A 56,057-nucleotide genomic window follows, 5' to 3' on the forward strand; every position below is an offset into this window, starting at 1 on the left:
GACGACATCGTCGCCAAGCACGGCGGGGACGCGGCCGTGGTCCCCCAGGGCGACTGGGGCGCCTTCAAACGGCCCGACTGGCTCGACCCGCGCACGACGGCCTTCGACGAGGTGTCCGCCGCCTTCTACCGGGCCCAGTCGGAGCGGTTCGGCGACAGCACGATGTACAAGATGGACCTGCTGCACGAGGGCGGCAACCCCGGTGACGTTCCGGTGGACGAAGCCGCGGCAGCCGTCGAAGGGGCGCTCCAGAAGGCCCACCCGGGCGCGATCTGGGCCATCCTGGGCTGGCAGTCCAACCCGTCCAAGGCGCTGCTCGACGGGGTCGACAAGTCCCGGATGCTGATCGTGGACGGCCTGTCCGACCGCTACACCACCGTCACGGACCGGGAGAGCGACTGGGGCGGCACCCCGTACGCCTTCGGCAGCATCTGGAACTTCGGCGGCCACACCCCGATGGGCGCCAACGCCCCGGACTGGGTGGAGCAGTACCCCAAGTGGCGTGACAAGGAAGGCAGCGCGCTCGCCGGGATCGCGGCGATGCCGGAGGCCGCCGACAACAACGCGCCCGCGCTCGCGCTCCTCACCGACCTGGCGTGGACACCGGGCACCATCGACCTCGACGACTGGTTCGCCGCGTACGCCGTGTCCCGGTATGGAGGCGAGGACCCGCACGCCATCGCCGCCTGGAAGACGATCCGCGACACCGCGTACAACATGACCCGCAAGGACGGGTGGAGCGAGGCGCCCGACGGGCTGTTCGGCGCCCGGCCGAGCCTGGGCGCCAACAAGGCCGCCGCGTGGGGCCCGGAGGCCGACCGCTACGACACCACGGTCTTCGACGCGGCGCTCACCGAACTGCTCCAGGTCGCGCCGCGGCTGCGCGACAGCTCCGCCTACGCCTACGACCTCGCCGACGTTGCCCGTCAGGTGCTCTCCAACCGCAGCCGGGTGCTGCTGCCCCGGATCAAGGCGGCGTACGAGGCCGGGGACCGCGTCGGCTTCGACCGGCTCACCAGGACCTGGCTCGGCTGGATGAAGCTGATGGACAAGGTGCTGGCCACGTCCCCGCAGCATCTGCTCGGACGGTGGCTGGCCGACGCCCGGTCCTGGGGCGGCACCAGGGCGGAGAAGGACCAGCTGGAGTACGACGCACGGTCGATCATCACCACTTGGGGCGGCCGGGAGAGCAGCGAGGAAGGGCTGCACGACTACGCCAATCGGGAATGGGCGGGGCTGGTAGGCGGCCTGTACCTCACGCGCTGGAAGACGTACTTCGGCGAGTTGTCCGCGGCGCTCGCGGCCGGCCGGGAGCCGGCCGAGATCGACTGGTTCGCGCTGGAGGACCGCTGGGCGCACCAGCACGACAGCTACCCGGTGAAGACGTCGGGCGACATCCACAAGCTGGCCCGCCAGGTGCGGGACACCCTGGCCACCGATCCGGACCAGGTGGTGCTGACCGGGGCCGCCGACCGGGGAGCGGTGGCGGAGGGCCGCCCGGTGACGGTCACCGTGTCGTTCACCAACCGCAACGGCTTCGCGCCGGCGACGGATGTGACCCTGTCCCTCGACGCACCGGAGGGAATGACCGCCGAGCCGGCCGGCACGACCACCGCGGCGTCGGTCGCCCCGGGGGAGACCTTCTCGGTGAAGTTCACCGTGACCCTCACCGAGGCCACCGGCGCGCTGATCTCCCGGGTACCGGTGGGCGCGTCCTACCGGACCGGCGGCACCCGCGGCTCGGCTTCGGCGGGGGTCCGGCTGATGGCGGGCACCGGGGTGGGCGACTCCTACCGGAGCGCCTCCTTCAACGACGCGGTCTTCGGCCAGTCGGGGGACGCGATCGCCATCGAGGGCGCGGGCGCCGACCTGTGGGGCGGAACCAACGAGTTCGGCACGGTCTACCGGGCCGCCGCCTTCGGGTCCTCCTCGACCGCCACGGTCCGGGTCACCTCGCAGGACACCACCGGCGGCTGGGCTCGCGCCGGACTGATCGTCCGCAATGACCTCTCCGAGAACGGCTCGGCCGGCTACGTCAATCTGGCGGTGACGCCGTCCAACGGCTGCGTGCTGTCCTGGGACTCCGACGGCAACGGCCAGTTCGACGCCATCGAAGTGGCCGGTTCCCTGGCCGCCCCGGTGCATCTGCGGCTGACGCGCTCCGGTAACACGTACACCGGCGAGTGCAGCCGTGACGGCGTCACCTGGACCAAGGTCGGCACCGCCACCCCGGGCGGAGCTGCCGGCAACCAGGACGTCGGTGTCTTCATGACGGCCGCCAACGGCTGGACGGGCACCCGCGGGATCGCCGGGTTCGCCGACTTCTCCGTCAGCTGAGGGCGCGGACGGGGGCCGGGCCGCTCAACCCGGCGACATCCAGCGTGCCGGGGACTTGGCGCCATGCAGCCAGGGCCCCGGCCTGGGATCAGGCAGTACAGCACATGAGGAGCTCAGACCGGCGCGGGGTGGAGGACCGGGCGGGCGTACACGTCCCACAGTTTGCCGAGGAACAGCATGCCGAACCTGGCCAGGCCCGCGGCGCGGGCGGAAGGCGAGGAACCCTCCACCCGGAAGGTGGTGAGTTCCCTCAGGAAATCCGGCACGGTCAGCCGGAGCACTCCCTCGGCCGCCACCTCGCCGATGGCCTCCTCGCCCTCCGGCACATGTCCGCGCAGTACCCGCGTCCGAAGGGTGGTGGTCTCGCTCCACATCCGCAGCGGGTTGCCGCTGTCGACGGTCTTCACTCCGATGAGGGTGAGCGGCTTGTCCTGGTCGTCGGTGAAGTGCAGCCGGTAGCGCATCTCCTTGCGCGTGGGATCGCCCTCGTCCACGAAAAGCTGGAACGTCCCGCCGGTCAGTTCCCGTGCGCCGCCGAAGGCCGGGCAGCGAACCTGGCCGGTGACCGATGCCGTGTGCTGCGGGTCGGCGACGAAGCGTTCGACGCTGTCGGTGGCGATCGTGAGGTGCACCGAGAGGCGTGCGGACTCCTCGCCCACGCCGAGGGTGACCTCGCCGCGCATGTCCTCGCTGAACCGCAGTGACACCGGTGTCCCGAGGAGCGGCTCGGGGCGAGGGGCGGCCAGCGGGATCTTCCGCTCCGCGCACCACGAGCGAGCGGTCTCGGCCCCGCGGTTGACCGCCTCGCGCAGCCGGTCCCCGCTGAAGTTGATCACGTAGTGGAGCGGTACTTCCGCGCGCAGGACGTGCAGTTCGATGTGCCGGCCGAACTCCCCAGGCAGGCCGGCCGCGATGGCTGCGTTGTTCCGCTCGACGCGGTCCACCGTGCGGCGGAAAGTCCCGTTCGCCGCCGCCTCGATGATCTGGAAGTACTCGGCCACGAAACCGGGACGCCACTCGCCCCGCTCACTCACCGTCCAGACCACCCAGATTTCGTCGGAGCCGCGGTCGATCGCCTCCTCCAGGTTCGCGTCGGTCACGTACACCGGGTCGATGTACGTGTCCCCGTCGATCCGCACCGGCGGGAACCACATCGGCAGCGACACGCACGCGGCCAGGAAGTCCTCGGACATACGGGCGGGAGGCAGTACCTCAAGCTCCTGGCGGGTCACGTTGTAGACGTTGAAGGTCGCGTCGAGGGCCGATGACCGGATCTTCCGCCAGTCCAGCCCCCACTTCGGGAAGACGTTTCTGCGGTACGCGTCGAGAGTGAACAGCGACTCGGCATGAGCCAGCCGCGCGAGTTGGCGGACGTTGACCGACACCCCGGCCGCGGGTTCGGTCCGGCGCCAGGCGTCGGCGATCTCGCTACCGGACATGCCCTGGCACATCATCGCGAGGTTGAACGAGCCGCCGCTCGCGCCGTCGACATGGTCGAATTCCAGCCCTGCCTCGTCGAGCCACACCTGCAGCACGCCCGCCTGGAACGCCACCTTGATCCCGCCGCCGGCGAGGATCAGGGACCGCTTGGTGGTACGTCGGGGTGCGGTATCAGGCGCCGTATCAGTCATCGGACGCTCCTTCGGTGTGGAAGAGACGAGAAAGGCGGGACAGGCGGGAAAGAGGGCCGGTCGACGGAATGCGTGGAATCCTCGGAATGCGGGGCTGTACAAAGACGTCCCACACCGACCCGGCGAAGAAGCCCCCGAACCGGGCCAGGGCCTCGGCCTGCCGTACCGGATTCCGGGTCCCGATGATCCGTACGGTCGTCAGCTGTCGTACGAAGTCCGCAGCTCCGAGCCGCAGCACGCCGGACAACAGTGCCTCGCCGTCAGGCGTGTGCCCGCGGCGGACCGTCGTGTGCAGCGTCGTGGTCGCACCCCAGATGTCACCCCAGAGATCGATCCGCCCGTCGTCCCGCACGTCCTTGACGCCGTCCAGCAGATACGGCTGCCCGTCCGCCCCGAAGAACGGCAGCGTGTACAGCATTCGCCGGGCCGCCGAAGCGTCTGCGGCGGTCAGCAGGTTCACCACCCCGCCGGACACCTTCGCTCCCTGCGTCCCGGTGACTCCTCGGACGTACACCGTGCCCGTCGCGGCCATCGGGTGGGCCGGGTCGTCGAGGGTGTCGGTCAGCACCGGGGCGGTCACCGTCACCCGGAACCGGGCGGGCGCCGCCTCCTCATGCGGTTCACCGCCTCGCACGGTGCCGCGCATGGTCTCGGTGAACGTCAGCCCGGTTCCCGGGGTGCTCGGTGCCGGGGTGCCGCCCACCGGGATCCGCACCTCGTCCAGCGGATCGGGCACCGGCACGGCGAACTCCCGCTCGGGCGCGCGCCACCCGGCCCGCCCGGTGATCCGGCGGATGGCCGCTTCGATGTTCCGCTCGGCCACCGCCGCGATGGTGAAGGACGGATTGACGCCCGTGGCCTCCGGCAGGCAGCCGCCGTCCAGCACGAACAGGTTCGGGTAACCGAACACCTCGCCCCCGGTGTCGGTCACTCCGTCCGCCGGGTCGTCGGCCATCACACAGCCGCCCAGGTTGTGGACGGTGACCGGAATGCGAAGCGACCGCCACATCGGATTGGTTCCGGACCGGCCGCCCAGCGCCGCGGCAACGTCGGCACAGAACCGTTCCTCGGTCTCGTAGAGCCCGAGATTGTCGCCGAGGTTCCACGAGATCCGCAGGTCGTGGCTGCCCGGGAGGAGCGAGACCCGGCCGTCGGCCGTGTCCCGGCCCATCGCGAGGAACACAGCGGTGTGTTCATCCGTAACGTCCATACCGTCCGTACGCTCCGGCCGGGCGCCGATCCGTTCCCGCGCGGCACTGCGGATCGCGTCCAATGCCTCGTCCCGTGAGCGCAGCAGGCCGGCGAAGCGCGGATCGCCCTCGTCGAGGAGTCGGATCAGTGGGGCGACCTCGCGGGGGAAGGCGCCCTCCTGGAAGATGAACCAGCGGCGACCGTTGCCGGTGCCACGGTCGTGCACGATGCCCGAGGTGATCACCGGCCCCCGGGACGGCTCCAGGGCCTTGGCGGTGCCGAAGGCGAATCCGAGGTAGTCGCCGTTGCCCGAGTAGCGGTGGCCGAGCCGCTCGGACAGTTCCGGCAGTGTCCGGTACTCGTCGCGGCAACGCAGCAGCAGTTCCGTGCTGTTCACCGCGCCCGCCGCCAGAACCACGACCGGCGCACTGACCGTCCGATCGGCCCCGGTCGCATGATCGGTGTACGTGAGCCGGTAGCCGGTGGCGCCGGACAGCGGCTCGATCCGGGTCACCTCGCAGCGCGTACCCACCTCGGCCCCGTGTTGCTCCGCGACAGCCAGGTAGTTGAGATCCAGGGTGTTCTTCGCCTGGAAGTTGCAGCCGATGTCGCACTCACCGCAATGACGGCAGCCCGACTGGGGCACGCCGAACTTGTTGGGCCGCATGACTTCCGGCTCCCCGAAGTTCAGCGCGAGCGGGAGCAGCGCGAACTGGCTTTCTCGACCCATGGCCCGCGCTGCCTCGCGCATAGCCCTCGTCTTCGGCGGCATCCCGAGCGGCTGCCGCTCGCTGACCGGCGTGATGTCCAGCATCCAGGCCACGAGGTCGTAGTACGGATCGAGCTCGGCGCGGCCATAACCGCTGGGCCAGCCCTGCTCGAACCCGTCCTCGGGTACTCGGAGATGGACATTGGCATACAGGTGCGAGCCGCCGCCGTAGGCCGCGCCCTGGACCACGGTCATCTCAGTGAAGGGCCGTACGTCGAAAAGCCCCTGGTCCTTTCCCCACAGCCAGCCGTTCAGCGGGTTGTCCCAGTCTCGTGGGAAGCCGCCCAGCGGGTAGCGCTGCCCGCGCTCCAGAACACCGACCCGCAGGCCCGCCTGTGCCAGCCGGCAGGCGGAGACCGCGCCGCCGAAACCGGTGCCGACCACGAGTGCGTCATAACGCTGGCGCATTTCGCCCCAGCCTCCCTTCGCCATGGTCTCCGCCATGTCTTCGATGGGCGGGATGAGTTCCGCCACGTCCTTGGAGGGATCAGGTGCTACTTGGCGCTTTTTCGGCGCACGGCACCGAGCTTCACCGCGGGGACGGCAGGGTGCAACACGAGGACGCTTGTACGTGCCTGATGGACTGGGCCTTATGGACTGCGTCTTATGGACGGCGCCCTGCGGACGGCCGATGAGGCCAAAAGGGTGATCGTCTGCGGATCCGGATTCGGGGCCGCGCACGCACGGAAAGCATAGGTCGACGTATGGCCGGTACTGATTCTTCTCCTCGCCGGAGGTCCCCGCGAGAAGCGCCGACACATCGGTCGTTTCCTGAATTCCCCCGGCCCTCGACCCCCTGACCCTCCCGAATTCCCCCGCCCCGGAGGTGGGCACCCTGATGCAGAATCCCCAGACAGCGACCGACGTGCAGTCCCCCGACGGGCATGACGCGCGGGCGATGCGATCCGTGCTGGAAACAGGCGGGCTGTGGACCGTCGACACGGAGGCTCCGTCCTACCAGCAGCTCCGGCCGTTCAATCAGCCGGACGGGGTGCGGTACTCCCGGCTCCCGGAAGCCGACGAAGCGAGTTCCGCGTACTGGGAGACCGACGGTTTCCCGGTCCACAAAGGCCTGTCGACGCATCTGGCGGGCATCAAGGAGCATCCCGATCCGGTAGCCGCCCATGTCATGGCCGTCTGCTCCGGCTACGCCTATTCGGGGGCGGAAACCGTCTCGATGATCATGGCGAGGATGGGGCTCGAGAAGAACCACTGCCGTCTGGTCTCGGCGACCGTCGACGCCATGTTCATCTGCTCGAGGGCGTTTCTGATCCAGAGCAGCGATGGGAAGGTGGTCATCCTCTGCTACAGGGGCACGGAACCGACGAATCTGGCCAATGGGCTGACCGACGTCGATGTCGAACCGGAGAGGATCAACTACCAGTTCGAAGATCCCTGTGCCAGCGTGCACGCCGGCTTCTACCGCAATGTCCGGGCAACACGCCACGAGGTCATGGAGGCGTTGCGGCGCGCCGTGGCGGGACGATCGGTGCGTAAACCGGTGGAGGGTGAATCCGGCGAAATGCCGGGGAAGCTCGAGGCGCTGTACATCACCGGGCACAGTCTCGGAGGGGCCATGGCCTCGATGATGGCTGTGATGCTGCGGCACGAGAAGAAATACGCGGCTGTCGCCGAACTCCTCAAGGGGGTATATACGTTCGGTCAGCCGATGATCGGCGATCCGAGTTTCGCCAGAGCCTGCGAGAATGACCGCGAATTCAGCGGGAAGATCATCCGGTACGTTCACGGCGACGATGTCGTTCCGCATTTCCCGCCGGTGACGGCAGGGCCGTACGAGCACTTCGGGCGCGAGTACCGGTACCGGATTTCGCACCTTCAGCAGAGCGTGGCCGGCTGGTTGAGATACCTGGGGTCCTCGTACCAGCCGCAGACGGGGGCCTGGCGCGAAACGGACACGTACACGTCACAGATGTCGAGCTTCCTCGGGTTCGCGCTGGGCGCGACGACGCTGGCCGCGCGGAAATCCCAGATCCTGCGGGCTCTTCCTGTCGTGTACTCGCTGGAAGACCATCTTCCTGCGCATTACATCGGGGCGTTGACCCCTGGGCGCGTATCGGATGAATTCGGCGATTGACCTCGATCGCTCGATCGCTCGATCGTCTATGAGTCCCCGTCGGTTCGCCGACGGGGACTCTGCGTTGGGCCCCGAAGGAAGTCCGGGTCCTGCTGCGGTCAAGCCAGCCGGATAACCGGCTGGCGGTCCAGGACCACGGTGTGGCGCCGCAAGTCGTACGCCGTCACCGTGAGCCGCTTGTGGGTGTCGATGCGGAACTCGAGGCGGAAGCGGTCCTCGCCCGCGTTGGCGGGAGGATCGGCCTCCAGGAACGTGGGGCTGTCCTCGTTGAGCCAGAGCATGGAGCGTTGCTGGCGTTGCTGGGGGGTGACCGCCACGGTGCGGGCGCCGCCGCCCGCGTCGAAGGCGATCTCCAGGTCGGCGCCGGCGTCGCGGTAGGTGGCGTGGGCGAGTTCGTAGACGGCCAGGCCCAGGCGGCGCTGGCCCTCGTGCACCGCCTTGACCGTGAGCGTTCTGACCGGGGCCTCGGTGGGATAGGCGGTGCCCGCCTCCACCAAGGCCTCGAACTCGTAGGCGCCGGTGTCGCGGTTGACGTGCCGGATGGCGTAGTCGTGCTGGATGTGGTCGTACAGTTCGCTGCCGCCCGCGATGCCGGCCGCGCCCGCCGCCACCGCCTCCAACGGGCGGTCGAGGCGTACGACTTCGGGGTCGAAGTGCAGATGCACCACGTCCTGCACGGCGGGGATGAGACAGCTGCCGCCCACCAGGAACACCTGCCGGATGTCGTCGACGCCGTAACCGCGGGCCGAGGCGGCGTCCAGGCAGGAGCGCAGCGCCTGGTTCACCCGGCGCAGTACGCCCTTGTCGCGCAGCAGCGCCTCGAATTCGCCCCGGGTGACGGGGACTTGGTGCTCGCCGTCGGTGCGCGTGTCGCGGGCCGTGATGGTGGCCCGCTCGGCGGTGGCCAGGGCGCGCTTGGCCTGCTCGGCGGAGGCCAGGAGGCGGCGGAAGACCTGGTTGCGGCCGATCTGGTCGCCCGACGGCAGGGCGAGCTGGGCAAGGGCGTGCTCGGCGAGGAGTGCGTCGATGGTGTTGCCGCCCAGGTCCAGGCCCTTCTTGGCGAGGGTGCGTACGCCGGCGCCGGAGCCCGCGGCGTCGGGTTCCTGTACGCGTACGACCGAGATGTCGAGGGTGCCCGCACCGAAGTCGAACACGGCGAAGGCGTCGCCGGGGTTGAGCCGGGCGCTGTAGCCGACGGCGGCGGCGGTCGCCTCGTCGACCACGCGCAGCCGGGCGGTGGGCAGCCCTTCGCGCACCTCCCGCACCAGCCAGTCGCGGTAGCCGTCGAAGGACTCGACGGGCGCGGTCGCCACGATCTCCAGGTCGTCGTCCTCCACGGTGAGCAGGGCCAGCGCCATGATGTCGCTGAGGAACTGGGTGGCGGCCTCCCGCCCGGTGATCTTGCGATCGCCGACCGGGCGGGCCGCGTCATAGACATGCCCCGCGACATTGATCTTCGTGGAGGCGAAGACGGTGACCCCCGCCGTGTCGTACAGCTCCGGAGTGACCTGCGCGCCCAGGCGGCGCGTACCGCCGTCGTCGAAGTAGGCGATGAGCGAGGGCACGACCCGCTGGGTGGGCCCCGGCCCGGCCTCGCGCAGCACGTCGACGCCGGGCAGCGGGATGGGGACGCCGCGGCCCGCTTCGTGGTCCCAGCCCGCCACGACGGTGTTGGCGGTGCCGAAGTCGATGCCGATACGGGTCGTCATGCGTCTGCGTCTCCCTTACGTTCCTGGGGCCGGCCGCGTTCCGGATCCCGGCTCACGTTCCCTCCCCGCCTTCGCCCAGGGCGATGTCGGTGGCGCCGCCCGCGACCAACGGGCCGGAGCCCAGCGCGATGTCTCCGCCGAAGCGCTCCTCGAGGCAGGCCGCCAGCAGGTCGAGCGCGTCTCGTACCGCGGGATCGCCGATCTTCGTTCGCAGCTCCCGTGCGCGTCGCACGTCCTGCGGGCCGCAGTGCAGCAGGGGTTGTTCGAGCAGCTCGCGGGCGGAGGGCAGATCGGGGATGTGCACTTCGAAGCCGAAGTCGTTGCAGAAGACGACGTGGATGTCCTGACCCGGAGACGTGGCGAGGAGCAGTCGCCGCAGCACTTTCTCGGGGACCTGGCGCGCCCAGTGCCTGTCGTCGGCCGGCCAGCGTCCGTTGGGGGTGTGCACGTGCGCGGCGAACGCGTCGTCCAGGGCGTACCCGCGCCAGGTATCGACGGGCCACCGGTCCAGGATCGCGCCCTCGTGCCGGGCGGTGCGGCGCGGAGGGCCGTGCGGCTCCGGGAACTCCCAGATCTCCGTGAGGTGACGGTCGGGGGTCGAGGCCTTGTGATGCCTCACCAGCGAGGTCGGGGAGAGGAAGGAGAGGACGGGCGCGAAGAAGTCGGTTCGGTTAACCAGCTCCACCCTGTGCAGGACGTGCCCGTCCTCCCGCGCGATATAGGCCGTGTCGTGGCTGCAGAGTGCGACGAGCCCCTCTGCGGGCAGGGTCGTGAGGGTGGTGGTCGGATGGCCGAGGGCGAGTTCGCCGCGCTCCTCGTTCCGGGCGAACGGCGGAACCGGCAGAAACCTCAGCCGGTCAGCGCCCCGATCGACGAAGGCGAACCCCTGGGGGTACAGCATGATCGCGCCGTTGCCGCTTGATCTGCGCGGGACCGACAGGCGGGCCGGTTCGCCGATGGCTCGCACATCGGGGCGGACCCGGAAGATCTGGCTCCGGGGGTTCTTGGCGCGCATGTGAAGGAGGATCTCCTCACCCAAGTGCAGAACCGGGGCACCGGCCCCGAGTCCGCGCGGTACCTTCCGCCGGAAGCAGCTGGCGACCTCGCCGGTATCGAGCCCGAGCGTCTCGGTGTGGAGTTCGTAGTGGTTGCCTGAGCTCTTCCACACCTCGTAGCACAGGGCCACTTCGGTGCCGTCCGGCGAGAGGCACGCACGGGGGAAGCCCCCGGCCACCCTGTGCCGGATCAGCCCCTGCCGCGGCAGCCGCTCGATCATCCCCCGGAGTCGACCGGCGGACGCCTCCGCCAGCTCCGCCACGGCACCGCGTTGCTCCCTGGGTGGCAGCAGCCGCGCGACCGCGGCGGCCTCGGCGAGCGGGAGGTCGCGGGCCAGCCGCCGCAGCTCCTCCCAGCTGTGCCGCTCCGCCAAGTGACGGCCGAGGTAGTCGAGTTCGGCGTACGACATCTCGGCGATCCGGTCGCGTTGGTCGCCGGTGACCACGACCCGGATGACGTCGGTGTCACCGTCGGCGGCCATGACCGTACGCAACCGCTCCCGCATGTCCGCGGGTGCCGCCCGATAGGCCAGGGCCAGCAGCGAGCCGTCCGGATCCAGGGCCCGGCTCTGGGCGCTCTGCCCGATGAGCGCCAAGTACGCGGCGGCGTCGGCGGGTTCCCGCGGGGCAGCGGCCAGCAGATCCTGCACATCGGGCTCGGGCAGGTCGGCGGCCGTGGCCCGCACCGCCTCCTGCGCGGCCGGGTCACCCTCCGCGCACGCTTGCACCAGCCGCCGCCACGCTCTTCGTGCCCACAGGCCCCGGGAACCGTCCGCCCGCCGCCGCACGGCCCGCCGCATCAGCTCGGCGGCGTCTTCCGTGCTGAGCACCATCGCTCCCTACACCTCGCCCAGCTCGATCTCGAAGTCCCCCGCGACCGCTGTGCCCGCCGCGTTCCCGAGGCCCACGTCGTGCCGGAACCGGTGCTCCAGGCATGCCTTCAGCAGGGTCAGCGTCGTGCGGGACGCCTCGTCGAGTAGGGGGTGCTTCTGCACCTCGACCACTTGGCCCAGTTCTTGATGGGTCATCAGGCCCATGGGCCGGGCGATGAACGGGCGAAGGGGGAAGGTGGTCAGGATGTAAAGGTCGATCGTGCCGTCCGCACTTCCCACGGCCAGCACGTCGCCCCTCGGCGACAGTCGCGTGATGAGGGCCGTGCTTACCTCGTCGTTGAGCGCCATTCGCTCGGATATGAGCTCGTCGGGTACGAGAGCGTCGCGGGTAGGCGGCACATCAAGGAGTTCCAGGTGCAGCTCGTGGGTGAAGTTGACCGCGACGAACCGGTTCAGCGCGGGCGACCAGGCGAGCTCCGTCACATCGGCCGAAGGTGACCAGACGGGGATGGTCATCGAAGGTTCGGCGGAGGTGAGCGGCTCGTGCCACACTTTCAGTTCGCCCGTATTGGTGCAGCTGACGAGGGTGGACGGCGACAGGGCGACGGGTGGTGTGGGGATGTTCTCCATCGTTCCCGAGCCGTCGTCGAGCTTGTTCACCACGAAGCTGCCGAGGTCGGCGACCACGGCAGCTTCAAAGACGTCGATTATGGCGATGAGCCGACCGCCGGGATCCACCGCGGCGATCAGCGGTTCGAAGTCTTCGCCCAGACCGTCCAGTACTCCGCTGGCGGCGAGGTCACCATGGGGCCCGCCGATGAACAACACCGGGTGATCGGAAAGATCCGCCTTGCTGAGCAGTGCGGACACGGCGAAGGCACGGTCTCCGGCAATGCGCTTCAGGCCCATGATTTCGTCGACTCCCGGGTCAAGCGCCCGTACACCGCTGCCGTCCACATGGTGGATCTTCGGCCTGCGGTGATTTCCCCCCTCCGCGCGGTAATCCACGTAGTACGGATCGGCCTCCGCGACGACCATGGTCCCGGAGCCCAGATGCGCGACTCGGTCCAGCGGATCTGTGAAGTCGCAATGCAGCCGCGACAGCGTTGTGCTGCCAAGGTCCACGATCCCCGCCCGGGCGAGGATCGGTTCCTCGGCAGGGGGTCCGTCGCCCACGAAGGCGAGTTGGGTACCGTCCGGCGAGAAATCGAGGTCAGTGATACCAGCGAGCCTCTCGTCGAGGTCGGCGAGCCTGATCCGGGTGTGCGGGGCGGGCGAAGGCTCGGCCGCTCCGGACAGGATGCTCATGGAGCCGTCCACAGCCTGTGGATCCGCGGCGCGCAGTGCTTCGAACGCGTCGCGGTCCTCCTCTCCGGCGGGGCGCCAGCCCTCGAACGTGCGAACCGTACGGACAGCTTCCGCCAGCGGCAGCAGCAGGGTGAACGACCACAATCGGTCCCAGTCCCGCTGCTCTTTCAACTGCCGTACCAAGTACGCGCGTTCCTGCTCGGTGAGCGACGCGATGTCGCCCTGCGCGGAACGCTGCCCCGCCAGCACCCGGAGCGCGTCAATGCCGCCGAATGCGGTCATCGCCTCCCGCAACGCCGAGCGCTCCTCGGCGGAGGCGCCCCGATACCCGAGCGCCAGAAACGCCCCCTCAGGATCCAGTGCCCGATACTGCTCGTGTTGACCGGTCCGTACGAAGAAGACGGCGCGCTGTACCTCGTCCGAGGGGGCGAGATGGTGCTCGGCGCAGAACGCCGCCGCCTCCGGCGAGTTGAGCGCCGCCGTGCAGTACAGGTCGATGACCTCGGGATCGCTCAGTGCCAGGAGTTGGGTTCGGGCCCGTTCACCGAGGGGGTGCCCGAAGCGGGTGGCGGCATCGACGAGCAACCGCGCATCGACAGCCCCGCTGTCGTCGCTCAGCGCGAAACGGCTGAGGACGCGCACCTTCTCGCTCTCGGAGGTCGTTGCGGCGCGGTTCCAACGCCTCAGAAGTGACCACAACTCGGCCTCGTGGCCATCGAGCCAGTCGCACCAAGCAGCGTCCACGAGCACATCGGGAACCGGCGTCGAACCGTCCGCCAGCTCCGCCACGAGCGGGGAGTCCCACCGCCGCCTCCCAGGTCCGGTCACCAGCGGCGACACCCAGGCCTCCCACACCGTCTCGGGGCCCAAGGACTCGAGGGCGTCCGCGACAGCACGTATGGCCGCGGGCGCACCGGAGTCGGCCGCGCGCAGCACGGTCACCAGAGACCTGAGGCGCCACCGGGACGCTCGCCCCACCAGCACAGCGATCCGTACCCGCATCGGCCTCACTCCGTTCCGGCCCGGCCGAGGGTGAGGTGTCCGTCCCCGCCGAGCGCGATGTCGTGGTCGGACAAGACCGCTGTATCCGCGTCGTCCCCGATGCCGATGTCGTGCTGGAAGCGGTGGACCAGGCAGGCTGACAATAGATCAAGCGCCTGTCGGGCCGTGTGGCCGAGGTCCGGGTACTGCTGGAGCCTGGTCACCTCTGTCAGGTCGTGGCGTCGCAAGGAGCCCATGGTCCTGGAGGGGAGCCAGTCCTGGGGCGTGAGGTCGTACAGGTTGACGGTGGTGCCCTGGCCCGCCACGGCGAGGAAGGAGCTCCACAGCCGCATGACGCTCACCCACCCTCACCCACCCTCTCCCAGCCCCACAGCCCCACAGCCCCATCAGCGTCGTACAGGACCTCCGGGACCGGTCCCGGCGCCCGGCCTCTGCGCCAACTCTCCCCAAACCCTCAGCCCTTGATGCTCCCCGCCGTGAGTCCGCCCACAATGAAGCGCTGGAAGATCGCGAAGACGCACACCACCGGAACGCACACGACAGCGGCCGTGGCCATCAGCGCTCCCCACGCGGTCCCGTGCTGGCCGACGAAGGAGTTGAGGAGGACGGTGACGGGCTGTACGCCGGGCTCCTTGGCGAGGGTGAGGCCGAAGACGAACTCGCCCCAGCCGATCAGGAAGGAGAGCCCGGCCACCGCCACCAGGCCGGGCACCATGAGCGGCAGGACGATACGGAGCAGTACGCCCGCGAGACCACAGCCGTCGACCAGCGCGGCCTCCTCCAGGTCCCTCGGCACGCCGCGCAGTACAGGACGCAGCACGATCACCGCGAACGGGAGGGTGAGGGTGGTGTCGGCGGCGATCAGACCGATGTACGTGTCGTCGATACCGGCCCGGCGTTCGAGGATGAACAACGGAGCTGCCAGCACGATGCTGGGCGGCAGTTGGGCGACGAGCAGCGCGAACACCATGGTGCCGGAGCCGCGCATCCGGACCCGGGCGAGCGCGTAGCTGAGGGGGACGCCGAAGAGCAGGGTGAGCGCGACCACTCCGCAGGAGATCACCAGGCTGTTGAACAGGGCCTGGAGAAGGGCGTCGTCCAATGCCGCCGAGTAGTTCTCGGTGGTGACCGGTGCGGGGATCCACCGCGGGGACTCGCCCAGGATCCGGTCCGGCCGCATGAGGCTGGTGTTGATCATCCAGTAGACCGGCAGCAGAAAGGCGGCGGTGATCAGCGTTGCGGTGGCGGTGAGCAGCCAGGGGCGGCGCGCCGGTTTCATACGGCCCCTTCCTCCCGTTCCTCCTGGCGCAGTCGCCGTACGTAGCCGATGCCCGCGAGCAGCGGTACGACGAGCAGCAGCAGTCCGGCGGCGGCGCCCTCGCCGAACCGGAAGAACCTGAAGAAGACCTCGTACACATAGAGCGAAAGGACGCTGGTGGCGTCGACCGGGCCGCCGCCCGTCATCACGAAGATGATGTCGAAGACCTTGAAGGTGTAGACGAGGCCGAGCAGCAGCACCGTCACCGAGACGGGCCGCATCAGTGGCAGGGTGATCCAGCGGAACCGCTGCAAGGCGCTCGCCCCGTCGATGGCGGCGGCCTCGTGCAGCTCCGGGTCGATGGTGTGCAGTCCGACCAGGAGCAGCAGCATGTTGAAGGGCACGCCGACCCATACGTTCGCGAAGACGACCCCGGCCAGGGCGGTGCCGGGGTCGATCAGCCAGTCACGCGCCAGGGTGTCCGGGCCGACGGCTCGCAGCAGGGCGTTGTACGCGCCTGACTCGCCGTCGAGCATCCAGCGGAAGAGGGTGCCGCTGACCACCGGCGGCAGCAGCCAGGCGACCAACAGCAGTGACCGAAGCAGGCCGTTCAGCGGGAAGGGCCGGGCGAAGAGCAGGGCAAGCGCGAAGCCGATCGTGAACTGGAACAGCAGTGAGCCCACGGTGAACACCACCGAGAGCCGGGCCGCGTGCCAGAAGTCCGGGTCGGCTACGGTGGCCCGGTAGTTCGCGAGGCCGTTGAACCGCGTGGCCCCGCCGAGCAGTCCGCTCAGGCCCACGTCGTGCACGGAGGTCCAGGCGTTGTAGAGCAGGGGGTACGCCAGGAAGAGGGCGAGGAAGGCAAGGCCGGGGAGGGTGAAGAGGTACCCGGTCCGTCTCAGGCGGGCCGAGGGCGAGCGTGAAACGTTGGTACGGCGTGGTCTCACCGCCGCTCCAGCGCCTCGTCGATCTTCCCGGCGGCGGTCCTCGCCGCGGCCGAGGGCGCGGCGGAGTCGGTGAGTACGGCCTGCTCGGCGTCGGCGACGGCCCGGGAGATGTCCGGGTACCCCGGCCCGTATGTGCGCGGGCGGGCGAGGGACAACTGGCCGAGGAAGAGCCGCAGGGCCGGGTCGGAGGCCCAAGTGCCCTCATCGGCAAGGTCCTTGCGGGAGGGGAGGTTGCCGAACGAGTCCAGGTACGGCACCAGGACCGACGGGCGCTGGGTGTACTCCAGTACCTCCCACGCCTTGTCCTGCTTCTCGCTGCTCGCCATCACGACCCAGTTCTCGCCGCCCAGGCAAGTGGCGGCGGCCTTGTCGCGGGGGAGGGCGACGACGCTCCACTCCAGATCCGTCTCCTTCTTCAGGGTGGGGATCTGCCAGGGGCCGTTGATCTGCATCGCGGCGCGCCCGTCGATGAACCGGGTGTTGACGTCCTGCTGGGTCCAGCCCACGCACTGCTCGGACAGCGAGCCCTTGGCGACCAGGTCGTCGAGGAAGGTCAGCGCGGTCGCTCCGTCGGTGGCGAAGGTGTCCAGGTCGCCGCCGGTCTGCCACAGGAACGGCAGGAACTGGAAGACGCCCTCCTCGGTCCTGATCGCGCTCATCGCCAGGCCGAACCGGTTCCCGCTGGTCAACCGCTGCGCCGCGGCGGCCAGTTCGTCCCAGGTGGTGGGGGGCTTCACGTTCGCGGACCGGAGGATCTCGGTGTTGTAGTAGAGGGCGAGGCAGTTGCTGTTGTTGGGGATGCCGAGGGTCTTGCCGTCGACCTGGCAGCCGGCCCAGGGGCCCTTGTAGTACTGGTCGGCCTGGCCCCACTCCTCGACCCGGTCGGTGAGGTCGGCCAGCAGGTCGCTGCCGCCGAGGGAGTTCATCGCGACGTTGTCGACGATGGCGAGGTCCGGGAGGTCACCGGAGACCGCGCCCAGGGTGATCTGCCGCTCCAGGTCCGCGAAGGGGAAGGTGCGGCGGTCGATGCGTACGTCCGGGACGTTGGCCTCGATGTCCTCGATGAGGGCTCTCATGCCGGGCTGGAAGTTCTCCAGGGTGAAGTAGTCCCACCAGGTGAGGGTGGTCGTGCCTCCGCTTCCCTGCTCTGTGTTCCCTGAGTTTCCGGTATTTCCGAAACTGCAGGACGCCAGGGCCCCGGCCGTTCCGAGGGTGGCGGCTCCCGCACCCGCGGTACGCAGAAAGGCACGGCGGTCAAAGGCGCGGCGGTCAGTGGTGGACGGCATAGGAGGCTCCCATCAGCGTGTGGATCAGAACTCGCCTGCGTGTACTCGGCAGGGACTCGGCTCAGAAGTTCACTCGGCTCAGGAATTCATGAACGCATGTACTCGGCTCAGAAATCGGAACCTGGAAAATCCGGTATGTCGGGAAAATCGGGGAGTTCCGGCTCCGGCTCCGTACCGGGCACGGCCCTGCACCTGCCGGTACTCGCGCGCAGGGAGATGAGCGGCTTCAGCAGGACATGCCGGGGAGGCGCACCGGGCGAGGTGAGCCGTTCCACCATCAGCTCGACACCGACCCGGCTCATCTCCGCGGCGGGGATCTCGGCCGCGGTGAGCTCGGGTGTCACCTGCTCCGCCCAGCGCCCGGCCGCCACGCCGACGACCGAGAAGTCCCGGGGTACGGCACGGCCGTGCCGCGTCAGCCCGCGGTACAGACCGCCGAGGGATGCCTCGTTCATGGTGACGACCGAGGTGGTCGCCGGGTCGTCCCGCAGGATCCGCTCCAGCACCGCCTCGCCCCCGGCGATGTCCTCGTCGCAGAGATACGCGCGCGGGGTGAGCCCCAGCCGCGCCATGGCCTCGGTGTAGCCCTCCACCGCCAGGTGTGCGAAGCCGTACCCGCTGTCGAAGAGTTGCGCCGAGCGATTGACGAAGGCGATCCGGCTGTGCCCCAGGTCAGCGAGGTGCTGTACGCAACTGTCGGCCAGCCCGGCGAAGTCCAGATCGACCCATCCGGTCTCGTCCGCCCGCCGGTTCCTGCCGATGGTGACGAACGGAAACCCGGCCTTGGCGAGATGCTCGACCCGGTCGTCCTCCCGCCGGATCTCCATCACGATCAGCCCCTCCACCCGCCGTTCGGTGAGAATCCGCTGAAAGGAGGGATCGTTCTCGGATTCGCTGGGTGAGAGCAACAGGTCGTAGCCGTACTCCGTGGCGGTCTCGGCCACCCCGCCGATGAAGTCGAGCTGCATCGCGGTGTAGTGCCGGCGACGACGGGCGGGTGGATAGAGCAGCCCGAGGGTGTGGGTACGGCCACCGCCGGGGACCGACGCGACATCCTCACGCCCTGGGCCGCCACCCCCCGTCTCCGTCCCCGGCTCGCCCGTCCGTCCGCTCATCTTCAGCTGACCGGGAGTGGTTGTTCGGCCCAGATGGTTTTGCCCGTGGCGGTCTGGCGGGTGCCCCAGCCCTGGGTGAGCTGAGCGACCATGTGCAGTCCGCGTCCGCCCTCGTCGAAGATGCGGGCGCGGCGCAGATGGGGAGCCGTGTTGCTGGCGTCGGAGACCTCGCAGATGAGTGCGCGGTCGCGGATGAGGCGCAGGCCGATGGGGACCGCTCCGTACCGGATGGCGTTGGTGACCAGCTCGCTCACCACCAGCTCGGTGATGAACGCCGCCTCCTCCAGGCCCCAGGTCGCCAGTTGGCGGGAGGTCTGGGCGCGGGCGGCGGCGACGATCGCCGGGTCGGACGGCAGGGCCCACGCGGCGACCTGGTCGGCGTGCAGCGCGCGGGTACGCGCGAGAAGCAGGGCTACGTCGTCGTCACGGCTGTCGGGCAGCAGCGCCTTGAGAATGGCGTCGCAGGTGACGTCGAGCGAGGGCACGGGGGAGGCGAGGGCCTTGCAGAGCCGGTCGAGTCCGGCACCGACGTCATGGTCGCGGGCCTCGACCAGCCCGTCGGTGTAGAAGGCGAGCAGGGAGCCCTCGGGCAGTTCGATCTCGGTGGACTCGAAGGGCAGCCCGCCGACCCCCAGCAGCGGCCCGGGCGAGAGCTCGACCAGGGTGACCGTGCCGTCGGGCCGCAGCACGGCGGGCGGCGGATGGCCGGCGCTGGCCAGGGTGCACACGCGCGAGACCGGGTCGTAGACGGCGTACAGACATGTGGCGCCGATCTCGCCGAAGTCACCGAGGTCCGGCAGGTCCGCGTTGAGGATGTCGTCGTCCGTGGAGAGATGGGTGACCAGGTCGTCGAGGTGGGTGAGGAGTTCGTCCGGCGGCAGATCGACGTCGGCGAGCGTACGGACCGCCGTACGCAGCCGCCCCATGGTCGCCGAGGCATGCAGCCCATGGCCGACCACGTCCCCGACGACCAGGGCGACCCGCGTCCCGGAGAGCGGTACCACGTCGAACCAGTCGCCGCCCACCCCGGCTCCCGAACCGGCCGGCAGATAGCGGAACGCGACCTCGACGGCCGCCTGCTCGGGGAACTCGCGCGGCAGGAGGCTGCGTTGCAGCGTGAGCGCGTTGGTGCGCTCGCGGGTGTAACGGCGTGCGTTGTCCACGCCGACGGCCGCCCGCCCCGCCAGCTCCTCGGCGAGCACCAGATCGTCCTCGGCGAAGGCATCCGAGGACCGGCCCCGGGCGAAGAGGGCAACCCCGAGCGTGATCCCGCGGGCCCGCAGCGGAACCGCCATGATCGAGTGGAAACCCCGCCCGCGTACGCTCGCGCTCCTGGCCTCGCTCTGCCCGATCCACCGCACGAAGTCGGGATCGTTCGCCCCGCTGAGCACCGCCCGCCCGGTGGCCAGACAGCGCGCCGGCGGCGAGTACGGGGGATAGGTGTCGGCCTCGCCGAGGTCGACCGCCGCCTCGGGCGCCCCCTCGGTGCTGCTGGACGCGTGCGCGATCCGCCGCAGCACCACGTCCGCATCCACCGGTCCCGCGACCGGTTCGTCCCCGCGGGTCACGGAGTCGAGCAGGTCCACACTGATGAAGTCGGCGAGCCGGGGCACGACCAGATCGGCGAGTTCCTGAGCGGTACGTGTCACATCCAAGGTGGTGCCGATACAGGCGCCCGCCTCGTTCAGCAGGGCCAGCCGCTGCCGCGCCCAGTGCTGTTCGCTGCTGTCGAACGTGGCGGTGCCGACCCCGCACACCCTGCCGGTGACGGGATCCAGGACGGGCCACATCTCGGTGACGCGGGCGTGCTCGCGGAAGGAGGAGGGGGCGGACGGGGCCTCGATGTGGCGTTCGTAACGCATCGGCGTGGCCTGCTCGGCCACCTGGTCGATGTGCCGCAGGAATGCCTCGTCTCCTTCGTCGTCCTCGTCTGTGTCGACTCCCTCGTTCGTGTACTGGCCGGTGTGCTGCGCCGACATGGTGACGTGCCACCCGTGCGACCCCGAACCCTTCGTGAAGGCGGACAGGGCGATCGAGGACTGGGCGAACGCCCACTCCACCACCTCGCCGTCGTCCGCCTCGTGGCCGTATGTCGGCTGGGGCACGTCCGTGGTGGCGGTCACGAGATACGCCTCCGTCTCGCCATTCCGGTCCAGCGAGGGGGAGGAGTGCAGGCTCAGATCGAGACGGTGACCGTCCTGATGGCGGAGGGCTGCCGTACCGCTCCATTCCTGCGTACTGGCCAGGGCGTAACCGGTGGCGTCGGAGAGTCCCACGGTGGCGAGCAGATCGGCCCCCCTGCGCCCCACGATCTCCGGCGCGCTGTAGCCCAGCAGCCGGCGAGCTCCTTCGCTCCAGCCCGTGACGATGCCCCGTGGGCTGATGGTGGCTGTGGCGACGGTGTCCATCGTTCGCTCAATTCGCGCCAGTCATGTCAGTGATAGTCCTGGTTAGTCCTCAGCGTGCGCGCTCGGGACTGAACGGACAAGTCGGACTCGCGTGCAGAACGAATGCGCCGAAGACCGTACGAAGGCTGCACGAAGGCCGTACGCCGTGAGCGCGTCTTCATCTCCTTACGTACCTCGAAGGGGAGCCCGGATTCCTGCCCGCTCCTGCCTGCCGACACAGCCTCGAACTCAGAATGTACTTAAGACGTCCTTACCGTTAACGGCTAGCATCGTCCCCGTTGTCGAGTGAGTGGGGTGGGCGTCGTGGCGGTCGAACCGCGGATCGCTGTTGCCGTGGTGACCATGGGGAATCGGCCCGCGGAGGTCGAAGCGCTGCTGGTCTCGGTGGCCAAGCAGGACCTCCCGCCGGCGAGAGTCGTGATCGTGGGGAACGGCTGCCCCCTGCCCGAGTTCACCGGACTTCCCTGCGAGGTCACCACGATCGAGCTCGACGAGAACCTCGGCTGCCCGGGCGGCCGGAACGTCGCGCTGCGGCGGTTGCGTGAGTTCGGCGACGTGGACGTCGTGGTCGAACTGGACGACGACGGTCTGCTCGTCGACACCGATGTCCTCAGCAAGGTACGGGACTTGTACGCCGCCGATCCGCGCCTCGGCATCGTCGCCTTCCGCATCGCCGACGAGCACGGCGAGACGCAGCGGCGCCATGTGCCGCGGCTGGGCGCCAAGGACCCGCTGCGCGGCGGGCTCGTGACCGGCTTCCTCGGGGGCGCGCACGCCTTCTCGATGAAGATGCTCGCGCAGATCGGCGACTGGCCCGCGGAGTTCTTCTTCGCACACGAGGAGACCGACCTGGCATGGCGGGCCGCGGATGCCGGCTGGACCATCCGTTATGTCCCTGAACTGCTGCTCCAGCACCCCAAAACCTCTCCCGCCCGGCACGCCATCTACCACCGCGTCACGGCACGCAACCGCGTCTGGCTGACCCGGCGCCGGCTGCCCCTCCCGCTCATCCCTGTCCACCTGGGCGTCTGGATCGCGCTGACCCTCTTGCGTACGCGCTCCGTCGGCGGTCTGCGCGCCTGGTTCGGCGGCTTCGTGGAGGGCCTGCGGGAGCCGGGCGGCGAACGGCGGCCGATGCGCTGGCGCACCGTGTGGCATCTCGCACGGCTGGGGCGACCGCCGGTCATCTGAGGCCGCCGTTTCAGGCGGCCTTGGTGACGTCCGGTGCGGTATAGCCGGCCCCAGATTCATCACCGTGCTTCCAGCGGAGCCAAGGCACTCATTTGGCGTCCGCATAGCACTCCACGACCGCCGTCGTGAACGGAAACCGCACCGGCGTCTCGCCGAACGTCAGCCGGCCCGCCAGGTCCGCCGCCTCCCGTATCGCCGTGACCACCGTGTCCGCCTCCTCGGCCGGGCAGTGCATCATCACCTCGTCGTGCTGGAAGAAGACCAGCTCGGCGGCCAGGTCCGCACAGCTGCGCCGGAGCGCGGCAAGCATCAGCAGAGCCCAGTCGGCGGCGCTGCCCTGGACGACGAAGTTACGGGCGAAGCGGCCACGCGCGCGGGAGTTGGTGGACGCGTACCCCGGCACCCACTCCTCAGTGTCGACGGCCTCGACAGGCGGCTCGTCCTGCGGAATCCCCGCCTCCTCGGCCGAGTCGGCGGCGCCCACCGCCGGAGGACAGGTCCGCCCCAGCCACGTACGCACGAGCCGTCCCTCCTCGCCCGCCCGCGCCGCCTCGTCCACGTACGCCACGGCCCTGGGGAAGCGGCGGCGCAGCGCGGCGAGGTTCTTGAGGCCGTCCCCGGAGGTCTGGCCGTACACCGCGCCGAGCACCGCGAGCTTCGCCTGGTCGCGGTTGCCGGCGAAGGCGCGTTCGGACACGGACTGGTAGAGGTCGGTCTCCCGACCCGCGACCTCCATCAGGCCCGGGTCGCGCGAGATCGCGGCCAGTACGCGCGGCTCCATCTGGTCGGCGTCCGCCACGACGAGCCGCCAGCCCGGGTCGGCGATCACGGCGCGACGGATCACCTTGGGGATCTGCAGCGCGCCCCCGCCATTGGTCACCCAGCGCCCGGTGACCGTCCCGCCCGGCAGATACTCCGGCCGGAACCGCCCGTCCCGCACCCAGTCCTGCAGCCACGACCAGCCATGGGCGACCCAGATGCGGTACAGCGTCTTGTACTCCAGCAGCGGCTTCACCGCCGGATGGTCGACGGCCTCGATCTCCCACCGGCGCGTGGACTTCACCTTGATCCCGGCCTGCGCGAAGGCCTTCACCACGTCGGCAGGCAGATCGGGCCGCACCCGGCGCCCGAACGCGGCCGACACCTCGTCCGTCAGCTCGGCAAGGCGCTTGGGCTCGCCCCCGCCCGCATACCGCTCGCCGAGCAGCTCGTGCAGCACCTCGCGGTGCACGTCCGCGCTCCACGGCAGCCCGGACGCGTTCATCTCGGCGGCCACCAGCGTGCCCGCGGACTCCGCGGCGGTCAGCAGCCGCGTCCTGTCGGGGTGCGCGGTCGCGTCGTGCCGCCGCTGCTGATCGGCGTACACCTCTATGAGCTGTTCCAGCGGTACGTGTACGGGGCGCGGCTCGAACAGCGAGGACTGCGAGCCCGGTTCGGCGGAACGCTGCGGTGGATCCGGCGGTACGGGGCCGCCGCGCAGCCTCGCGAGCGCGGCTGCCGCCGACCGGGGTTCGCCGAGTCGCCCCTCGTGGCCGAGCAGGAGGTTCTCGGCGACCTCGATGTCGTAGCACCGCTCTACGCGGATGCCCGCGTCGAGGAGCCGGGGGTAGACCTCGGCCGTCGCCCGCCACACCCAGCGGGCGACCTGCGGTCGGCTGCGCACGGCCGTGACGAGGTCCGGCTCCTTCACGACCGGCCCCGCGGGCAGCCCGTCCGAGCCGAGGGGGGCGAGCTCGGCTCCGCCCTCCTCGGCCGGTGCGAGAGCCCACCGGTCGCTCATGACGGCGAGTCTCGCAGGCAGGTCTGACAACGGGGTCTGACAGGCTCGTGACCTGCGCTTTTAGTGCTGAGTCATTCCTCTTCCCGGAGAGCCTTCGCCACCTTCTCCAGCATCTTCGCGATGCTGGCCTCCGCGGCCGTCTTGTCCAGGCCCAGTCCACTGAGTACGCCCGTACCGCCCTCGTGCTCCAGCAGCGCGAGCAGGATGTGTTCCGTGCCGATGTAGTTGTGGCCGAGCCGGAGGGCCTCGCGGAAGGTGAGTTCGAGGGCCTTCTTGGCGTTGCTGTCGAAGGGGATGAGTGCGGGTACGTCCTCGGCGCGCGGCGGCAGGGCGGCGGTCGCGGCCTCGCGCACGGCCTCCAGGGTGACGCCCTGCGCGGTGATCGCCTTCGCCCCGAGGCCGTCCGGATCGGCGAGCAGGCCGAGGACCAGGTGCTCGGTGCGGATCTGGTCGTTGCCCGCGGTCTTGGCCTCGTTCTGGGAGACGACCACCACGTTCCTGGCCCGTGGCGTGTAGCGGCTGAAGCCCTGGCTGGGGTCGAGGTCCGACTCGCCCTTCGGCACGAACCGCTTCTGGGCGGCCTGCCGGGTGACCCCCATGCTCTTGCCGATGTCCGTCCAGGACGCGCCCGAACGCCGGGCCTGGTCCACGAAGTGACCGATCAGGTGGTCGGCCACGTCGCCGAGGTGATCCGCGGCGATCACTGCGTCCTGGAGCTGGTCGAGCGCGTCGGTGTGGACCTTCTTGATGGCTTGGATGAGGTCGTCGAGACGTACGGATGCCGTGACAGCTGAGTTCTCGGTCATGCGTCAACCGTAGGTTGACGGTGCCGAGGTGTCAACCTTGGGTTGACGGTGAATCTCGCGCTCGCGGCCCGAAGGCCGCTACTTCGGTGAAGCCACGAGCAGTCGGACCGCGAGCCCCGTGAAGACCGTCCCGCTGAAGATGTTCAGACCCCGGGCCACCCGGCGGCTGCGGCGCAGCAGGTTGGAGAGGCGCCCGGAGAGCAGGCCGACCGAGGCGTCGAAGGCGAATCCGATGACCACCAGGGTGGCGCCGAGGATGAGGAACTGGCCCATGACGTGCCCTAGTTCGGGATTCACGAACTGCGGCAGGAACGCCACGTTGAAGAGAATCACCTTCGGGTTGAGAAGGTTGGTGACCGCGCCTTGCCAGAAAGCGCGCCGCCGGCCCGGACCGAGGGTGCCGCCCTCCTCGACCAGCACGGAGCGGTCTCTGAACGCCTTGACCGCAAGGTAGAGGAGATACGCCGCTCCCACCCAGCGAAGTACGTGGTAGAGGGTCGGCAGGGCACTGAACAGCGCTGAGAGCCCCAACATCGCGGCCACCGCATGCACCAGCATCGCGAAGGCCACCCCGGCAGCCGCCATCACCCCCGCGACCGGACCACCACGGCCGCCCATCGCCACGATGAACATCATGTCGGGCCCTGGACTCACGACCAATGCGAGTGCGGCAACCAGAAACGCTGCGTAGAGGGAAGTGTCGACCATGCGTGCATGCTTTGCGCCGCCGCTACGGGACGCGACCGAATTTCACGAACTGAGACGGGTTGCCTCCGGCGGTTGGCTGGCTTCGTGCCCCTGACGGGGTGCGCCCCTCGGTCAGGGGCACCATCCCAAGGCCCGACCTCACCCGGTCTTCGGGGCCGTATAGCGGGGCCCAGCAAAGTCGGTGACGCTCGGGCACGACCCAAATGTTCCATATTGTCAGTATTGCTGGTCGATCGGCCGACGAACGTGCTACGGGGGGCTTATGACGGTGAGCATGCGGGCGAGCTTCCATGGCCGACGACCCCAGGCGGCGAGCTTTCCTCCAAGAAGCGGTTTCCATATTCCTTGTCGGCCGATGAACACCAGCATGAGAGCTGAGGGGTCGGCAGAGATGTGGGAGTCAACGTCACGTGCGCACCCCGCGTCGAGCCTCAACGAACCGCGGTCGAAGACAAGCACCGTGCGTCCGCCACCGCGCAGGCGCATTTCGACCCGACCTCGGAAGGATCCCGCCTTCTCCTGGTTCACGAAAGCAGTGGGCGGCAGAGCCGCGATCAGCGGAAGCACGGCGCCCTCGACCGCGAGCAGAGCGTGGTGACGTCGTATCGGCCACGGGCGCCCAGTGGCTGTGGCGATGTCATGGCCGTGGATCAGGCATTCTTCGAGCAGGTGACACGCCACCGCCGAAGGCGGCAGGCGGACACCTTGCAGCCAATCGACGGTGGCTGCTCGCGAACGCGACGCGACGTCGTTGAACTCGTTTGCAAGCGTGGCGATGCGATCTGCGAGTACGGCTGGGTCCCGTTCGCCGTCCTCGGCCAACATCTTCGCGTTGACCTCGGCCATTCCCGTCGGCGTCACTGTGGCTTGTGGGACCGATCTTCCGGCGAGGGCGTCGGTGTCGAAGCGAAAAACATGAGACAGGTGAGCCGCGACATCGCCCACCGTCCACGCACCGACCGAAACGGAGTCGGCGTCGGGGACGCTCCGCACAAGTGTGACGAGGCTGGGGACAACGTCCCGCAACGCCGCACAAGCCTGGGCCAGGGTGTCGGGTGCACCACTGTGCGCCGGAGCCGGGAGCATGGCTGTACCTTCCTGGGCGTCAGGGTCTGGCCTCGCCTGGGGTATGGGGGTGCCCGTCATCGGACCTGCGCCAAAAGGCCGCCTTGGCCGCTCGTCGTCACTACCACCTTGTCGGCTGCGAGAAAGGCGAGTCCGCCGAACATCGTCTGTTCGGCCACAGGCGAGCCGTCCACCGGCAGCTCCCGGACACGGTTGGCCAGGTGCACGTCATAGGCCACTACGGCTCCCTTGCCGTTTTCCGCCGGATGTCCTCGCGAGCCGGGGGTGTGCGCCCCCGGCCGGGCGCGAACCGCCAGTCGCGGATCGCCGCCGCGAACCGGTCGGGTGCGTCGGACTGCACGAAGTGGCCGGCGCCTTCGACGATGACGGTGTGGTGGTCGGCGAAGACCTGCTCCCATCGCTGTCGCTCCTTGGCGCGGAAAGCGAGGTCGGCGTCGCCCCAGACGATGAGCGTCGGGAGTGACGCGAGGTCGGGGAGCCCGGCCTCGACACCGGCGAGAAAGGCGCGGTCGGCGGTGATGCGCCGGGGAAGCACGGCCGACGCGCCACGTCGCCCAGGAGTAGCGAGAGCCTGTCGGTAGTGCGCCATCTCGTCGGCGGTCGGCTGTCGCAGCCGGTGCCCGGCGGGGATCATCGCGTTGACGAACAGGTTGAACCGCCTTGTCAGTTCGCGTCCGACCGGTCCACCCAGGAGGCGGGAGGCCAGCTCGACGGGCAGGTCGCCGTTGAGCGGCCACGCCCATGTGTTGGCCAGGACGAGGCGTTCGAACTTGTCTGGCCGCTGCTCGGCCGCGGACAAACCGATCGGCCCTCCCCAATCGTGTACGACGAGCGTGGCACCCGACAGGTCCAGGCGGTCGAGGAAAGCCACGACCACGGCGGCCTGCTCCTCGGGGAGATACCCGTAGCCCGGGCGGGCCGAGGACAGTCCGAAGCCGGGGTAGTCCAGGGCGACGCAGCGGAACTGGTCCCGCAGGGCACGGATCACGTCGCGATACACAAACGACCAGGTCGGGTTGCCGTGCAGCAGCAGCAGCGTCGGCCCCGATCCTTCGTCCACGTAGTGGACGGTGTGCCCGTCGATGGTGACGAAGCGGCTCTCGAACGGGAACAGTTCGTCATCGACCCACGTCGGCCTTCCCCCGTCAGCCATGACCACACTCCTCTCGCCGTGTGCTGGATATTGTCAGGCTGACTTTAGATTGTAAAGTAGCGGCATGAGTCGAAGCTATGGCCAGTACTGCGGCCTCGCCCGGGCGCTCGATGTCGTGGGCGACCGGTGGAACCTGCTCATCGTCCGCCAGCTCCTGATGGCTCCCGCTCGCTACCGCGAGCTGCACGAGGGGCTGCCTGGTGTGGCCACGAACCTGCTCACCGACCGGCTCCGCGACCTCGAGACCGCCGGAGTGGTCGAGCGGCGCCTGGCCGAGGAGGGCAACGCCATCGTGTACGCGCTCACCCCATGGGGCGCCGAGCTGCGGGAGCCGATCGAGGGCCTCATCCGCTGGTCCACGCCGCTCATGGTGCGCGGACCGGGCGGCGACCGCTTCCGCGCCGAATGGCTCGTCGTCGGCCTCCGGGCCTTGCTCGTCGGCAGGGCGGCCGCACACCGGTCATCGACGGTGGGGATCGCGGTCGACGGCCAGCAGCTCCAGGTGCGGGCAACGCGCTCGGGCACAGAGGTGAGCCTGCATGATGGTCGCGATCTCGATGCCGTCGTGCGCGCTGACGCCTCGATCGTTCTCGGGCTGGCAGCGGGTGTGCTCACCCTCGACGACACCCTTGGGCTCGTCGACATCGAAGGCGATGAAGCTGCCGTACGAGCCGTCTTCAACCCCCGACGCGCCTATGTCGGAGGCTCCGTGCGCCGATGACCGCTCACCCCATCACGCACCCCAACGGTGCAGGGCGGACCCGCCCAGACGATCGGCGCTGATCGCGGCCGGAAGCCACGCCGGACAGGGGTGCTCCGGGCAGCGAATTTCAGTGAGCAGGTCCAGGGAAGTCCAGGTGAGCGCCGTCGGCTTGACCTGCGGCGATGATGGGCGACACGCCGGGACTGGTGGCGGACGGGCATGACCCTGGTGGTGATCATGAAGGTTCCTACCCTGCACTCACGTGGTCGAGTGGTCCGTGCCGGGGCGCCACTCGTAGAGGCGGGTCTGCACCCAGTACAGGGCTCGTGTGTGCAGTGCGGTGGCCGGTCTGGTCAGAGCGGTGAGGAGGAGATCGGGGCTGGTACGGGCCGTTGCGTGCGTCACGGGGTGCTCGCGCAGCAGTCGCGCGGCGCGCACGATCTGCGCCGGTACTCGGCAGGACGGCGGGAGGGTGCTGCCCGTGTCGCTCGCCACGTACAGCAGGCGGTCCAGCTCCGCCAAAGTGACGAGCTAAACCTCGACGAACCCCCACTCGGCCCCGAAATCCCCGACTGGATTCCCGCCAGGGGCATCCAACTCCGCAAAGCAGGCGTCCAGTTCGACGCCGTACGCGTAGACGGCGACGAAGGCCGAGCCCTCGCCGATCGCCTCGCGCGGATGACGGGCGGCATCCCCGGCCCGGTGGTCGAGGAGGCCAACGGAAGGCGTGCGGTCTACTTCCTCGTGCCGGTCGGCAGCACGTCCTACCGCTCCTGGCCCGACGGCGTGACCCGTCTCACCGCAGGCCCGAACCGCGTCTCGTATATCCCGGTCCCCGCCCTCAACGGCCTCACCTGGCCTCTCACATGGCGCTACCGGCCGACGACCCCCGACCACCTCGTACACGCGCTGCTCCTGCGGGGCGCCCTCCACCCCGAAGAGCCGTGACACGATCGAACACGTGAGTACAAGTACACCCGGCACCGTGGACCGCGCCTTCGAAACCGCCCTCTACGCCGCCACCGACACGGCCCTCGACACAGGCGCGTCCCTGCTCGCCGCCGACCCCTCGGCCGATGCCGAACTCACCCTGTGCGGCGAGGAGTTCATCGCCACGGCCTGGCGGCGCGGCTGGCAGCCCGCCGATGTCGTACGGATCGTCCGACGCGAACTGGCCGAGGCGCACGTACGCCTGGTGTCGGGCCTGATCCTCGGCGCGGAGGCCCGCCACAAGCAGCCGCGCGGACGGCGATGGGCGGCGCAGCTCGAAGAGCTCGACCCCGGCACCGTACGAACGGAACGTACTGACCGCTTCTCGTACGCGACCGCCGTACTGGAGCTGTACCGCCTGCTCCTCCGCCTGCCGGCCCTCGAACCGCTCGACGACCCGACCAGCAAGCCGACCCGCAAAACGCCCGAGTCCCGCATGCTTCCCCGTATCCGCGCCCTCCTCGCCAAGGCGGAGGCGACGGGTTTCCCGGAGGAGGCGGAGGCGCTCACCGGCAAGGCGCAGGAGCTGATGGCGCGGCACAGTATCGACGAGGCCGTGCTCGCGGCCCGTACGCCCGCCGCCGACGCACCCGGCGCGTGCCGGATCGGGATCGACCCGCCGTACGAGACGGCCAAGGCCACGCTCCTCGACGCCGTCGCCGCCGCGAACCGCTGCCGCGCCGTGTGGAACGAAGCCCTCGGCTTCTCCACGGTGGTCGGTTTCGAGCCGGACCTGGAGGCGGTCGAACTCCTCCACACCTCACTGCTCGTGCAGGCCACGGCCGCGATGACGAAGGCGGAGGCCGCCGCCCGCGCGTCCGGCCGCCGCCGTACGAAGACCTTCCGGCAGTCGTTCCTGGCGGCGTACGCCCACCGCATCGCCACCCGTCTGACGTCCGCCACCGAAACCCAGGTGACCGAAGACCTCCTCCCGGTCCTCGCCACCCGCGAGGCCGCGGTCACCGACCGAACGGACCGCCTGTTCCCGGAGACGACCACGACCCGCCTGCGCGGCGTCAACGACGCGGCAGGCTGGACCCAGGGGGCCGAGGCTGCGGACCGTGCCCAGGTCGAACGACATCAGCAACTGCCCTGACCGCACCCGGAAACCGCACCCCGGAAAGCCGAACGGCCCGCGGAACCCGATGGATTCCACGGACCGTCAGTCGGCATCGGGGAAGAACTCAGGACCCCAAGCTCGCCGTAGGCAACCCCTCAGGCCACTTCCCGTCCTCCGACCGCGTGTACGTCTCCTCGCCGAACCCCTCCCATGTCACCTTCATGGTCGAGGAGTTGACGGAGTCGATCACACCCTGGCCCCGGTCCTTGTTGCCGTCGGTGCACTGCAGGGCGATCTTCTGCTCGCCCGACGTCTCCCGGGCGGTCCCACTGCACACGGACCCGCCCGTCGAGAACATCGCGACCTTCGCACCGTCGATCATCAACGCGACGAGCTTGTCCTCCTTCGAGGTGACCCAGCTGCCTTCCACCCCGTCGGCCTCGGCCGCACCCCCACCGGAGCTGCCGCCGGAGCCCCCGTCGGCGTCGGCCGAGCTCGCCGCCGCGCCCGGCTGAGGCGACGAGGCCTCGTCCCCAGCTGTGTTCCCGTCGGAATCACTGCTGCACCCGGTCAGGACGAGCGCGGCAGCCAGCCCCGCCGCCACGGACGCGAACCGCGCCTGCCTGCGCGAGAAGGTCGCCGAAGTCACTGAAGCCCCCAAGGGTCTGGCCAAAGAATGTCGCTGTAACGACCGCAAGCTACCAGTGCGTATACCAGGACCGTCTACCAGGACGACTTGCGGACCCCGGGGAGAAAGCCCGCGTGCGCCTGCTCACGCAGATTCACCCGCGAGAGCCCGAAGGTGCGCAAGTACCCGCGCGGCCGTCCGTCCACGCTGTCCCGGTTGCGTACGCGCGTGGGGCTGGCGTCGCGCGGCTGCCTGCGCAGTTCCTCCTGAGCGGCGAGCTTCTCGGCCACCGAGGAGGAGGGCCTCCGGATGATCTCCTTGAGCTCGGCACGGCGGGCCGCGTACCGCGCGACGATCTCCTGGCGCTTCTCGTTCTTCGCGATCTTGCTCTTCTTTGCCATCAGACCTTCACCCCACGGGCACGAATCCTGGCCACGGCCGCCTCGATGCCGAGCGTGTCGACGGTCTTGATCCCCTTCGTGCTGAGCTTCAGCCGTACGTGCCTGCCCTCGCTCGGCAGCCAGTAGCGCTTGCTCTGGATGTTGGGGTCGAAGCGGCGGGACGTACGGCGATGGGAGTGGGAAATGGTGTTGCCGAAGCCGGGTTGGGCTCCGGTCAGCATGCAGTGGGCGGACATGGTGACGTACCTCTCTGCGTTCTCTCTGGGCAGCTTATTGGAAACGGGATCCGTTTTCATATACTAGCCACATGGCACGCAACGAACTCCGTCCGGTCATCAAGCTCCGGTCCACGGCCGGGACCGGCTACACGTACGTCACGCGCAAGAACCGGCGGAACGACCCCGACCGGATGACCCTGCGCAAGTACGACCCGATCGTGGGCCGCCACGTCGACTTCCGAGAGGAGCGCTGATCCCGATGCGTGAGGGAATTCACCCGGCGTACGGCTCTGTCGTCTTCCGCGACCGTGCCGCCAACCACGCCTTCCTGACCCGCTCGACCATGACGAGCGAGAAGACGATCGAGTGGGAGGACGGCAACACCTACCCGGTTGTCGACGTCGAGATCTCGAACGTGAGCCACCCCTTCTACACGGGCACGGCCCGCGTTCTGGACACGGCGGGACGCGTGGAGCGCTTCGAGAAGCGGTACGGGAAGCGCGAGGCCGGCTGATGCTGTCCGTCGCCATCGTCGGCGGCCTGCACGCCGATGCGCGCAGGGCGGCCGTCGACCGGCTGCTCGCCGATGTCCCGGGTGCCGTCGCGCTGCACCATGACCTCGCGACGGCCGTGCAGGGCACGGTCGTTCGCACGATCCGCGACAGCGGCGGCCCTGTGTCGATCGGTGAGGCGCCGCTCGTCAACGACTGCGCGTGCTGTGCGCTGCGCGAGGACCTGGTTCCCGAGCTGGAGCGGCTCGCGGAGGACGGGACGACCCGGCTCGCGGTCGTCGAGCTGTGGGAGTCGGTCGAGCCGAAGGCGATGGCCGAGGTCGTCGCGGGCGCCGGGCTCCGGCTGACCGGCGTGATCACGGCGGTCGACCCCGCGCTGGTCCTGCCGTATCTCGGCAACGGCGACGACCTCTCGGAGGCGGGCCTCGCCGCTGCCGCCACCGACCAGCGCACCATCGCCGACACGTTCGCACGTCAGCTGGAGTACGCGCCCGTGCTCGCCGTCGCCGAGTCCGACGAGGCCGATGACGAGGACCGGGCGCTGCTCGCCCAGCTCCATCCGACCGCCCGCCAAGTCCGGCTCGGCCGCGGTGACTTGGCGGCTGCCGCGCTGGCGGGCTTCGACGTGGACGCCGCCGCTGCCGCCCAGCACCCGGCCTGTGCACTGCTGCCGGCCGAGGCCGACGAGTGCGGGGTCTCCACACTCGTATGGCACCGTCGGCGCCCCTTCCACCCGGAGCGGCTGTACGCGGCGCTGGAGGACCTGACCTGCGCCGCGGCCCGCAGTCGCGGCCGGTTCTGGCTCGCCGACCGGCCCGACACCCTGCTGCACTGGGACGCGGCCGGCGGTGCCCTGTGCGTCGAGAACGCGGGCCCCTGGCTGGCCTCGCTGCCGGACGCGGCCTGGGAGATGGTGCCGCCGGTGCGCCGCGCTGCGGCAGCCCTCGACTGGCACCCGGAGCACGGCGACTGCTGCCAGCACCTGGTCTTCACGTCGCCTGGCCTGGACCGCGATGGCCTTGAACGGCTCCTCGAATCCTGCCTGTTGACCGAGGCGGAGTACGCAGCGGGCCGCACCGCCTGGAAACAGCTCCCGCCCGCCTTCGACACCCTCCTGGAGGTCTGACCCATGCCCCGCAAGCCCGACCGCAAGCCGCAGAAGTCCCGCCCCAACCCGCTGGAAGCGGCCGGGATCACGTACATCGACTACAAGGACACCGACCTGCTGCGGAGGTTCATCTCGGACCGGGGCAAGATCCGCAGCCGACGGGTCACCCGAGTTTCTTCCCAGCAGCAGCGCCGGTTGGCGCGCGCGATCAAGAACGCACGGGAGATGGCGTTGTTGCCGTACGCGTCACGGTAGCCACGCGCCACCCCAGCGGCCCTCCACCAGCGGTGTTCCTGCCGTCGGTGGGGGGCCGCTGTCGTTGACGGCCGGTCAGTTCGGCGGCTGTTCAATGGAACACAAACCGTGCGGGATACGTCTGTTCCTACAGCAAGGGGAATTCGACCAGTACGGGGCCGGAGGCCGCATGGGATGCGATCTCCGGGGCAGGCGCTGGAGCGACTGCCAACGTGTGAGGCGTGCGTGGGCGCTGTAACCGCAGAACCACCGCGCGTGCACGTGCATCTGCCCATGCATCAGCACGTGAAGAGGGCTATGATCCGGGTCAGTTGACCATCGCATCACTGGCACCAAGACGCCACTGCGCCACCGGGGAGCGACCTGTGGACCACGACGTGTACAACGGCATGGCTGCCACGGAGCTGTATGGGGTGGCCTGGCAGAAGAGCAGGCACAGCAACTCCCAGGGCTCCTGCGTGGAGTTCGCCCGGCTGCCCGGAGGCGAGGTGGCGGTGCGCAACTCGCGCTTCCCGGACGGGCCCGCGCTCGTCTACACGCGCGCCGAGATCGAGGCCATGCTCCTGGGCATCAAGGACGGCGAGTTCGACCACCTGGTGGCGGGCAACTGAGGGCTATCGCCACCTCGCGCACCGTAACGCGCGTAGAACCGCGGCGCGAAAAAGCGCCGCGGTTCCTCAGTCGGCCGAATGGAGCCGGAAAAGCGCCCATACGACCTTGCCGCTGAGCGTGCCCGCGAGCGGGTGCCATCCCCAGCTGTCGGCGAACGAGTCCACCAGGAACAGTCCGCGCCCCGACTCCGCGGAGAAGTCGTCCGAGTCGCGCGCCACCGGGCTGTCGTGACTGGGGTCGCGCACGGCGCACACGAGTCTCCCCGTCCAGTGCATCAAGTGCAGCCGCACGGGCGGACCCAGCTCGGGCGCGCGGGGGGTGTCCGAAGGCAGCGCGTGCCGCAGCGCGTTGGTGACGAGTTCCGAGACCACCAGGCACACGTCGTCGAAGCGGTCGCCGATGTTCCACTCGTCCAGGGTTCCGCGCGTAAACTTCCGTGCGTCGCGCACCGCTTCGTAGCGGGCGGGCAGAGCGCAAGAAGCGGCGTTGGACACGGCCGCGGGATCCAGTGGCGGAAGCCCCTGCCTTAACGGCTCGAGCATGGTCGATCCATTCGTCCCCATGCGAGGCACTCCCGGGAATTCGCGGTCGTTGCGATGCAGCGGTGGCGCGGGACCATGGTTCCGAATGCGTACGGCAGATGCAAGGGCAGATGCACGTGCACGCGCCTGAATTGGACCTTGACGTACCATTTCTTGCTTATTTTTTCCGCCAACATCCTGCTGTTTTTCTGTCTCTGACCTCCCTCTGGCCTCTTTTTGATCTCCCTCTGACCGGTCTTCTCCTTGCAGGTTCCTGTTCAACCGCCCTGGAGGTCTTGCCGTTTGTGTAACCGAACGAGTACACCGTGGAGTGTTTTAGTGGCAGACTGCGGCCCCTGAAGACAGTTGGGGAGGCTGGCGAACGTGAGCGCGCAAGAGTCGGGATCGGTGGTACGTCGCATGCTGCTCGGCTCGCAACTCAGGCGGCTGCGCGAGTCGCGGGGGATCACCCGGGAAGCGGCCGGGTACTCGATCCGCGCCTCCGAGTCGAAGATCAGCCGTATGGAGTTGGGGAGGGTGAGCTTCAAAACGCGTGACGTCGAGGATCTGTTGACGCTGTACGGCATCACCGACGAGACGGAGCGCAACTCACTGCTCTCCCTCGCCAAGGAGGCCAACGTCGCGGGCTGGTGGCACAGTTACTCGGACGTGCTGCCCACCTGGTTCCCGACCTATGTCGGCCTGGAGGGCGCCGCGTCCCTGATCCGGTCGTACGAAGTGCAGTTCGTGCACGGCCTGTTGCAGACCGAGGCGTACGCGCACGCGGTCGTCGAGCGCGGCATGAAGAACGCCAGCGTCTCCGACATCGACAAGCGCGTGGCGCTGCGCATGGAGCGCCAGAAGTACCTGGTGTCCGAGAACGCCCCGGACTTCCATGTCGTACTCGACGAAGCGGCACTGCGACGCCCGTACGGCGACAGGGAAGTGATGAGGGGTCAGCTCCAGCATCTGATCGAGATCTCCGAGCGGCCGAACGTACGGCTTCAGGTCATGCCGTTCAGCTTCGGCGGGCATGCCGGCGAGAGCGGCGCCTTCACGGTGCTCACCTTCCCCGAGTCCGATCTGTCCGACGTGGTCTATCTGGAGCAGCTGACCAGCGCGCTGTATCTGGACAAGCAGGAAGACGTCACGCAGTACGAGAAGGCGATGCAGCAGCTCCAGGACGACAGCCCGGGGCCGAACGAGAGCCGGGACGTGCTGCGGGGCCTGCTGCAACTGTCCTGAAAGTCTTCACAGGTTCTCCCAGAGGGTTCTGCAATTCCCTTCAAGTCCCTTTGAACGCAAGTACGATGACGCATGATCAGACCTTGACACGGATCGGGTGTCTGCGGGTGTCTGCCATGGGCGGGATCCGCCCCGGCAGTAAGGGATTGAGGGTCACATGTCGTCCTACTTCACGGACCTGGCTCAGCAGTACATCGACGGAGAGTGGCGTCCGGGGACGGGGTCCTGGGACATCATCGACTTCAACCCGTACGACGGTGAGAAGCTGGCGTCGATCACCATAGCCACGGTCGACGAGGTGGATCAGGCCTACAAGGCCGCCGCTCGCGCCCAGAAGGAGTGGGCCGCGACCAACGCGTACGCGCGCCGTGCGGTGTTCGAGAAGGCCCTGCGGATCATCGAGGACCGTGAGCAGGAGATCGCCGAGACGATCATCGCCGAGCTCGGCGGTACGCATCTGAAGGCGGGCTTCGAACTCCACCTCGCCAAGGAGTTCCTGCGCGAGGCGATCCATGTGGCGCTGCGTCCCGAGGGCCGGATCATCCCCTCGCCGGTCGACGGCAAGGAGAACCGCGTCTACCGCGTCCCGGTCGGCGTCGTCGGTGTGATCAGCCCCTTCAACTTCCCCTTCCTGCTGTCGCTCAAGTCCGTCGCGCCGGCCCTGGCACTGGGCAACGCCGTGGTCCTCAAGCCGCACCAGAACACCCCGATCTGCGGTGGCTCCCTGGTCGCGAAGATCTTCGAGGACGCGGGGCTGCCGGCCGGCCTGCTGAACGTCGTGATCACCGACATAGCGGAGATCGGCGACGCCTTCATCGAGCACCCGGTCCCCAAGGTCATCTCCTTCACCGGCTCCGACAAGGTGGGCCGCCACGTCGCCACGGTCTGTGCCTCGCAGTTCAAGCGCGCCATCCTCGAACTCGGCGGCAACAGCGCGCTGGTGGTCCTCGACGACGCCGACGTCGACTACGCGGTCGACGCGGCCGTCTTCAGCCGGTACGTACACCAGGGCCAGGTCTGCATGGCCGCCAACCGGGTGCTCGTGGACCGCTCCCTCGAGGCCGAGTTCACGGAGAAGTTCGTCGCCAAGGTGAAGACCCTCAAGGCGGGCGACCCGCGCGACCCGCAGACGGTCATCGGGCCGGTCATCAACTCCTCGCAGGCGGACGCCCTTTCGGGCGCCGTGGAGCAGGCGATCGCCGAGGGCGCCACCGCGCTCGTGCACGGCGCCACCTCCGACAACCTCGTCGAGCCCAGCGTCCTGACGGACCTGCCCGCCGGCGCGGCGATCCTCCAGCAGGAGATCTTCGGCCCGGTCGCGCTCCTCATCCCGTTCGACGGTGAGGAGGAGGCCGTACGCCTCGTCAACGACACCCCGTACGGCCTGAGCGGCGCCGTCCACACGGCCAACATCGAGCGCGGCGTCTCCTTCGCCAAGCAGATCGACTCAGGCATGTTCCACGTGAACGACGGCACGGTCCACGACGAGCCCCTGGTCGCCTTCGGCGGCGAAAAGTCCTCGGGCATCGGCCGCCTGAACGGCGAGGCGACCGTAGAGGCGTTCACGACGCAGAAGTGGATCTCTGTGCAGCATGGGCGGAGTTTCTTTCCGTTCTGAGGCCTTCGGCCGCCTCTCGCGGACAGGTTCTGACCTACATGGCCCATAGCTTCGTCGGTGTCAGGCAGAGGACGTACCGACGAAAGGCGGCCGGTCATGGTTGCTCACGTAGCCGTAGAAGCGCAGGGCGATGAGCGTGGGGCGCTGCTCTCCTTTCTGGATGAGCAGCGTGGGGGTGTCCGGCGGGCGGTGCTCGGGTTGACGGAGGAGCAGGCGGTTTCGCGGCCCACTGTCAGTGAGTTGTCGCTCGCGGGGCTGGTCAAGCATGTTGCCGAGGTTGAGCAGGGGTGGATCGCGCGGGCCAGGCAGGAGGCCCCGGCGGTGCACCGGGACGAGTCGAACTGGGACGAGTGCTTCCGGCTCGCGGGTGATGAGACGCTCGAGTCGCAGCTCGCGTACTGGGAGAAGGTCGCGGCCGAGACGGAGGCGTTCATCCGCTCGGTGCCCAGCCTCGACGACACCTTCCCGCTGCCCGAGGCGCCCTGGTTCCCGCCGGAGGGGCGGGTCTCGATGCGCTGGCTCGCACTGCACCTGATTCGCGAGACGGCCCGGCACGCCGGTCACGCCGACATCATCCGCGAGTCCATGGACGGGAAGACGGCCTTCGAGCTGGTTGCCCTGGAGCAGGGCACGAGCTGGGGGTGACCCGCTCGGTTCTACGCTGGCCCCATGTCAGCGATCCGTCTCCTCGTTCTCGGTGCCGTCCGTCAGCACGGCCGGGCCCACGGTTACCAGGTGCGCAACGACCTGGAGTACTGGGGCGCGCACGAGTGGTCCAACGCCAAGCCGGGCTCGATCTATCACGCGCTCAAGCAGATGGCCAAGCAGGGCCTGCTGCACGCCCACGAGATCGCGCCCTCCACGGCCGGCGGCCCGCCGCGCACCGAGTACGAGATCACGGAGAAGGGCACCGAGGAGTACCTCACGCTGGTCCGCCAGTACCTGACCGCGTACGACCAGAGGCCGGACATGCTCACGGCCGCGCTCGGCTGCATGGTCGACCTGGAGCGTGAGGAGGTCCTCGAACTCCTCGAGGAGCGGGTGCTCGCCATAGAGGAGTGGCGCAAAGCCGTCACCGAGTACTACACGCCCGAGGACGGCCCCGAACAGCTCGGTCACATCGGCGAGATCATGAATTTCTGGGTCCACTCGGCCGACACGGGCGCCGGGTGGACCCGCGGCCTGATCGAGCGGATCCGGGGCGGGGCCTACACGTTCGCGGGCGAGGGGGAGGCGTTCGTGGGGGTGCTCACGGAGGGCCAGGAGAATCCGTACGCGACGGGGGAGCGGCATCCGGGGGACGCGCGCTGAGTCAGACGTGCGCGCTCAGTCGGATCGATCGCATTAATCAAGTTTGACTAATCATCCCGAGGGGCATACGCTTCACGAGTCGGCTACTAGTCAAGTTTGACTAAACTGAATCGAAGGGAGTCGGATGACCGACGCGATCGTCGTCGAGGGCGTGCGGAAGCGATACGGGGACAAGGCGGCCCTGGACGGGCTCGACCTGGCGGTGCTCAGCGGTACCGTCCACGGTCTGCTCGGGCCGAACGGAGCCGGCAAGACCACCGCGGTGCGCGTGCTGACCACGCTGCTGCGGCCGGACGAGGGGCGCGCGGAGGTCGCCGGGTACGACGTCGCGCGGGAGGCCGGCCAGATAAGGCGGCGCATCGGCCTGCTCGGCCAGCACGCCGCGCTCGACGAGGAACTCGGCGGACAGCAGAACCTGGAGATGTTCGGGCGCCTCTACCACCTGGGCGCCCGGCACGCGCGCGTGCGGGCCGACGAGCTCCTGGAGCGCTTCGGCCTGGGGGACACGGGCCGTAAGGCCGTGAAGCAGTACAGCGGCGGCATGCGGCGCCGGCTGGACCTGGCCGCCTCCCTCATCACCGAGCCGGAGGTGCTCTTCCTGGACGAACCGACGACAGGGCTCGACCCGCGAGGCCGTGCGGAGGTGTGGGGGGCGGTGCGCTCTCTGGTCGGTGGCGGCACGACCGTGCTGCTCACCACGCAGTACCTGGAGGAGGCCGACCAGCTCGCCGACCGCATCTCGGTCGTCGACCGGGGCCGGGGCATCGCGGATGGCACGGCGGACGAGCTGAAGGCGAAGACGGGCGGCGACCGGATCGACGTGGTGCTGCGGGACGGCGGCCAACTGGGCGCGGCCGTCGCCCTGTTGCCCTTCGAGAAGGCCGAGATCTCCGTCGACGCCGACCGCCGCCTCCTCAGCGCCCCGGTCACCGACCGCATGGCGGCACTCGCCGGGGCCGTACGCGCCCTGGAGGAGGCCGGGATCGAGGCGGAGGACATCGCCCTGCGGCGGCCGACGCTGGACGAGGTGTTCCTGCACCTCACCGGAGACGACCCCCCGGACGACCACCGTGATCACGGCGTGAAGGAGGCCGTGTGAGTACGACGCACGCAGAGAGCCGTGTGGCGACGTACGAGACGAGCCGCGGCGGGGCGTGGGCGTACGTCCTCACCGACTGCTGGACCATGACCCGTCGCGAGTTCGCCCACTGGGCACGGCAACCGGTGCAGGTGATCGTCGGGCTCGTGTTCCCCGTGATGATGCTGGTGATGTTCGGCTATCTGATCGGCGGCGGACGGGGCGTCAAGGGCGACTACATCGATTTCCTCGTGCCCGGGATGCTGGCGCTGACCATGGCCTTCGGCCTGGAGGCCACGATGATCGCCGTCACCCAGGACCTCAACAAGGGGGTGATCGACCGCTTCCGGTCGATGCCGATGACCAACGGGGCGGTGCTGGTGGGCCGTTCGGCCGCCGACATGTTCCAGTCGGCGGTGGGCCTGGCCGTGATGGTCGGCGTCGCGTATGCACTCGGCTGGCGTGCGCACGGCACGTTCGGGTCCTTCCTGGGGGCCGTGGGGCTGCTCCTGCTCTTCCGGTTCGCGATGCTGTGGATCGGCATCCAGCTGGCGATGGTGGCCGGGAAGCCGGAGATGGTGCAGGCCGTGCAGATCCTGGTCTGGCCGGTCAGCTTCCTGTCCAACGCGTTCGCGGTCCCGGAGGCCATGCCGGACTGGCTGGGAACGGTGGTCGAGTGGAACCCGATGTCGCACACGGCCACAGCGGTACGCGACCTGTTCGGCAGCCCCGGCGGTGAGCCCGGCCACGTCTGGGCAGCGATCGTCTGGCCGCTGGCCCTGCTTGCGGTGTTCTTCCCGCTGGCGGTACGGAGATTCGGGCGACTCAGCCGGTAGGCAGGGGAGGATGGGCCCCGTCGTGTGACGGGGCCCATCATGCAGCTCCCTGACCTGCCCCAGTTCCAGCCCACCGCAGGCGGGAACATCCAGTCTCAGGAGTGGGACCACGCGCGTGTTGCTCGGTGTGTGCCTCTGGGGCCATATCGGGCGCCTCAGTGGTGGAACCCCGTTGCCGCTCCCTTGTCGTGCGTCAGAGGATTCGGCTGGCGGCGCAGTTCGGGCAGCAGGCGCCCCAGGTCCTCGACGAACAGCTCTGCAAGGTCGGACGAGAAGCCGTTGCGGCACACGATGCGTAGCGCGGAGAGGTCCTCGCTGTTCGCCGGGAAGGTGTACGCGGGGACGAGCCAGCCACGCTCGCGCATCCTCCGGGACACGTCGAAGACGTCGTACGCCGTCACGTCGGTTGTTGTCGTGAAGGCGAATACCGGCAACTGATCGCCACGCGTGAGGAGTCTGAAGTCTCCTAGCTTCTCGACGCGGTCGGCGAGCCCCACGGCCACGTCCCGTGTCGCCTGCTGGACCGCCCGGAAGCCCTCGCGGCCCAGCCGCAGGAACGTGTAGTACTGCGCGACGACCTGGGCGCCCGGCCGGGAGAAGTTGAGTGCGAAGGTGGGCATGTTGCCGCCCAGGTAGTTCACCCTGAAGACCAGTTCCTCGGGCAGTTCGGCGGCGGACCGCCACAGGGCCCAGCCGACACCGGGGTACACGAGTCCGTACTTATGGCCCGAGGTGTTGATGGAGGCCACGCGCGGCAGCCGGAAGTCCCAGAGCAAGTCCTCGTCGAGGAAGGGAGCGACCATCGCTCCGGATGCGCCGTCGACGTGGACCGGGATGTCGAGCCCTGTGCGCTCCTGAAACTCGTCCAGGACGGCGCAGAGTTCGGCGATCGGCTCGTACGACCCGTCGAAGGTGGACCCCAGGATGCCGACGACGCCGATGGTGTTCTCGTCGCACAGCTCCGCAGCCGCCTGCGGGTCGAGGTGGAACCGGTCGCCCTCCATGGGCACTTGGCGCGCCTCCACCTCCCAGAAGGTGCAGAACTTCTCCCAGCAGACCTGGACGTTGATGCCCATGACAAGGTTCGGGCGAGCTCCGGGATACCGGTCGGCGTTCCGCTTGGCCCAGCGGCGCTTGAGCGCCATGCCCGCGAGCATGCATGCCTCGCTCGACCCGGTCGTCGAACAGCCCACGGCGGCGGACGGATCCGGCGCGTTCCACAGGTCGGCGAGCATCGCCACGCACCGCCGCTCCAGCTCTGCCGTTCGCGGATACTCGTCCTTGTCGATCATGTTCTTGTCCCGGCACTCCGCCATCAGGACGTCGGCCTGCGGTTCCATCCAGGTGGTGACGAAGGTGGCGAGGTTGAGGCGAGAGTTCCCGTCCAGCATCAGCTCGTCGTGGACGAGCTGATAGGCCGTGGCCGGTGGCAGTGGCCCGTCCGGCAGTCGGTGCTGGGGCGGGGCCTCGGTCATGCCGCCGACCGGATTGGCCTCGCCGTAGAAGGGATTGACGGCCCGGGGGCGCTCGTCGGGCTTCTCGGGGCCGGTGTGGAGCGGCATCGTGCCTCCGGTCGGTCGGGTCGGGCTTCCATGATGGGCCACGGAGGGGTCATAACCGGGTAAAGGTGGCATAGCGGCTGGAGTGGTGAGTTACTCACAGGGTGGGGTCCCCATCGGTGCACAGGGGGTACGTAAGGGGGTCATGGAACCTGGAGGCGCCATTCGGCGTTGATAGCTTTGGTCATCCGAAGCAGATCCGAAGCACAAGAGCATCGTCTGCGCCTCACTTCACCCTCAGGAGCCCGGAACCGTGACGCTTGCCCTTGGACCAAGCTGGTTGGATCCGGACTATCTGCTCGACACGTTCGGCATCTGGGGACTTCTGCTCATCGTCTTCGCCGAGTCGGGCCTGCTCATCGGCTTCTTCCTGCCGGGTGACTCGCTGCTGTTCACGGCAGGGCTGCTGATCGCCTCGGACCAGCTGGACTTCCCGCTGTGGGCGGCCGTCATCCTGATCTGTGTCGCCGCGATCCTCGGCGACCAGGCGGGCTATATGTTCGGCAAGAAGGTGGGGCCCGCGCTGTTCAAGCGCCCGGACTCACGCCTCTTCAAACAGGAGAACGTGGTCAAGGCCCACGACTTCTTCGAGAAGTACGGGCCCAAGTCCCTGGTGCTGGCCCGCTTCGTGCCCATCGTAAGGACGTTCACGCCGATCATCGCGGGCGTCAGCGGCATGCGGTACCGCTCGTTCCTCACGTTCAACGTCCTCGGCGGCATCCTCTGGGGCGCGGGCGTCACGCTGCTCGGCTCCTGGCTGGGCCAGATCGACTTCGTGAAGAAGAACATCGAGGCGATCCTCATCCTGATCGTCCTCCTCTCCGTGCTGCCGATCATCATCGAGATCCTGAAGGCACGCGGAAAGTCGAAGAAGAACCCGCCCCAGGCTCCGGAGACGCCGCCCGCCATGGACGACGCGACGACCCAACTGCGCCGCGTGCCACCGGCCCACCAGGACCAGACGTACGGTCACCAGGGCCAGGACCAGGGCGCATACGGCCACCAGGGTCAGGACCAGGGATACGGTCACCAGGGCCGCCAGGACCAGGGATACGGCCACCAGGGGCATGGTCACCAGGGCCGCCAGGACCAGGGATACGGCCACCAAGGCCAGGACCAGGGATACGGCTACCCGCAGCAGCAGCCGCAACAGCAGCCTCCGTACGACCCGGATCAGGGCTACGGCCCGCAGCAGGGCCAGCCGCCCTACGCCGCCCAGTACCCGCAGGGGCAGCAGTACCCCCAGGGCCAGCAGTACCCGCAGGGCCAGGGCTACCCGTACGGCCAGGGCCGCCCGGACCACCCGCAGAACTGAGCCGCGCCACGAGGCACGTACTCAGAAACCGCGTGTCCTCTTGGCCGCGCGCCGCCCCTCAGTCGAAACCCCCGGCAGCCGCATGAACAGCCGGGAGATCTCCGAGCCGAGGTTCACGCCGATCGCGATGGCCATCGCGAGGGCGGCGGCCTTGGACAGGTTGACAAGGCCGGCGTCCACGTCGTTCTGGGCGATGGACAGCAGCCCGAAGTACGTCGCCGAACCGGGCAGCAACGGCCCGATCGCCGCCGTTGTGAACGGCAGGGCGGAAGCGAACCGGAAGCGGGACAGCAGCTGTCCGAACAGGCCCACCACGCCCGCCGCGACAGCCGTCGAGGCGACCGGCGAGAGCCCGCCCGGGTAGTGCATCGCGCCGTACACCGACCAGGCCACGCCGCCGTTGAGGGTCACCATCAGCACGGTGGATCGTTCCTGCTGGAGCAGTACGGCGAAGGCCAGCGCCAGCAGCATCGACGCCACGATCCCCCACACGGGCTCCTGGGAGCTGCTCACGGCGATATCCGGATCCAGCTCCGCGCCCAGCTTCACTCCGAAGTACAGCGCCAGCAGAACCCCGGTGACGATGCCCACGTAGAAGTACATGACCTCCAGCAGGCGTGCGGCGGCGGTGATGTAGAAGCCGGTCAGCCCGTCCTGGACGCCCGCGACCAGCGCTCGCCCGGGCAGCAGCGCGAAGAGCCCACCGGTGACCACCGCGGACGACGCCACGTCGACATTCGCCAGCGTGAGCGCGATGCCGATCGCGGCCGGAGGCATCGCGGCCACCGTGAACTGGTAGAACTCGGGCAGCCCGCGCCCTGCGCACAGCCACGCCAGCCGGTCGCCGAGCATCGCGCCGAGCGCGGCGGCGACGAACACGATGGCGTCACCGCCGACGAGCACGGAGGCAGCGCCCGCGAGGAGCCCGGCGGCTCCGGTCAGTACCCAGCCGGGATACGGGTGCCGGTTGCGTCGTATCTCCGCGAGCCGCCGGTAGGCCTCCTCCAGGGAGACCTCGGTCTCGTCGTCGCTGATGTCGTCGACGAGCCGGTACACGGCCGCGAGCCGCGTGTAGTCGGTGGCCCGGCGGCGTACCGTCCGGGAGGCCGTGATCGGGTCGTCCACCAGGGACGGCTGGTACGACATGGACAGCAACGTGAAGGTGACGTTCGGCTCGCAGCGGTCCAGGCCGTACGAACGGCAGACGGCGAGCATCGCCGCCTCCACGTCCTCGGCGCCCTCGCCGCCCGCGAGCAGCAGTTCGCCGATTCGCAGCGTCAGGTCGAGGACCCGCGGGACTGCCGGGCCGCCGTCCTCCTCCGTGCGCTGGACTTGCTCGGCGACGGGCCGTTCGGCCACCGGCATACGCAGCATCGTGCGCATCCGGTCCTGCCAGGGCACCTCCCTGGTCAGCTTGACCACGGGGATGCCGGTCGGCGGGGTGAAGGCCGGGGCCCGGTACGTATGCGGGGCGTTGAACGCCGAGCCCTCCGGCTCGGTGGACGGCGGCCCGGGCGGCGCGAGCCCTTCAGGGATCGCGAACTCCGACGTCGTGTGCGACTCGTCCTCGAACGCCGCTGCCACCCCGCTCGGCGGCGCGAACGCACTCCTCGCCTCGTCCGACTGCGGCTTACGGTCCTCCCGGTCCGGCTCGGCCACCAGTTCCCGCCCCACTTCTCAATACGTTCGTTTCTGATGCGTCCGTGTTCGTACGTGTCCCCCCGTACGCCGTATCTCTGATGTACGCCTCAGCGCAAGAACACACGAACGGGCCGCGTCACCCATTGGGTCACGCGGCCCGCCGGTTGATCACATGCCTCAGTGGCCGCCCTGCTCCTTGAAGCGCTTGTAGGAGCGCTCGATCTCGGCCTCGGCGTCCGTGCGGCCCACCCAGTTGGCGCCCTCGACGGACTTGCCGGGCTCCAGGTCCTTGTAGACCTCGAAGAAGTGCTGGATCTCCAGACGGTCGAACTCCGACACATGGTGGATGTCCCGAAGGTGCTCCACGCGCGGGTCGTGCGCCGGGACGCACAGCAGCTTGTCGTCGCCGCCGGCCTCGTCCGTCATACGGAACATGCCGATCGTGCGGCACTGGATGAGGCAGCCGGGGAAGGTCGGCTCGTCCAGGATGACGAGGGCGTCCAGCGGGTCGCCGTCCTCGCCGAGCGTGTTCTCGACGAAGCCGTAGTCGGCCGGGTAGCTGGTCGAGGTGAAGAGTCGACGGTCCAGGCGGATCCGACCGGTCTCGTGGTCCACCTCATACTTGTTCCGCGAACCCTTCGGAATCTCGATCGTGACGTCGAACTCCACCGGTGGCTCCTCCATGATCAACACATACGTCTGGTGGTTAAGTGTCCCTCACGCAGGTGTGTGATCGCGAAAGGGGCTGGTGGTCGTGCCGGAGCTGAAGGCTTGGCAGGCCGCGCGACCGCATGTGGAGCGGTTCGCGCGAGCCGTGCGGCCGGGGCTCGTACGGGCCGTGGAAGCCGTCAGGCCGTGGCTCGTACGGTCCTTGGGGGCCATGCGGATGCGGATCGTGCGGCTGACCACCGTGCAGTTCACGGCGGGTGCCGCCCTCCTCGGCCTCGCACTGGCGGCCACCGTGGTGACCGCGGCCGGCCCTTGGGACTCCAGCGGTCAGCGTACGGCCGAGCGCGACTTGGCGGCATCGCAGGAGGGCGCAGGTGGCGCAGATCACGGCCCTGGGTCCGGCCCCGGATCCGGTACCTCTGAGAAGGCGCCGCGTCCCGCACCCAGCGCCCCCTCCGTACTCGCCGGACTCGGGCGCACGACCGGCTCCGTTTCCTCGCCCTCCGAGAAGGCCCTCTCCGATGTCCTCGGCCCACTGCTCGACGACCCCTCGCTGGGTTCCGAACCTACGGCCGCGGTCGTCGACGTGGCCACCGGCAAGCGGCTGTACGGCAGGGCCGCGGACGAGGCGCTGACGCCCGCCTCCACCACGAAGATCGCCACCGCTGTCGCGGCGCTCTCCGCGGCGGGCGCCGACCACCGCATCGCGACCCGCACGGCTCTCGAACCCGGCACCAGGGAGCTCGTCCTCGTCGGCGGCGGCGACCCCACGCTGACCGCCCGCGAGAAGGCGAACGGCAACGCCAGCCTGCGTACGCTCGCCGACGAGACCGCCCGCGCCCTCAAGGCCCGCAAGCTGGACGCGGTGACGCTCTCGTACGACACCACGCTGTACGACGGCCCTGCGCTGCACCCCATCGGTCCCAACCCCAACATCGCGCCGGTCACCGCCCTGATGACCGACGAGGGCCGCCTCAACGACTCGTCCTCCGGCCCAGCGGACCGCAGCACGGACCCGGCGGCGGACGCGGCCCGGCAGTTCGCGGCCCTCCTGAACGACCGCGGCATCAAGACCAAGTCCCCCGGCCCCTCCAAGTCGACGGGCCGCGCGGAGCCTCTCGCAAAGGTCGAGTCCCCGCCCCTGTCCGCGCTGGTCGAGCGGATGCTGACCAACAGCGACAACGACATCGCCGAGGCCCTGGCCCGCCAGACCGCACTCGCCTCCGGCGAACAGGCCAGTTTCGAAGGCGGCTCCACGGCGATCCGTACGCAGCTGAAGAAGCTCGAACTGCCCCTGGAAGGGGTCAAGTTCGCGGACGGCAGCGGCTTGGACCGAGCCGACCGCCTGACCGCGGACCTGCTCACCGCCCTGCTGGCCAAGGCAGGCGCCCCCGACCACCCCGAACTCCGCCCCGCCCTGACCGGCCTCCCAGTAGCAGGCTTCACCGGAACCCTCCGCAACCGCTACTCGGGCCAGCCCGGCACAGGAGTCGTACGAGCAAAGACGGGCACGCTGACGGGCGTACACACCCTGGCAGGCACGGTGGTGAACACCGAAGGCCGCCTACTGGCCTTCGCTTTCCTGACGTCTTCGGACAGCCCCACGGATCCAGCGGCAACACAGAAAGCACTGGATGGCGCGGCTTCGGCGCTGGCGAGCTGCGGCTGCGGCTCCTGAGGGGACGGCTGTGGCACTGACGGGGCTGCGGCCCTGAGGGGGCGCAAGGCCCGTCAGGGCCAAGCCCCCCAAGGGGCGCGGTGCTGTGACATATGCGGCTGCGCCGCGTGGGCGCGCCCAGCCACAACGGACCCGCAGCCAACAAACGAACTAGAACCTCCTCGAACCCCACACCCTGCACCCAGCGGCAGCGCTCACGTACGGTTGAGGGCATGACGCGCATCGGTGGTGCCGAGATGGTCGACTGGAATCTCGCGGTGGCGACCGCGACCCGGCTCGTAAGGCCGGGCCCAGAGGTGAGTCGCGACGAGGCCAGGGCCGTCGTCGCGGAGCTGCGCCGACATGCGAAGGCGTCGGAGCAGCATGTCCGCGAGTACACGCAGATGGGCAGCGAGGACCTGCGTGACACCCCCATCCTCGTCGTCGACCGCCCGGGCTGGGTCCGGGCGAACGTCGCCGGGTTCAGGGAGATCCTCAAACCGCTGCTCGACAAGATGCAGGAACGTCGCGGGAACACCCCCGGCGGAGCCGTCCTCGGCGCCGTCGGCGGCAAGGTCACAGGCGTCGAGCTGGGCATGCTCCTTTCGTTCCTGGCCTCCAGGGTGCTGGGCCAGTACGAGACCTTCGCCCCGGCGACCCGCGAACTCCCGGCGGGCGAGAACGGCGGCGGCAGGCTGCTCCTCGTCGCCCCGAACATCGTGCACGTCGAGCGCGAACTCGACGTACAGCCCCACGACTTCAGGCTCTGGGTCTGCCTGCACGAGGAGACCCACCGGACGCAGTTCACGGCCGTGCCCTGGCTGCGTGACCACCTCGAGGGCGAAATCCAGTCTTTCTTGGAGGAGACCGAGGTCGACCCCATGACGGTCCTCGAGCGCATCCGGGAGGCCGCGCAGACGCTCGCCGGCAGCCGTCCCGAGGGCGAGGAGGGCGACGACGGGGGACGGTCCATCGTCGAGATCGTCCAGACGCCCGCCCAGCGCGAGATCCTCGGCCGGCTGACCGCCGTGATGTCCCTCCTGGAGGGCCACGCGGACTTCGTGATGGACGGCGTGGGCCCCGCCGTGGTCCCGTCCGTCGCCGAGATCCGCGAGAAGTTCCAGCAGCGCCGCCAGCGCGGGGCCTCCCGCCTCGACCTGGCGCTGCGCAAGCTGCTCGGCCTGGACGCCAAGCTGCGCCAGTACCGGGACGGGGAGCGTTTCGTACGGGCGGTCGTGGACCAGGTCGGCATCGAGGGGTTCAACCGCGTGTGGACCTCACCGAACACGCTCCCCACCAAGTCGGAGATCTCCAAACCGGCGGACTGGGTTGCGCGGGTGCACCGCAAGGCAGAGTCGTGAACTGAATCCGGCCGAGGACAGGTGAGCGCCCCCGCTATCACCCGTCCGAGGGACCGTGGGGCATGGGTAGGCGTGCAATGCTCGGGGAACGGCCCATTTCTGTCACCATCTAGGCACTCTGCGTGACCGAATATCGGGCTCACCCCCGACAATTTCATGAAGGGAACCGGACATGGGTCCCCATCCAGCGGTCGCGGCGATACGCCTGGCGGTCCGCCGCGTCCTCCACGACATCCTCCACGACGCCCTCGCCGACCACACGCCCGCCCACCCCGGCACTGAGCACTCCGACACCGCGCACGAGCAGTCGCCCCCGCCGCTCGTGCTCGTGGCATGCTCCGGCGGCGCCGACTCCATGGCGCTCGCCTCCGCCCTCGCCTTCGAAGCCCCCAAGCTCGGCATCCGCGCCGGTGGCATCACCGTTGACCACGGTCTGCAGCCCGGCTCCGACCTGCGCGCGGCAGAAGTCGTCGTACGACTCACCGAACTCGGCCTGGACCCGGCCGAGTCCATCGGCGTCTCCGTAGGCCGTAACGGCGGACCCGAGGCCGCCGCCCGGGACGCGCGGTACGCCGCCCTGGACGCCGCCGCCGAGCGCCACGGCGCCGCCGCGGTCCTGCTCGGGCACACCCGTGACGACCAGGCCGAAACCGTACTGCTCGGCCTCGCCCGCGGCTCCGGCATCCGCTCCCTGTCCGGCATGGCCGCGGTCTCCGGAGGGCCGGGGGCCGCCCGCCGCTACCGCCGCCCCTTCCTGCAGCTCGACCGGCACACCGCCCGCAAGGCCTGCATGGTCCAGTCGCTCCCCGTCTGGGACGACCCGCACAACTCCGACCCGGCCTATACGAGGTCACGCCTGCGCCACGAGGGCCTGCCCGCCCTGGAGAAGGCCCTCGGCAAGGGCGTCGTCGAAGCCCTCGCGCGTACGGCACGGCTGTCCCGCGACGACGCCGACGCCCTCGACGCATGGGCCCGCCAGGCCGAGGCCTCCGTGCGGGACGCCGCCGGCCTCCTGGAGTGCGCCAAGCTGTACGCCCTGCCGCCCGCCGTGCGCCGCCGTATCCTGCGCCGCGCCGCCATCGGGGCCGGGGCGCCCGCCGGTTCACTGTTCGCCCGGCACATCGAAGAGATCGACCGGCTGATCACCGGCTGGCGCGGTCAGGGAGCCATCAACCTGCCGGGCAAAGTCGTCGTCCAGCGGCAGGGTGGCAGACTGGTGATTCGGCAAGGCTGAATCCGGGCCTTCCGCCGGCCCCTTGCGCGGGTCGTGGGCGGCCCGAGTGGCCGCCATACATGCGGGACGACCGAAAGTGATGCGGGTGGACGCGAAAGACATGGGCACCGACCTCAAGTCGGTGCTCATCACCAAGGAAGAGATCGACGCGAAGCTGGTCGAGCTGGCCGCGAAGATCGACGCGGAGTACGCGGGCAAGGACCTGCTGCTTGTCGGAGTCCTCAAGGGCGCCGTGATGGTCATGGCGGACCTGGCGCGCGCTCTGTCCACCCCCGTCACCATGGACTGGATGGCCGTGTCCTCGTACGGCGCGGGTACGCAGTCCTCCGGCGTCGTGCGGATCCTGAAGGACCTCGACACCGACATCAAGGGCAAGCACGTCCTCATCGTCGAGGACATCATCGACTCCGGTCTGACGCTGTCCTGGCTGATCTCCAACCTCGGCTCGCGCGAGCCCGCCTCGCTCAAGGTGTGCACGCTGCTGCGCAAGCCGGAGGCCGCCAAGGTCGCGATCGACGTGGAGTGGGCCGGCTTCGACATCCCGAACGAGTTTGTCGTGGGCTACGGCCTCGACTACGCCGAGAAGTACCGGAATCTGCCGTTCGTCGGTACGCTCGCGCCTCATGTCTACGGTGGCTGAGGCACTCTCGTAGACAGTGGCGAACCCCACGTAGTAGAGGAGGACGGTCCGGGAACCCTTGCGGATTCCGCGCCGTTGGAGCATGCGTAGACGGGTTTGTCAGCCGGGCCGTGCGGCTTCGGGTGACAATGCTGGGGTACCGTCCGAAGAACAGTCTTATCAAACTCACTATGGCAGGAGGGACGGGGCGGCACCGCTCCGTATGGATGGACGTGAAGCGATACTTCCGTGGGCCGGTCATGTGGATCGTGCTGGCCGTCCTTGCCGTGGTCGTGTTGATGCAGGTCGTCGGCTCGTCCGGCGGCTACAAGACGGTGGACACCGGCCAGGTCGTCCAGGCGATCAGTGACAACAAGGTCCAGCAGGCCAAGCTCACCACCGGCGACGAACAGATCATCAAGGTCGAGCTCAAGGACGGCCAAAAGGTCGAGGGCAGCTCAAAGATCCAGGCGAGCTACATCGGCGACCAGGGCGTCAACCTCGCGAACACACTGCAGACCAAGTACGAGGACAAGCAGATCACGGACGGCTACACGGTTTCGCCGTCCAAGCAGAACCCGTTCGTCGGCATCCTGCTCTCCCTGCTGCCGTTCGTCCTCATCGTGGTCGTCTTCCTGTTCCTGATGAACCAGATGCAGGGCGGCGGCTCCCGAGTCATGAACTTCGGGAAGTCCAAGGCCAAGCTCATCACCAAGGACACCCCGAAGACGACGTTCTCCGACGTCGCGGGCTCGGACGAGGCAGTTGAGGAGCTCCACGAGATCAAGGAGTTCCTCCAGGAGCCGGCCAAGTTCCAGGCCGTCGGGGCGAAGATCCCCAAGGGCGTACTGCTGTACGGGCCTCCCGGTACGGGTAAGACGCTGCTCGCGCGCGCTGTCGCGGGCGAGGCCGGCGTCCCCTTCTACTCGATCTCCGGTTCCGACTTCGTCGAGATGTTCGTCGGTGTCGGTGCCTCCCGGGTCCGTGACCTGTTCGAGCAGGCCAAGGCGAACGCTCCGGCGATCGTCTTCGTCGACGAGATCGACGCGGTGGGCCGTCACCGCGGTGCCGGTCTCGGCGGCGGTCACGACGAGCGCGAGCAGACGCTGAACCAGCTGCTCGTCGAGATGGACGGCTTCGATGTGAAGGGCGGTGTGATTCTCATCGCCGCCACGAACCGGCCCGACATCCTCGACCCGGCTCTCCTGCGCCCCGGCCGCTTCGACCGCCAGATCGCGGTCGACCGCCCGGACATGCAGGGCCGTCTGGAGATCCTCAAGGTCCACCAGAAGGGCAAGCCGGTCGCGCCGGACGTCGACCTGTCCGCAGTGGCGCGTCGTACGCCGGGCTTCACCGGCGCCGACCTGTCGAACGTGCTGAACGAGGCTGCGCTGCTCACCGCGCGCAGCAACCAGAAGCTGATCGACAACCACATGCTGGACGAGGCGATCGACCGTGTGGTCGCGGGCCCGCAGAAGCGGACCCGGATCATGTCGGACAAGGAGAAGAAGATCACCGCGTACCACGAGGGCGGTCACGCCCTGGTCGCGGCGGCCTCACCGAACTCCGATCCGGTCCACAAGATCACGATCCTCTCCAGAGGCCGTGCGCTCGGCTACACGATGGTGCTCCCGGACGAGGACAAGTACTCGACCACGCGCAACGAGATGCTCGACCAGCTCGCGTACATGCTGGGCGGTCGCGCGGCCGAGGAGCTCGTCTTCCACGACCCGACCACGGGCGCGGCGAACGACATCGAGAAGGCCACGGCCACCGCGCGAGCGATGGTCACGCAGTACGGCATGACCGAGCGTCTCGGCGCGATCAAGTTCGGCGGTGACAACAGCGAGCCCTTCCTCGGACGTGAGATGGCTCACCAGCGCGACTACTCGGAAGAGGTCGCCGCGCTCGTCGACGAAGAGGTCAAGAAGCTCATCGAGACCGCGCACAACGAGGCCTGGGAGATCCTGGTCGAGAACCGCGACGTCCTCGACCAGCTGGTTCTCCAGCTGCTGGAGAAGGAGACGCTGAGTAAGGAGCAGATCGCCGAGATCTTCGCTCCCATCGTCAAGCGCCCGGCCCGCCCCGCGTGGACCGGCTCCTCCAGGCGCACTCCGTCCACCCGCCCGCCGGTGCTCTCCCCCAAGGAGCTGTCGCTGACGAACGGGACGAACGGCGCGGCGCCGGCGATCACCGCGAAGGCGAACCCTGCAGCCGAGGCGGCGCTTCCGGTGGCCGAGCCGGCTCCGGAGGAGCGTCCCGAGAGCTGAGCCTGAGCCACCCTGCCCCGGCCCCCCGCCCGTCTCCCGACCACCACCCCTCAAGGGGTCCCTTCGGGACACTGGCCTCAATGGGCCCGGAACGGATGCCGCGCCCCCCTGGTCTAGCCTGGGGGGCGCGGCATATTTGTATGCCCGTACATGAAGCGCGTGATCCGCACGCGTGGAAGGCACAGGAACGAGGCACCACATGATCGACCCCGTGAGGCTGAGCGGCGAGGGCGAGATCGGCGAGTTCGACGAGAAGCGCGCCGAGAACGCCGTACGAGAGCTGCTGATCGCGGTCGGTGAGGATCCGGACCGGGAGGGGCTGCGGGATACACCGGGGCGGGTGGCCCGGGCGTATCGGGAGCTGCTGGCCGGATTGCGGCAGGAGCCCGAGGATGTGCTGACGACGACGTTCGACCTGGGGCACGACGAGATGGTCCTGGTGAAGGACATCGAGATCGTGTCGCTGTGTGAGCATCATCTGCTGCCGTTTCACGGTGTGGCGCACGTGGGGTACATCCCGGCCGAGACCGGGAAGATCACTGGACTGTCGAAGCTGGCGCGGCTCGTCGAGGTGTTCGCGCGGCGGCCGCAGGTGCAGGAACGACTCACCACGCAGATCGCCGACTCGCTGATGCGGATTCTTGAGGCGCGGGGGGCGATTGTCGTGATCGAGGCTGAGCACATGTGCATGTCGGTGCGCGGTATACGCAAGCCGGGGGCCAAGACGACGACATCCGCTGTGCGCGGGCAGTTGCGGGACGCTACGACGCGGGCTGAGGCGATGAGTCTCATCCTGGCTCGGTGAGCCTCCGCGTGGGCGCTCCGCTTGGGGCGGGTTCCGTTTCGTCTGCCTGATTGTTGTTCGTATGGGGCTGCGGGTTCGTGGTGGCTGGTCGCGCCCCGCGGCGGAGCCGCAAATCGATACAGCCCCGCGCCCCTGAAGAGGCCTGCGGCCTCCTGAGGGGCCGCGCGGGCGGCGCGGCCCTATGCCGCCGGGGCCGCGTTGCCGTTCGTTTCGTCGTCCTCCGGGAGTTTGCAGACCCGTTCCAGGAAGAAGGCCGCCGCTATGACGGCGATGCCTGCCAGGACTGAGAAGCCGGCGTAGATGGCCTGGTCGCGGCGGGCCGGGATGTCCAGGGACTCCAGGAGGAAGGCGCCGGCTCCGCCGTACATGCCGGCCACCAGGGCGGCCACCAGGGCGCTTGCCTGGCCGAATACCACCGCTCGGGCCGCCACCAGCGGGTCGACACCCGTGGCGCCGGGGCGGCGCTCGCGCTGGGCCTTGAGGCGGGCCCTCAGGGAGAGCGCCGTGGCCAGGAGAACCACGGCGATCAGGGCCAGGACGATGGGGGCGGCGAGGGGGACCCGGGGCAGCGTGCCCACCGCGTTCCACAAGCGGGCGCCCGCCCAGGACAGCACGCCGGCGACCACGAACACGCCGACCAGCGTCCTGATGCGCAGCTCTTTCACGATGCCCCTTCGTCGCAGCCGGAGATGGTCCGGTAGATGGTCCGGTAGACCTTAACGACTAGTCGGGCAGCTGTAGTTCCAGGTCGGCGCGGGGCGCGACTCCTTCGCGGGGGACGGAGGCCAGAAGTCCTGCCACCGGCCCGACACCCGGGAGCTGGGCGTCCGGCTCCACGTCGTGCCAGGGGGCGAGGACGAAGGCACGCTCGTGCGCGCGCGGGTGGGGAAGGGTGAGGTCCGGGTCGTCGGAGACCATGTCGGCGTACGCGACGATGTCCACGTCGATCGTGCGTGGCCCCCAGCGCTCGTCCCGTACGCGGTGGAAGGCCTCCTCGACCGCGTGCGCCCGCTCCAGCAGGGAGCTCGGGGGGAGCGTCGTGCGCAGGACGACGACCGCGTTGAAGTACGTCGGCTGGCTGTCCGGCTCCACGCCCCAGGGCTGCGTCTCGTACACCGGAGAGACCGCCTTGACCCGTACGCCTGGCGTGTCCTCCAGGGCGTCGACGGCACCCTGGAGGGTCTCCAGGCGGTTGCCGAGGTTCGAGCCGAGGGAGAGCACGGCCCGTTTCGGGTTGTGCAGGGTCGTGTCGGCGGCGTCCACGCGTTCCACGACGGAGGCGGGCACCGGCTGTACGGTGGGGTCGCTCTGACCCTCGGTCAACGAGGCAGTCATACTCGGCTCCGGGTGATGGTGACGGTCACGTCGTCGAAGGGGACAGTGATCGGCGCGTCCGGTTTGTGGACGCAGACCTCGACCTCCTGGACCCCGGCGTGTTTCAGACACGTCTGGGCGATGCGCTCGGCGAGCGTTTCGATGAGATCCACGGGCTCGCCCTCGACGACGGCCACGACCTCCTGGGCCACTATGCCGTAGTGCACGGTCTTCGCCAGGTCGTCGTCGGCCGCGGCCGGCCGGGTGTCCAGGCCCAGCGAGAGGTCCACGATGAAGGTCTGGCCCTCTGCGCGTTCCTTGGGGAAGACACCGTGGTGCCCGCGGGCCTTCAGGCCGCGCAGCGCGACACGATCCACGCGAATCACTCCTGCAATCGTCGGTAACGGCGGTCACGGCCACATGCGGTCGGCACACCAGCCACAGTCGAATCTACCTGCGGACACTGACACCACCCGGTCACGGTGGCTCGGCCCGGGCGCAGGCCAGGAGGGTTCATCGACTGTTCGTCTGGAGGGACCCGGCGGCTCACGGGCTGGTAGCCGCGCCTACCCAAGGCCCCGCGATCCCAACCACTACTTGCCCCCTACCCACTCAAGAGGGCGAGTCGTCGGTCTCTTCCTCGCCGGATTCGGCCAACACGGGGGAGGCGTGGTGTGACCACAGTTTCCAGCCCTCGGATGTGCGGCGGAACACATTCGTGGCGACGACCAGTTGGCCCACGAGCGGTCCCAGTTCGTCGCTGTCCTCCGGGGCCGGGCCGCCGCTGAGGATGTTCTCGGTGCAAGTCACCAGGGCGGTGTCGGAGATGACGGACACGTGCACGTCCGT

Annotated in this window: 53 protein-coding genes (2 of these 53 cut by a window edge); 24 read left to right on the forward strand and 29 right to left on the reverse strand. The window is 69.1% G+C overall.

What is annotated here, in order from left to right; all coding sequences use genetic code 11:
• Positions 1-2,337, forward strand: the 3' portion of a protein-coding gene (locus ACGFNK_RS29620) for an alpha-N-acetylglucosaminidase TIM-barrel domain-containing protein (RefSeq protein WP_393420747.1). The gene continues 786 nt to the left of window position 1, outside the view; 2,337 of the gene's 3,123 nt are visible here — the last part of the coding sequence; the start codon falls outside the window, past its left edge; the stop codon is at positions 2,335-2,337.
• Between the two features lie 113 nt (positions 2,338-2,450).
• Here the strand turns inward: ACGFNK_RS29620 and ACGFNK_RS29625 are convergent, their stop codons facing one another.
• Both ACGFNK_RS29625 and ACGFNK_RS29630 read right to left on the reverse strand, forming a co-directional pair.
• The gene (locus ACGFNK_RS29625; RefSeq protein ID WP_393420749.1) at positions 2,451-3,968 is read right to left on the reverse strand and encodes a patatin-like phospholipase family protein; all 1,518 of its coding nucleotides are present in this window, start codon (positions 3,966-3,968) and stop codon (positions 2,451-2,453) included.
• Positions 3,961-6,402: a GMC oxidoreductase gene (locus tag ACGFNK_RS29630; RefSeq protein WP_393420751.1), complete on the reverse strand. Its 2,442-nt coding sequence runs from the start codon at positions 6,400-6,402 to the stop codon at positions 3,961-3,963. The genes ACGFNK_RS29625 and ACGFNK_RS29630 overlap by 8 nt, the downstream gene beginning before the upstream one ends.
• A gap of 364 nt (positions 6,403-6,766) precedes the next feature.
• Between ACGFNK_RS29630 and ACGFNK_RS29635 the strand changes: the two genes are divergently transcribed.
• The gene (locus ACGFNK_RS29635) at positions 6,767-8,023 is read left to right on the forward strand and encodes a lipase family protein (RefSeq protein ID WP_393420753.1); all 1,257 of its coding nucleotides are present in this window, start codon (positions 6,767-6,769) and stop codon (positions 8,021-8,023) included.
• Between the two features lie 98 nt (positions 8,024-8,121).
• On the opposite strand, the gene ACGFNK_RS29640 is transcribed toward ACGFNK_RS29635, so the two are convergent.
• From ACGFNK_RS29640 to ACGFNK_RS29680, 9 genes are all read right to left on the reverse strand, one after another.
• Complete coding sequence (locus tag ACGFNK_RS29640) at positions 8,122-9,732, reverse strand: Hsp70 family protein (protein ID WP_393420755.1); 1,611 nt, start codon at positions 9,730-9,732, stop codon at positions 8,122-8,124.
• Positions 9,733-9,784: 52 nt separating this feature from the next.
• Positions 9,785-11,620 (reverse strand): hypothetical protein, encoded by a 1,836-nt coding sequence (locus ACGFNK_RS29645; RefSeq protein ID WP_393420757.1) that lies wholly within the window; start codon positions 11,618-11,620, stop codon positions 9,785-9,787.
• Between the two features lie 6 nt (positions 11,621-11,626).
• The gene (locus ACGFNK_RS29650; protein ID WP_393420759.1) at positions 11,627-13,930 is read right to left on the reverse strand and encodes a hypothetical protein; all 2,304 of its coding nucleotides are present in this window, start codon (positions 13,928-13,930) and stop codon (positions 11,627-11,629) included.
• Between the two features lie 5 nt (positions 13,931-13,935).
• A complete protein-coding gene (locus tag ACGFNK_RS29655; protein ID WP_393420761.1) occupies positions 13,936-14,262 on the reverse strand; it encodes a hypothetical protein in 327 nt (108 codons plus the stop codon).
• A 122-nt stretch (positions 14,263-14,384) separates the two neighbouring features.
• Positions 14,385-15,209: a carbohydrate ABC transporter permease gene (locus ACGFNK_RS29660; protein WP_393420763.1), complete on the reverse strand. Its 825-nt coding sequence runs from the start codon at positions 15,207-15,209 to the stop codon at positions 14,385-14,387.
• Positions 15,206-16,135: a carbohydrate ABC transporter permease gene (locus ACGFNK_RS29665; protein ID WP_393420765.1), complete on the reverse strand. Its 930-nt coding sequence runs from the start codon at positions 16,133-16,135 to the stop codon at positions 15,206-15,208. The genes ACGFNK_RS29660 and ACGFNK_RS29665 overlap by 4 nt, the downstream gene beginning before the upstream one ends.
• Positions 16,132-17,421, reverse strand: a complete 1,290-nt coding sequence (locus ACGFNK_RS29670) for an extracellular solute-binding protein (RefSeq protein WP_393420767.1) — start codon at positions 17,419-17,421, stop codon at positions 16,132-16,134. Before ACGFNK_RS29670 ends, ACGFNK_RS29665 begins: the two co-directional genes overlap by 4 nt.
• A gap of 107 nt (positions 17,422-17,528) precedes the next feature.
• Positions 17,529-18,536, reverse strand: coding sequence for a LacI family DNA-binding transcriptional regulator (locus tag ACGFNK_RS29675; protein WP_393420769.1), 1,008 nt, complete (start codon positions 18,534-18,536; stop codon positions 17,529-17,531).
• A gap of 2 nt (positions 18,537-18,538) precedes the next feature.
• The gene (locus tag ACGFNK_RS29680; protein WP_393420771.1) at positions 18,539-20,944 is read right to left on the reverse strand and encodes a SpoIIE family protein phosphatase; all 2,406 of its coding nucleotides are present in this window, start codon (positions 20,942-20,944) and stop codon (positions 18,539-18,541) included.
• Between the two features lie 342 nt (positions 20,945-21,286).
• Between ACGFNK_RS29680 and ACGFNK_RS29685 the strand changes: the two genes are divergently transcribed.
• Complete coding sequence (locus ACGFNK_RS29685; RefSeq protein ID WP_393420872.1) at positions 21,287-22,135, forward strand: glycosyltransferase family 2 protein; 849 nt, start codon at positions 21,287-21,289, stop codon at positions 22,133-22,135.
• A gap of 88 nt (positions 22,136-22,223) precedes the next feature.
• Here the strand turns inward: ACGFNK_RS29685 and ACGFNK_RS29690 are convergent, their stop codons facing one another.
• The 6 genes from ACGFNK_RS29690 to ACGFNK_RS29715 all read right to left on the reverse strand — a co-directional run bounded on the left by ACGFNK_RS29690 (position 22,224) and on the right by ACGFNK_RS29715 (position 27,668).
• Positions 22,224-23,915 carry a bifunctional 3'-5' exonuclease/DNA polymerase gene (locus tag ACGFNK_RS29690; RefSeq protein WP_393420773.1) on the reverse strand — a complete coding sequence of 564 codons (1,692 nt, stop codon included), beginning with the start codon at positions 23,913-23,915 and terminating at the stop codon, positions 22,224-22,226.
• A 71-nt stretch (positions 23,916-23,986) separates the two neighbouring features.
• Complete coding sequence (locus ACGFNK_RS29695) at positions 23,987-24,721, reverse strand: Clp protease N-terminal domain-containing protein (protein ID WP_393420775.1); 735 nt, start codon at positions 24,719-24,721, stop codon at positions 23,987-23,989.
• Positions 24,722-24,799: 78 nt separating this feature from the next.
• Positions 24,800-25,429 carry a LysE family translocator gene (locus tag ACGFNK_RS29700; protein ID WP_393420777.1) on the reverse strand — a complete coding sequence of 210 codons (630 nt, stop codon included), beginning with the start codon at positions 25,427-25,429 and terminating at the stop codon, positions 24,800-24,802.
• A gap of 249 nt (positions 25,430-25,678) precedes the next feature.
• Positions 25,679-26,575: a maleylpyruvate isomerase N-terminal domain-containing protein gene (locus ACGFNK_RS29705; protein WP_393420779.1), complete on the reverse strand. Its 897-nt coding sequence runs from the start codon at positions 26,573-26,575 to the stop codon at positions 25,679-25,681.
• Positions 26,572-26,733, reverse strand: coding sequence for a hypothetical protein (locus ACGFNK_RS29710; RefSeq protein WP_393420781.1), 162 nt, complete (start codon positions 26,731-26,733; stop codon positions 26,572-26,574). The genes ACGFNK_RS29705 and ACGFNK_RS29710 overlap by 4 nt, the downstream gene beginning before the upstream one ends.
• A complete protein-coding gene (locus ACGFNK_RS29715) occupies positions 26,733-27,668 on the reverse strand; it encodes an alpha/beta fold hydrolase (protein WP_393420783.1) in 936 nt (311 codons plus the stop codon). The genes ACGFNK_RS29710 and ACGFNK_RS29715 overlap by 1 nt, the downstream gene beginning before the upstream one ends.
• A gap of 64 nt (positions 27,669-27,732) precedes the next feature.
• Between ACGFNK_RS29715 and ACGFNK_RS29720 the strand changes: the two genes are divergently transcribed.
• Positions 27,733-28,389 (forward strand): winged helix-turn-helix transcriptional regulator, encoded by a 657-nt coding sequence (locus ACGFNK_RS29720; protein WP_393420785.1) that lies wholly within the window; start codon positions 27,733-27,735, stop codon positions 28,387-28,389.
• A 240-nt stretch (positions 28,390-28,629) separates the two neighbouring features.
• On the opposite strand, the gene ACGFNK_RS29725 is transcribed toward ACGFNK_RS29720, so the two are convergent.
• The gene (locus tag ACGFNK_RS29725; RefSeq protein WP_393420787.1) at positions 28,630-28,776 is read right to left on the reverse strand and encodes a hypothetical protein; all 147 of its coding nucleotides are present in this window, start codon (positions 28,774-28,776) and stop codon (positions 28,630-28,632) included.
• A 159-nt stretch (positions 28,777-28,935) separates the two neighbouring features.
• Here ACGFNK_RS29725 and ACGFNK_RS29730 point away from each other — a divergent pair, with 159 nt between their 5' ends.
• Both ACGFNK_RS29730 and ACGFNK_RS29735 read left to right on the forward strand, forming a co-directional pair.
• On the forward strand, positions 28,936-29,319 hold the full coding sequence (locus tag ACGFNK_RS29730) for a hypothetical protein (RefSeq protein WP_393420874.1): 384 nt from the start codon (positions 28,936-28,938) through the stop codon (positions 29,317-29,319).
• A 13-nt stretch (positions 29,320-29,332) separates the two neighbouring features.
• Positions 29,333-30,457, forward strand: coding sequence for a DUF2786 domain-containing protein (locus tag ACGFNK_RS29735; protein ID WP_393420789.1), 1,125 nt, complete (start codon positions 29,333-29,335; stop codon positions 30,455-30,457).
• Between the two features lie 88 nt (positions 30,458-30,545).
• Here ACGFNK_RS29735 and ACGFNK_RS29740 read toward each other — a convergent pair whose 3' ends face one another.
• The 3 genes from ACGFNK_RS29740 to rpmB form a co-directional block, all read right to left on the reverse strand.
• Positions 30,546-31,070, reverse strand: coding sequence for a hypothetical protein (locus ACGFNK_RS29740; RefSeq protein ID WP_393420791.1), 525 nt, complete (start codon positions 31,068-31,070; stop codon positions 30,546-30,548).
• Between the two features lie 74 nt (positions 31,071-31,144).
• A complete protein-coding gene (rpsN, locus tag ACGFNK_RS29745; protein ID WP_393420792.1) occupies positions 31,145-31,450 on the reverse strand; it encodes a 30S ribosomal protein S14 in 306 nt (101 codons plus the stop codon).
• On the reverse strand, positions 31,450-31,686 hold the full coding sequence (gene rpmB, locus ACGFNK_RS29750) for a 50S ribosomal protein L28 (RefSeq protein WP_393420794.1): 237 nt from the start codon (positions 31,684-31,686) through the stop codon (positions 31,450-31,452). The genes rpsN and rpmB overlap by 1 nt, the downstream gene beginning before the upstream one ends.
• Positions 31,687-31,757: 71 nt before the next feature.
• Between rpmB and rpmG the strand changes: the two genes are divergently transcribed.
• The 5 genes from rpmG (at position 31,758) to ACGFNK_RS29775 (ending at position 34,154) form a co-directional block, all read left to right on the forward strand.
• Positions 31,758-31,922 carry a 50S ribosomal protein L33 gene (rpmG, locus tag ACGFNK_RS29755; RefSeq protein WP_344387972.1) on the forward strand — a complete coding sequence of 55 codons (165 nt, stop codon included), beginning with the start codon at positions 31,758-31,760 and terminating at the stop codon, positions 31,920-31,922.
• A 5-nt stretch (positions 31,923-31,927) separates the two neighbouring features.
• The gene (locus tag ACGFNK_RS29760) at positions 31,928-32,182 is read left to right on the forward strand and encodes a type B 50S ribosomal protein L31 (protein ID WP_386347463.1); all 255 of its coding nucleotides are present in this window, start codon (positions 31,928-31,930) and stop codon (positions 32,180-32,182) included.
• Entirely contained in the window at positions 32,182-33,306 is a 1,125-nt protein-coding gene (locus ACGFNK_RS29765; RefSeq protein WP_393420797.1) for a CobW family GTP-binding protein, read from the forward strand. The genes ACGFNK_RS29760 and ACGFNK_RS29765 overlap by 1 nt, the downstream gene beginning before the upstream one ends.
• A gap of 3 nt (positions 33,307-33,309) precedes the next feature.
• Positions 33,310-33,543, forward strand: coding sequence for a 30S ribosomal protein S18 (gene rpsR, locus ACGFNK_RS29770; RefSeq protein WP_393420799.1), 234 nt, complete (start codon positions 33,310-33,312; stop codon positions 33,541-33,543).
• Between the two features lie 389 nt (positions 33,544-33,932).
• Positions 33,933-34,154 carry a DUF397 domain-containing protein gene (locus tag ACGFNK_RS29775; RefSeq protein WP_165266060.1) on the forward strand — a complete coding sequence of 74 codons (222 nt, stop codon included), beginning with the start codon at positions 33,933-33,935 and terminating at the stop codon, positions 34,152-34,154.
• 66 nt (positions 34,155-34,220) lie between these two features.
• Here the strand turns inward: ACGFNK_RS29775 and ACGFNK_RS29780 are convergent, their stop codons facing one another.
• Positions 34,221-34,718 (reverse strand): ATP-binding protein, encoded by a 498-nt coding sequence (locus tag ACGFNK_RS29780; protein WP_393420801.1) that lies wholly within the window; start codon positions 34,716-34,718, stop codon positions 34,221-34,223.
• 378 nt (positions 34,719-35,096) lie between these two features.
• On the opposite strand from ACGFNK_RS29780, the gene ACGFNK_RS29785 reads away from it, so the two are divergent.
• The 6 genes from ACGFNK_RS29785 (at position 35,097) to ACGFNK_RS29810 (ending at position 40,764) form a co-directional block, all read left to right on the forward strand.
• Entirely contained in the window at positions 35,097-35,921 is an 825-nt protein-coding gene (locus ACGFNK_RS29785; RefSeq protein ID WP_344388029.1) for a helix-turn-helix transcriptional regulator, read from the forward strand.
• A 157-nt stretch (positions 35,922-36,078) separates the two neighbouring features.
• Entirely contained in the window at positions 36,079-37,539 is a 1,461-nt protein-coding gene (locus ACGFNK_RS29790) for an aldehyde dehydrogenase family protein (RefSeq protein ID WP_393420803.1), read from the forward strand.
• A 96-nt stretch (positions 37,540-37,635) separates the two neighbouring features.
• Positions 37,636-38,184: a DinB family protein gene (locus ACGFNK_RS29795; RefSeq protein WP_393420805.1), complete on the forward strand. Its 549-nt coding sequence runs from the start codon at positions 37,636-37,638 to the stop codon at positions 38,182-38,184.
• Positions 38,185-38,208: 24 nt separating this feature from the next.
• Positions 38,209-38,850, forward strand: coding sequence for a PadR family transcriptional regulator (locus tag ACGFNK_RS29800; protein WP_393420807.1), 642 nt, complete (start codon positions 38,209-38,211; stop codon positions 38,848-38,850).
• 124 nt (positions 38,851-38,974) lie between these two features.
• Positions 38,975-39,949 carry an ATP-binding cassette domain-containing protein gene (locus ACGFNK_RS29805; RefSeq protein ID WP_393420809.1) on the forward strand — a complete coding sequence of 325 codons (975 nt, stop codon included), beginning with the start codon at positions 38,975-38,977 and terminating at the stop codon, positions 39,947-39,949.
• A gap of 86 nt (positions 39,950-40,035) precedes the next feature.
• Positions 40,036-40,764, forward strand: a complete 729-nt coding sequence (locus ACGFNK_RS29810) for an ABC transporter permease (RefSeq protein WP_393420876.1) — start codon at positions 40,036-40,038, stop codon at positions 40,762-40,764.
• 155 nt (positions 40,765-40,919) lie between these two features.
• On the opposite strand, the gene ACGFNK_RS29815 is transcribed toward ACGFNK_RS29810, so the two are convergent.
• Complete coding sequence (locus ACGFNK_RS29815; protein WP_393420811.1) at positions 40,920-42,326, reverse strand: glutamate decarboxylase; 1,407 nt, start codon at positions 42,324-42,326, stop codon at positions 40,920-40,922.
• Positions 42,327-42,576: 250 nt separating this feature from the next.
• On the opposite strand from ACGFNK_RS29815, the gene ACGFNK_RS29820 reads away from it, so the two are divergent.
• Positions 42,577-43,638, forward strand: coding sequence for a VTT domain-containing protein (locus tag ACGFNK_RS29820; protein ID WP_393420813.1), 1,062 nt, complete (start codon positions 42,577-42,579; stop codon positions 43,636-43,638).
• Between the two features lie 21 nt (positions 43,639-43,659).
• Here ACGFNK_RS29820 and ACGFNK_RS29825 read toward each other — a convergent pair whose 3' ends face one another.
• Entirely contained in the window at positions 43,660-45,312 is a 1,653-nt protein-coding gene (locus tag ACGFNK_RS29825) for a threonine/serine exporter ThrE family protein (RefSeq protein WP_393420815.1), read from the reverse strand.
• A gap of 144 nt (positions 45,313-45,456) precedes the next feature.
• Positions 45,457-45,948 (reverse strand): inorganic diphosphatase, encoded by a 492-nt coding sequence (locus ACGFNK_RS29830; protein WP_095751114.1) that lies wholly within the window; start codon positions 45,946-45,948, stop codon positions 45,457-45,459.
• Positions 45,949-46,027: 79 nt separating this feature from the next.
• On the opposite strand from ACGFNK_RS29830, the gene dacB reads away from it, so the two are divergent.
• The 6 genes from dacB (at position 46,028) to folE (ending at position 53,894) form a co-directional block, all read left to right on the forward strand.
• Positions 46,028-47,626, forward strand: a complete 1,599-nt coding sequence (gene dacB / locus ACGFNK_RS29835) for a D-alanyl-D-alanine carboxypeptidase/D-alanyl-D-alanine-endopeptidase (protein WP_393420817.1) — start codon at positions 46,028-46,030, stop codon at positions 47,624-47,626.
• 212 nt (positions 47,627-47,838) lie between these two features.
• Entirely contained in the window at positions 47,839-48,966 is a 1,128-nt protein-coding gene (locus ACGFNK_RS29840; RefSeq protein ID WP_393420819.1) for a zinc-dependent metalloprotease, read from the forward strand.
• Positions 48,967-49,138: 172 nt separating this feature from the next.
• Positions 49,139-50,200, forward strand: a complete 1,062-nt coding sequence (tilS, locus tag ACGFNK_RS29845; protein ID WP_393420821.1) for a tRNA lysidine(34) synthetase TilS — start codon at positions 49,139-49,141, stop codon at positions 50,198-50,200.
• A gap of 79 nt (positions 50,201-50,279) precedes the next feature.
• On the forward strand, positions 50,280-50,840 hold the full coding sequence (hpt, locus tag ACGFNK_RS29850; RefSeq protein ID WP_344387954.1) for a hypoxanthine phosphoribosyltransferase: 561 nt from the start codon (positions 50,280-50,282) through the stop codon (positions 50,838-50,840).
• Between the two features lie 206 nt (positions 50,841-51,046).
• On the forward strand, positions 51,047-53,089 hold the full coding sequence (ftsH, locus tag ACGFNK_RS29855; protein WP_386347675.1) for an ATP-dependent zinc metalloprotease FtsH: 2,043 nt from the start codon (positions 51,047-51,049) through the stop codon (positions 53,087-53,089).
• 199 nt (positions 53,090-53,288) lie between these two features.
• Positions 53,289-53,894 carry a GTP cyclohydrolase I FolE gene (gene folE, locus ACGFNK_RS29860; RefSeq protein WP_386347500.1) on the forward strand — a complete coding sequence of 202 codons (606 nt, stop codon included), beginning with the start codon at positions 53,289-53,291 and terminating at the stop codon, positions 53,892-53,894.
• Positions 53,895-54,073: 179 nt separating this feature from the next.
• Here folE and ACGFNK_RS29865 read toward each other — a convergent pair whose 3' ends face one another.
• The 4 genes from ACGFNK_RS29865 to ACGFNK_RS29880 all read right to left on the reverse strand — a co-directional run.
• Entirely contained in the window at positions 54,074-54,559 is a 486-nt protein-coding gene (locus ACGFNK_RS29865; protein WP_344387952.1) for a DUF3180 domain-containing protein, read from the reverse strand.
• A 58-nt stretch (positions 54,560-54,617) separates the two neighbouring features.
• Positions 54,618-55,229: a 2-amino-4-hydroxy-6-hydroxymethyldihydropteridine diphosphokinase gene (folK, locus tag ACGFNK_RS29870; RefSeq protein WP_344387951.1), complete on the reverse strand. Its 612-nt coding sequence runs from the start codon at positions 55,227-55,229 to the stop codon at positions 54,618-54,620.
• Complete coding sequence (gene folB, locus ACGFNK_RS29875) at positions 55,226-55,585, reverse strand: dihydroneopterin aldolase (protein ID WP_386347503.1); 360 nt, start codon at positions 55,583-55,585, stop codon at positions 55,226-55,228. Before folB ends, folK begins: the two co-directional genes overlap by 4 nt.
• A gap of 235 nt (positions 55,586-55,820) precedes the next feature.
• A protein-coding gene (locus tag ACGFNK_RS29880) for a nuclear transport factor 2 family protein (protein ID WP_344387949.1) crosses the window boundary here: on the reverse strand, positions 55,821-56,057 show its end. The gene runs 297 nt beyond the window's last position; the window shows 237 of its 534 coding nt (coding positions 298-534); its start codon lies beyond the right edge, outside the window — the gene reads right to left on this strand; it ends in the stop codon at positions 55,821-55,823.

The sequence above is a fragment of the Streptomyces sp. NPDC048825 genome (assembly GCF_043198355.1).
GTDB classification, from domain to species: domain Bacteria; phylum Actinomycetota; class Actinomycetes; order Streptomycetales; family Streptomycetaceae; genus Streptomyces; species Streptomyces xiangluensis.

Bases quoted from the DNA above. Each gene is read 5' to 3' on its own strand.
- ACGFNK_RS29625 (WP_393420749.1), bottom strand. From the start codon at position 3,968: ATGACTGATACGGCGCCTGATACCGCACCCCGACGTACCACCAAGCGG.
- ACGFNK_RS29635 (WP_393420753.1), top strand. From the start codon at position 6,767: ATGCAGAATCCCCAGACAGCGACCGACGTGCAGTCCCCCGACGGGCAT.
- ACGFNK_RS29640 (WP_393420755.1), bottom strand. From the start codon at position 9,732: ATGACGACCCGTATCGGCATCGACTTCGGCACCGCCAACACCGTCGTG.
- ACGFNK_RS29645 (WP_393420757.1), bottom strand. From the start codon at position 11,620: ATGGTGCTCAGCACGGAAGACGCCGCCGAGCTGATGCGGCGGGCCGTG.
- ACGFNK_RS29650 (WP_393420759.1), bottom strand. From the start codon at position 13,930: ATGCGGGTACGGATCGCTGTGCTGGTGGGGCGAGCGTCCCGGTGGCGC.
- ACGFNK_RS29655 (WP_393420761.1), bottom strand. From the start codon at position 14,262: ATGCGGCTGTGGAGCTCCTTCCTCGCCGTGGCGGGCCAGGGCACCACC.
- ACGFNK_RS29660 (WP_393420763.1), bottom strand. From the start codon at position 15,209: ATGAAACCGGCGCGCCGCCCCTGGCTGCTCACCGCCACCGCAACGCTG.
- ACGFNK_RS29670 (WP_393420767.1), bottom strand. From the start codon at position 17,421: ATGCCGTCCACCACTGACCGCCGCGCCTTTGACCGCCGTGCCTTTCTG.
- ACGFNK_RS29675 (WP_393420769.1), bottom strand. From the start codon at position 18,536: ATGAGCGGACGGACGGGCGAGCCGGGGACGGAGACGGGGGGTGGCGGC.
- ACGFNK_RS29680 (WP_393420771.1), bottom strand. From the start codon at position 20,944: ATGGACACCGTCGCCACAGCCACCATCAGCCCACGGGGCATCGTCACG.
- ACGFNK_RS29685 (WP_393420872.1), top strand. From the start codon at position 21,287: ATGGGGAATCGGCCCGCGGAGGTCGAAGCGCTGCTGGTCTCGGTGGCC.
- ACGFNK_RS29690 (WP_393420773.1), bottom strand. From the start codon at position 23,915: ATGAGCGACCGGTGGGCTCTCGCACCGGCCGAGGAGGGCGGAGCCGAG.
- ACGFNK_RS29695 (WP_393420775.1), bottom strand. From the start codon at position 24,721: ATGACCGAGAACTCAGCTGTCACGGCATCCGTACGTCTCGACGACCTC.
- ACGFNK_RS29700 (WP_393420777.1), bottom strand. From the start codon at position 25,429: ATGGTCGACACTTCCCTCTACGCAGCGTTTCTGGTTGCCGCACTCGCA.
- ACGFNK_RS29705 (WP_393420779.1), bottom strand. From the start codon at position 26,575: ATGACGGGCACCCCCATACCCCAGGCGAGGCCAGACCCTGACGCCCAG.
- ACGFNK_RS29715 (WP_393420783.1), bottom strand. From the start codon at position 27,668: ATGGCTGACGGGGGAAGGCCGACGTGGGTCGATGACGAACTGTTCCCG.
- ACGFNK_RS29720 (WP_393420785.1), top strand. From the start codon at position 27,733: ATGAGTCGAAGCTATGGCCAGTACTGCGGCCTCGCCCGGGCGCTCGAT.
- rpsN (WP_393420792.1), bottom strand. From the start codon at position 31,450: ATGGCAAAGAAGAGCAAGATCGCGAAGAACGAGAAGCGCCAGGAGATC.
- rpmB (WP_393420794.1), bottom strand. From the start codon at position 31,686: ATGTCCGCCCACTGCATGCTGACCGGAGCCCAACCCGGCTTCGGCAAC.
- rpmG (WP_344387972.1), top strand. From the start codon at position 31,758: ATGGCACGCAACGAACTCCGTCCGGTCATCAAGCTCCGGTCCACGGCC.
- ACGFNK_RS29760 (WP_386347463.1), top strand. From the start codon at position 31,928: ATGCGTGAGGGAATTCACCCGGCGTACGGCTCTGTCGTCTTCCGCGAC.
- ACGFNK_RS29765 (WP_393420797.1), top strand. From the start codon at position 32,182: ATGCTGTCCGTCGCCATCGTCGGCGGCCTGCACGCCGATGCGCGCAGG.
- rpsR (WP_393420799.1), top strand. From the start codon at position 33,310: ATGCCCCGCAAGCCCGACCGCAAGCCGCAGAAGTCCCGCCCCAACCCG.
- ACGFNK_RS29775 (WP_165266060.1), top strand. From the start codon at position 33,933: ATGGCTGCCACGGAGCTGTATGGGGTGGCCTGGCAGAAGAGCAGGCAC.
- ACGFNK_RS29780 (WP_393420801.1), bottom strand. From the start codon at position 34,718: ATGGGGACGAATGGATCGACCATGCTCGAGCCGTTAAGGCAGGGGCTT.
- ACGFNK_RS29785 (WP_344388029.1), top strand. From the start codon at position 35,097: ATGCTGCTCGGCTCGCAACTCAGGCGGCTGCGCGAGTCGCGGGGGATC.
- ACGFNK_RS29790 (WP_393420803.1), top strand. From the start codon at position 36,079: ATGTCGTCCTACTTCACGGACCTGGCTCAGCAGTACATCGACGGAGAG.
- ACGFNK_RS29795 (WP_393420805.1), top strand. From the start codon at position 37,636: ATGGTTGCTCACGTAGCCGTAGAAGCGCAGGGCGATGAGCGTGGGGCG.
- ACGFNK_RS29800 (WP_393420807.1), top strand. From the start codon at position 38,209: ATGTCAGCGATCCGTCTCCTCGTTCTCGGTGCCGTCCGTCAGCACGGC.
- ACGFNK_RS29805 (WP_393420809.1), top strand. From the start codon at position 38,975: ATGACCGACGCGATCGTCGTCGAGGGCGTGCGGAAGCGATACGGGGAC.
- ACGFNK_RS29810 (WP_393420876.1), top strand. From the start codon at position 40,036: ATGACCCGTCGCGAGTTCGCCCACTGGGCACGGCAACCGGTGCAGGTG.
- ACGFNK_RS29815 (WP_393420811.1), bottom strand. From the start codon at position 42,326: ATGCCGCTCCACACCGGCCCCGAGAAGCCCGACGAGCGCCCCCGGGCC.
- ACGFNK_RS29840 (WP_393420819.1), top strand. From the start codon at position 47,839: ATGACGCGCATCGGTGGTGCCGAGATGGTCGACTGGAATCTCGCGGTG.
- tilS (WP_393420821.1), top strand. From the start codon at position 49,139: ATGGGTCCCCATCCAGCGGTCGCGGCGATACGCCTGGCGGTCCGCCGC.
- hpt (WP_344387954.1), top strand. From the start codon at position 50,280: ATGCGGGTGGACGCGAAAGACATGGGCACCGACCTCAAGTCGGTGCTC.
- ftsH (WP_386347675.1), top strand. From the start codon at position 51,047: ATGGACGTGAAGCGATACTTCCGTGGGCCGGTCATGTGGATCGTGCTG.
- folE (WP_386347500.1), top strand. From the start codon at position 53,289: ATGATCGACCCCGTGAGGCTGAGCGGCGAGGGCGAGATCGGCGAGTTC.
- folK (WP_344387951.1), bottom strand. From the start codon at position 55,229: ATGACTGCCTCGTTGACCGAGGGTCAGAGCGACCCCACCGTACAGCCG.